This is a genomic window from Microbacterium sp. ZW CA_36 (assembly GCF_044987475.1).
Lineage (GTDB): Bacteria > Actinomycetota > Actinomycetes > Actinomycetales > Microbacteriaceae > Microbacterium.
In genome coordinates this window covers 1-54,324 of record NZ_JBJDRL010000031.1, presented here as the reverse complement: position 1 = coordinate 54,324, position 54,324 = coordinate 1, and the positions used below count along the sequence as shown (strand labels likewise).

Genomic DNA, 54,324 nt, shown 5'->3' with positions numbered 1-54,324 from the left:
CTGCTGGGCGAGGCGATCGGCCTCGGCCTTGGCCGCTGCCGCGGCCGCAGCCGCGGCGGCGGCTTCGGCCTCTTTGCGGATGCGCTCGCCCTCTTGATAGTCGGCGACCGTCTTGGCGACCGTGTCCTGAAGGGCGGCGAGCTGCGCCTCGAGCTCGCCGCGCTTGGCGTTCTGCGCGTCGAGAGCGGCCTGCGCCTCGTCGGCGGCCTTCTGCGCGGCCACCATCTTCTCTTCGGCGACCTTCTGCAGCCGGTCGCGCTCGGCACGCTGCACCGCGGCCTGATCGCTCAGGCTCTGTGCCGAGTCGCGGGCGGTCACCGCCTGCGCGTAGACGTCCTGGTTGCGCTGCACGAGCTTGTCCATCGTGCCCAGGCGAGCGAGCAGGTCGTCGGCCGACGAGGCCGAGCCCGCGAAGAAGAGCTCGAGCGATGTGTCGTCGCCACCGTTGCGATACAGCTGGGCGGCGACGCGGCCGGCCTTGTTCGCGGCATCCACCGCAGCCGCCCCCTGCGTGTCGGCCTGCTGCTGCAGCTGGTCGGCACGCAGCGCCGCGTCGAAGTACGCCTGCTGCGCGACGTAGAACTCGTCGGCCAGCTGCTGCGCGATCTGCTGCTTGGCCGCGACATCGGCCTCGAGTCCGGCGATCAGCTGCTGGATCTTGGTGACCTCGGCGGCCTTGGCCGCCTCGTTGTTCTTCGCGGCGACGACGTCGTCCCACGACGGGTAGTCCGCGGCGTACGCGGGGCTGACGAGCGGGCCGATCGTGCCGGCGGTCGCGCTCAGCGCGGCGACGCCCAGGATGCCCAGTCCCAGCGCTGTGCGCCGGTTCATCGCGGGCCAGAGCCGCCGCTGCTCACTCGCGGAAGGGGCGCACCCGCACTCCGCGGCGTCGTCGGCAAGGGTCTTCACGGTGACGTTTTCGGGCTGCACCGGGTCCTCCCCTCGCGGCGTCAACTCGTTTCACACTAGCAACATCAGTAACATGCGCAACCCCCAGTGGCGCATGTCGGCCGCCGCCTCGGGCAGCGGTCACCCGGTCAGTCTGCGCCCGGGCGACGGGATCCACAAGGGCGCCACGCCCTCGATTCGCGTTTTGCCCAGTGATTACGTATGCTTGGTCCTCGGCAGTGAGCCCCAGGGTTCACCCGGCCCCATCGTTTAGCGGCCTAGGACGCCGCCCTTTCACGGCGGTAGCACGGGTTCGAATCCCGTTGGGGTCACTCCCATAATTCAAAAGCATGGCCCTGTAGCGCAGTTGGTTAGCGTGCCGCCCTGTCACGGCGGAGGTCGCGGGTTCAAGTCCCGTCAGGGTCGCTCCGAGCGACGGGCCCTTTTTTCGAAGAGGGCCTTTCGTCTAGGACGCGGCAGGTCTTGTATAAGAGATGTCGCGCGGCTCTGTAGCTCAGTTGGTAGAGCGTTCGACTGAAAATCGAAAGGTCACCGGATCGATGCCGGTCGGAGCCACTGAAACCCTCTCCTAGCTTCTACATGGAGGGGGTTTCTTCATTTCCCCCACCGCACGCGGTAGCCGAGGTACACGAACCCGTTCGCGAAGCGGCGCTCGCCGATGAGCTCCAGATCGAGTCGCAGGCCGGCGTCGAGGAAGCGGACTCCGCCGCCGATGTGCGCGGGCGCGATCACCACGTGCACCTCGTCGAGGACGCCGGCGCGCGCCGCCACGGATGCCAGCTGCCCGCCGCCGATCGCGATCGGGCCGGCGGCGGCATCCGCTATCTCTCTCACCGCCACGGGATCGAAGTCGGCGCGCAGCTCGGTGCGACGCGTCGTCACTGCGTCGAGCGTCTTCGAGTAGACGATCTTGTCGGCGTCGCGCCACTGCAGCGCGAACTCGCGCTCGGCCGGCGACAGGTCCTCGAGCGGCAGGTCGTCCCACACCTTCATGACGTCGTAGACCTTGCGTCCGTAGAGGTGAGTTCGCGCGGGCGCAACGAGCTCGTTCACGAACGCGTGCACCTCGGCGTCGGGGGTCGCCCAGTCCCACCGCCCGTCGGGTCCGGCGATGTAGCCGTCGAGCGAGGCGGAGTTGAAGTACGTCACGGAGCCCACGCCCGCACGCTACTCGGCGCGCCTTCCGCGGGCCACCCCGCGCCCGTTGCCAGTCGATCCTCAGGAATCCCTCTTGCGTGGCACACGGATGCCGCAGCTATTGTTTTTCGATAGGTCCTTGCCGTTTATCGATAGGTTCGTGATGCGCCCCACAACGATCGTGGTCCTCAAAGCACTCATCGCGGTGCTGATCGCACTGCTGCTGCTGTGCCAGGTCGCAGTGCTGCCCGGCATGGCGCGATCGCTGGCCGGGATGTATCCGTACCTCGCGTATCTGGAGGTCCCGGGAATCGTCATCGGTGTGATCTTCACCCTCTGCGCCCAGGTGGTGCTCGTCTGCGTCTGGCAGCTGCTGACCCTCGTGCGCGCCGACAGCATCTTCACGCCGCGCGCGTTCGTGTGGGTGGACGTGAGCCTGGCCGCTGTCGTCTTCGCCACGGTGCTGGTCGTCACGACCCTCGCGTTCCTGATCACCGCGCCGGCCGGATCGCCGTCGATCGTGCTGCTGTGCCTGCTCGGCATCGTGGTCGGCGCCGGCCTGTCGCTGCTGCTGGTGGTGCTGCGCGGACTGCTGCGCAAGGCGTCGCAGCTCGAGCACGACCTCTCGGAGGTGGTCTGATGCCGATCATCATCAACCTCGACGTGCAGCTGGCGAAGAAGAAGATGTCGGTCACCGACTTCGCCGCCGCGATCGACATCACCCCCGCGAACGTCTCGGTGCTGAAGAACGGCCGCGCCAAGGCGGTGCGCTTCACGACGCTCGACGCCATCTGCCGGGTGCTCGACTGCCAGCCCGGCGACATCCTGGAGTGGGTGCCCGACGACCATCCGGCCGCCATCGCCGCACGGGAGGGCGACGCGTGAACGGCGCGAGCGTGAGCGGCGCGAGCGTCAGCGGCGCGAGCGTGAGCGAACGGCGCACGCACGCCTGGAGCGACACCGCGATCGCGGAGCTGCTCGACGTCGTCCGCTGCCCGGTGTGCGCCGGGGGGATCGTCGCCGAGCAGCGGTGCCCCGCGTGCGGTGCGGACTTCGCCGGTGCCGTCGGCCGTGACCTGGCTCAGCGGCACCTGCGCGAGCAGCGCCTGGCGGGCGCGCAGGTGCCGCTGAGCCAGGTCACGGCGGCGACGGGCAGCTCCGCCGCAGCGCGTGCGGAGACATCACCGGAGGCTGCCGCGCCGGGTGTGGCGCCCATTCCGGCCGTCGGCGTCGACGCGACCGCCGGCGTCGACGCGAGCGCCGGCGTCCCCCGGGCCTCCGCGACGGTGCAGTCCGTGCTCGCGGTCGCCGGTGCGGCGCTGGTCGCCGTCGCCGCCGTGGTGTTCACGTTCTTCAATCCCGATCTCACCGACCCGTGGCCGCGCGCAGCGATCGTCGGTGCCATCGCCGCCGCTTTCCTCGGCGGATCCGCCTTCCTCGCCCGCCGGCACCTGCGCTTCTCCGCCGAGGCGATCGGAGCCCTCGGGATCGTGTTCCTGGCGCTCACGATCACCGCGGCGCTGCCCCTGCTCCCCCGGGATGCGAACGGCTGGGTCTTCACCGCGCTCGCGACGCTGCTCGCGGGCGGCGCGCTGGCAGTGCTCGGCCCACGCGCCGGCATCCGTGCCTGGCTCTGGACCGGTCTGCTCGCTCTCGCATTCGTGCCGCTCTTCTTCGGCCTGGGTGCCGGCTCGGCGCTCGCGACGACGGCCGGATGCCCGCGCTCGGGATGGGCACCTGGTTCGCGGCGTTCCCGGTGGCCGCCGGCCTCGGGCTCGTTGCCGTCGGCGCCCTCACCCCGCTGCACCGCGTGGTCGCACGCGGCGCCCTCTTCACCGGCGCGGCCGGCGTGGTCGCCCTGATCGCCGTGATCCCGACGCTCACGGCGTTCCTGTCGATCGCCGGCGCTCTCGCCGGCCCGTCCGCCGACCGCTTGTTCCTGCTGCCCGGCAGCGCGACGGGGCTGACCGTCGGTATCGCCGCGATGGCGCTGTCACTCGGTTCGTTCGCCGCGATCACCGCGTCCCGCGGCGTCGAAGCCGGCGCGGCGACGGGCGCGGCATCCGTCGACCCCCACGGGTTCGGGGCGCACGACGCTCAGCCGGGGCGCGATGCGCACGCCCCGTACGCGCCGGGCACGCCCCGAACGCCCGGCGCGCCCCACGCGCCGGGTGCACCCCGAACAGAGGCCGGCACGACCCCGCCGCGCTCCGTCGCGCTGCCGACGGGCGCCGGTGATGAGGCGGTGCCGCAGCCGCTCGGCACGCGATGGCTCGGGTTCCTCGGCGCTTGGTACGCGGTGCTCGCGTTCCTCACGGTGCTGTCGCTGCCCGGCCTCGAGGTGTGGGCGCGGGTCGCGATCGCACTCGTCGCAGCCGTCGGCGCGGGTGCCGTCGTCACCACCGGGCTGCGCGACGCCTCGGCCAGCGCCCGCATGCCGCTTGTGGCCGGCGCGCACGCGGCCGTCCTGTTCGCCGCGATCCTGTCGTGGCGCGACGACGACCTCACGGTCTGGGCGGGGACCGCGGTCGTCGCATCGATCGGCGTGCTCGCGCTGACCGTGCCGCGCGCGGGCCGCTTCGTGCATGTCGGCGTCGCCTTCGGGTACGCGCTCGTCGTGCTCGCGACCGCGCTCGCCCGCGGGGGCGCCGATCCGCTCGTCGTGGTGTGCCTCACCACCTGCGCTGCCGGAGCGGTCGCCATCGCGACGACGTTCGCGCGCCGCATCCCGTCGCGGGAATGGCACGCGGTGCTCGTCGTGACAGCGGTGCCCTTCGCGATCGGCGTGCTGCAGGTGGTGTTCGAGCGCAGCGGCTGGACCGCCCTCTCGACCGCCGTCATCTTCGGCCTCGCGCTGACGCTGGTCACCACCGCACGCGCGGGTCTCGGCGTCGTGGTGCGCACGCTGGCGGCAGCGACGCTCGTTCCCGCGGTCGCCGTCGTGGCGGTGTGCCTCGGCGCGCAGCTGCTGCCCATGAGCGGGTCGCCAGTGGTGCTCCCGGTGATCGCGGCGATCGTCGCGGGCGTCCTGGCGTCGGCCGACCTGATCGGCGACGCGCTGGGCCGGCGACTGCCGCAGGCGCAGGCGCGCGCCGCCGGACTCGCGGTCGAGGCATCCGCTCTCCTGACGGCCGCGATCGCCGTCGCGCTCGCGCTGGTGCGCACGTCGGCGGGGCTGCCCACCACCCTGCTGGTGCTCGTGATCCTCGGCACCGGGTTCGCCGTGACCGCGCTCAGCGCGCCGCGCCGCTACGCGTGGCCGCTCGCCGGCGCGGCATTCACCGGCGCCCTCTGGAGTGCCTGGGGCATCGTCGGCGTCACCGGTCTCGAGCCCTACCTGCTGCCGCCCGCCCTCGGCGCCGCGGTCGTCGGCGCGCTGCTGACCGCGCGCGGTCGCCCTGCGGCCGGCCTGTACGCCGCCGGACTCGCGACAGCGGTCGTCCCCGTGGTCCTCGCACTCGCCCTCGATGGGACGGATGCCGCCCTGCCGGCGTTCGCTGCCGACGCCGTCGCTCCCGGCCGGGCCGTGGGACTCGTCAGCGCCGCGTGGGCGCTGGTGGCGGCATCCGTCATCGTCTCGCGAGCGTCCGCCCCGCGGATTCGGCGCCTGCGCGTTCTGCGCGTTCCGACGCTCGCCGTCGCGATCGTCGCCGCCGCAGCGGCCGCCGTCCAGGGGCTTCGCTGGGGCATCGGCCTCGATCCGGCCCCGACGGATCCGGCGATCCTCGCGGCCCTCGCGTTCGGGCTGCTCGGTGCCGGTGCTGCGGCGAGCGCCGCACGCGGTCTGCACCGGCACGCCGCTGAGGGGACGACTCTCGCCCGCACGCGGTGGCTCGGTGCGCCCGCGGTGCTGATCGTCGGCGTGGCGACCTGGCCGGCGATCGAGCGCGACTGGTTCGTCGTCTGGACGATGTGGGGGCTGCTGCTCGGCTTCCTCGCCCTCATGGTCGCCGTCGCCGCGCGCGGGCTGCGCGGGCCGACGGGGCTGCCACCGGTGCCGTTCCTGTTCGCCGTGTCGTTCGTGACGGCCGTGGTCGCGTGGAGCCCGCGCGACCTCCGGGTCGAGTGGTTCTCGCTGCCCCTCGGCCTCTTCCTCCTCGCGGCGGGTGCGCTGGCGCTCCGTCGGCCGGCCGTCGACGCGCCGGCGCGCAGGCTCGAGGCGTGGCCGGCGGGCTGGAGCGGGTCGTGGCCGCTGCTCGCGCCCGGGCTCGTCACGATGCTGAGCGCCTCGGTCGCCGCCACCTACACCGACCCGCGCACGTGGCGGGCGATCCTCGTCATGGCGATCGCCCTCGTCGCGATCCTCGTCGGCGCCACGCAGCGCCTCGCCGCGCCGTTCGTCATCGGGATCGTCGTGCTCCCGATCGAGAACGTGCTGGCGTTCATGGTGCAGATCGGGCGCGGCATCGACGCCATGCCCTGGTGGATCACGCTGTCGGTGGTCGGTGCGGTGCTGCTCATCATCGCCGTCGGCTACGAGCGGCGGGCGGGCGACGACACCGGGCTCGCGGCCCGGTTGCGCGATCTGGCATGACACATCGGAGCATTTGTCAGGACTATTGCACATAAGGACAAAGCACGGTTAGGTTGACGGGAGCAACCTGCCGAGGCAGGACGACGCGGTCGCATCTCCCTCCCCCGTGAAGACCGCGTCGGGCGTCGCTTCGGTGCGCCGTCGTGCGCCACGGGATCTGTCGAACAAAGGAGTTGACGTGGTGAACGCCACCCCCCGCAGACCTCGCCTCGATCGGAGAGCAGGCACGACCGCCGTCGCGTGCGCGATGGTGACCGCGCTCGTCCTGGCACCGGCGACGGCCCAGGCCGGCACGACGACCACCGCTGACCGGTCGGATTCCGCACGCCAGGCCGGTTCCGGCGACCCGCGGGCCTTCACTCCCGCGAGTGCGATCGAGCCGCAGCGAGGCGCGTACGGCACGTTCGCGGACACGTACCGGCAGAACACCAATGCCTACACGACGGCCGACACGAACCCGGCCATCGGCGTCCTCGCGCCCATGCTCGAGTACTTCACACCGGGCGCATCGTGGAACGACGGCACCGTGCTCGATGCGCAGCTGCACGCGGAGAACATCGGCGTCGTCGAGCGCCTCACCCAGAACCGCACGGACGCTGAGAGCGCAGAGGCGTGGATCGACGACCGCCGCCACCAGAGCTACTCCATGATCGCCGGGCTGGGAGAGGACGCCGCGGCTTTCACCTCCCTCACGGGAGCGGGCACGACGATCACCGAGGTCCCCGCCGACGCGCTCGAGGTGGCGTACAGCGATGCCGGCAACGCGAACGGCGTCTGGGCCGATGCCGACTCGGCCCTGGGCTCCGCCGTTCGGCTCGTCGACACACTGCGAGGACAGTACGCGTCCTCGAACAACGCCAAGATGTTCTACCAGTACATGCGTCCGTTCCGCTGGAGCGACGACGTCTCGGTGGTGCCGGAGCTCGTGGTGCGCCTCGTGCCGGAAGAGAATGCCATCACCGACGGCGGGTTCCCCAGCGGCCACACCAACGCCGCCTTCCTTGCAGGTCTGGGGCTCGCATCCTCGGCTCCGGAGCACTATGACGAGCTGCTCATGACCGCCGCCGAGCTGGGCCGCAGCCGCATGGTCGCGGGAATGCACTCGCCGCTCGATGTGATCGGAGGACGCATCCTCGCGACGGGCCTCGCGGGTGCGACCCTCGAAGATTCCGCGAATGCACCGTTGATCGCACAGGCGCGCACGGACGCGCAGTCGCTGCTCGCGCTCGACACCATGTCGGATGCCGATCGCGATGCGTACCAGGCCGATCTCGCGCGTTACCGTGAGCTCACGACCGCCGGCCTCACGCCGGTGGGAGCGACCGGAGAGCCGGCGCATGTGCCCGCGGGTGCGGAATCGCTGCTGCGTTCGCGATTCCCCTACCTCAGCGACGAGCAGCTGCGATGGGTGCTGTACTCGACCGCCCTCGACTCCGGTCTGCCCCTGACCGACGACGCCGAGGGCTGGGGGCGCATCGATCTGTACTCCGCCGTCCACGGCTACGGCACGCTGGACCGCGACGTGGATGTGACGATGGATGCCGCGGCCGGCGGATTCTCGGCAGGCGACGTGTGGCTCAACGACATCGACGGCGCCGGTGGGCTGACGAAGGGCGGTTCCGGTGCCCTCACGCTGGCCGGGGACAACTCCTTCGAGGGCGGAGTGCTTGTCGCGGGAGGCGACGTGGTCGCAGGCCACCCCGACTCACTGGGGACGGGCCCGGTGGAGGTGCGCTCCGGCGATCTCGTCGACGGCGCGGGAGAGACCGTCCACATCGGCGCGGCATACAGCCAGCGCCGCGACGGCACGCTGCGGCTCACGCAGGAGAGTGGGACGGCCCCGGCTCTCAGCGTGGGCGGCGCGGCGCACTACGCCGGCACGCTCGAGGTGGACCTGAGCAGTCTGGCCGCCTCCGCGGACGGCGTGCGCGTCATCGCGCACGATCGCTCGAGCGGACGGTTCTCGGCGCTCGTCGTCACCGGTGCTGCCGACAGCGCGGCCTACGAGCTCGACTACCGCAAGGACGGCGTCTACCTCGTGGCCGAGCAGTCCCACGGCTCCCGTCCGGATGCCGGGACGGCAAGCGGGCTCGACCTGCCGCTCAGCCTCGCGCCGGCACGTCCGGGTCGCGCGATCGTCTGATCGCGCGCCCGCCGGCAGCCGTTGCGAACCGGCCCTGCCCCTCGAGACCGAGGGGCAGGGCCGTGCACACGTTGCGATCGAGCCGCGGGCTCAAGCGCTGCTCGCCTGTCACGATTCGTGGCGCCGACCCACCGTTTGTGACAGCTGAGCGGCCCCAACGGCTCGGCCGCAGCGCGCCGCGCCGCTCAGGTGTCGAGGGTGACGTCGACCTGGATCTCGGTCGCCAGGCGCTCGAGCTCGCTCGTGAGGTCGTCGAGGTCGACGGATGCCGGAACCCGGGCGACGACCGTCGCCTCGAAGAGGCGCCCGCCGTACATCGCGGCATCCGCGGTGTGAGTGGTCAGCTTGTCGATGCTCACGCCGTGGGCGCCCAGCACCGACGAGATGTCGCGGACGATGCCCGGACGGTCGTTCCCGATCACCTGCATCGTGAGCGGCCGCGCCGTACCGAGCGGCGGCTCCACCGTTCCGGTGTGCACCGCGACCTTCAGCAGGCCGTCGAGCACGGTCAGCGCCGCGCGCAGCTCGTCGGCCCGCTCGGCCGGCACCGATACCTCGATGATGCCGGCGAAGGCGCCGGACAGCTCCGCCAGCTGGCTGTTCTCCCAGTTGCCGCCGTGGTTGCCGACGACGTCGGCGACCGCCGCGACCAGTCCGGACCGGTCGTCGCCGACCACGGTGAGCACGAGCGTCGTCATGCGGACACTGTACCCATGCGGCCCGGCTCGGCGGACCGGAATGTCTCAGCGCTGCCGGCGGCGGGCGGCTCCGGCCGGGATGGGATCAGCGGGGGGAGAGCTCGTCGATCACCGGGAAGGACAGGCGGAACCGTTCCGGGTCACCGCCGACGGCGGAGGCCGCGCCGAACTCGTCGGCGACGACGGTGACTCCCCGGGCGCTGGCCTCGGCGATCCGCACCGGGCGTTCGCTGCCGTCGGGGAAGTGCAGGGTCCACCGGTCGGCCAGGTAGCCGATGCCGAGCTCGTCGAGCAGCTCCTCGGCGGCGAGCCACTCGAGCGGGCCGGCGCCGTCGGGCGTCCGTTCGCGGCCCAGCAGGTCGAACACGCGGAAGCCGTCGCCCTCGGCGAGCATCCATCCCAGGATCTCGCTGTCGGAACGCCGGTACTCGATCCAGTCGGCAGGCAGCATGGGACCCGAGCGTAGCGAACGCGTCGCCGTCGTGGCACACGGTTCATCCACAACCCGCGCGCGGGTCGGGCGATCGGCGGCCGCATCCCGGTAGCATCCGAGCAGAGATCGCACGTGGGGATGCGCGGTCCGGACTCGGGGAGTCGCATGACCAGTTTCGGCACGGATCCCGCGCGGCCCTCCGCGCGGCGACGTCGGCGCCGCGTGTTCGCGGGCATCGCGGGCGCCGTCGTCGTGCTCGCCGTGATCGGCGGCACGGTGGCCGCGATCGGGTTCGCACGCGCGGCCGCCGGAGACCGGCAGGCGGATGCCGCGCCCAGCGCCACCGCGGCGGCGACACCCACCCCCGTCCCGACCCCGCTCACTCCGGAGGAGCAGCTGCTGGCGAGCGCGCCGGACCCCGCGGCCTGCGCCGTCAGCTTCGCAGGCGAGGGGGTGGCCGACGCACCGATGCTCCAGACGCAGGGCACGCTCTATGCCGCGCTGCCGATCCCCTCGCGGGAGGGACTCGTGTTCGCCGGCTGGTACGCGACGCCGGAGGATGCCGCGGCGCTCGCCATTCCCGGACGCGTCAACGGCTCCGAGCCCGTCGTCTGCACCGATCGGCGGGTGACGCTGCACGGCGCGTGGATGAGCCCCGAGCAGAACGCCGCCGAAGACGCACGCATCCCGATCCTCATGTACCACCAGTTCACCGCGAATCCCGAGGGCGAGAGCGGGTGGCTGCGGGGCAATTACGCGTACATCGGCGACTTCGATGCGCATATGAACCACATCGCGACCACGGGGTTCTACCTGCCGACCTGGGATGAGCTGTCGGCCTTCATCGACGGACGGCTGTTCCTGCCGAACCATTCGGTGATCGTCACCGACGACGACGCCGACCAGACGTGGTTCGACCTGGCGGTGCCCGTCATAGACACGTACAAGGTGCTCGCCACATCGTTCATGATCACGGCGTACCGCCAGGATCCCCCGCCGAACATGTACGTGCTGCGCCGGTCGCACACCCACGACATGCACCGCGCGGGCGCCAACGGCGATGGTCTCATCACCAACCTCGGGGTGCCCGAGATCGTCGCCGACATGGAGGCGTCCGCCGGCGTGCTCGGCGTGAAGGAGATCGTGGCGTATCCCTTCGGTCACTACAACGACACCGCAAAAGAGGGGCTCCGGCAGGCCGGCTGGGAGATGGCGCGCACCATCGAGCCCGGCTACGTCACGATCGGAACCGACAAGCTCGCGCTGCCGACGGTGCGCATCAACTACGGCATGGGGCTCGACGCGCTGGTGAACCTGATCGGCTGAAGCGAAGCTGCGGCACACGGCGCATTACAGGTTTCGATTTGGTCTTGTCAAGTTTTTCGGGGGCAAAGTCTTCCGATCGACGGGCTGCCGCAGTACATTTACAGGGCGCAGGGGGAGTTCGAACCCGAATCGAACGACCCCACGACCCGACAACCCGGCCGGGTCTGCGCATTGGGGTTGTATGGCCTGTTCGGCGTGCCGTCGTGCGGGCTTCTGGGGAAGTACATGTCTGCTAGGGACGCGTCATCGTGCGCGCGGTGGACCGCGGTCTGAAGCCGACCGCGATCGAAGCGGCGCCGACGGGCGCCGGAGGAGTGACCCGAACGCTCCTCCGACGCCCAACTCCGACGCGCCCACTTCTGGATGTCCTCCCCGACGCGATCGCCCCTCGCGCGCAGCCGTCGCTGGAGCGCCGCCACCTCTGGGAGAGGCGCTACCGGCGACGGCTGATCGCGACCGATGCGGTCTGCATCACCGCGGCCGCCGCCGCGGCCATCGTCTTCGAGGCCGCAGCCGGCGTGCCCATCGCACAGCTCGCCGGACCCGCCCGCATCGGACTCTTCGTCATCTGCGCGTGGATGACGCTCCTGGCGCTCGCCCGTACGCGGGAACCCTCCGTGCTCGGCGCGGGAGCCGCCGAGTACATGCGCCTCGGGCATGCGACAGGCTTCGCGTTCGGCATCCTGTCGGTTGTCTTCATCCTGGCGCAGCTGCCCGGACTGCGCGCGCAGCTCATCATCGCGCTGCCCGTCGGGCTCGTCGCCCTGGTGCTGAGCCGCTGGCTCTGGCGCAGGTGGCTCATCCACGAGCGCGAGCGTGGCGAATGCGTATCACGGGTCCTCGTCGCGGGCACGCGCGACGACGTCGAGTACGTCATCGAGAAGCTCGTGCACGACCCTCATCACGCCTTCCTCGTGATCGGAGCGACGACGACGGACGGCGTGTTCGAGCCGATCGACATCGAGGATCATCTCTACCCGGTGATCGGGTCGATCCGCTTCACGGCGGCCTACGGTCGCGAGGCCGGCGCCGACACCATCGTCGTCGCGAGCACGCCGGACGACGACCGCGACTTCGTGCGGCGGCTGGGCTGGGAGCTGGAGGGCAGCGCGGCCGAGCTCGTGCTGTGCAACCGGCTCACCGACGTGGCAGGACCCCGATTGTCGCTGCGGCCCCTCGACGGGCTGCCGCTCGTGCAGGTGAAGATCCCCGAGTTCGAGGGCGGCATCCACGCCATCAAGCGGGGGATGGATGTGGTGCTCTCACTCCTCGCCCTCCTGCCGATCGCGCTCATCGCGCCGTTCGTGGCCGTCGCCATCAAACTCGACTCGCGCGGCCCTGTGCTGTTCCACCAGCTGCGGGTGGGTCGCGACGGCCGTCAGTTCTCGATGCTCAAATTCCGCACCATGGTGGTCGACGCCGAGGAGCGGCGCGCTGAGCTGCTCGCCCAGAACGACGGCGCGGGGCCGCTGTTCAAGGTGAAGCGCGACCCGCGGGTGACGCGAGTGGGCGCGATCCTGCGCAGGTTCTCGATCGATGAGCTGCCGCAGTTCGTCAACGTGCTGCGCGGTGACATGAGCATCGTGGGCCCGCGCCCGCCGCTTCCGAACGAGGTGACGTCGTACGACGGCAGCGTGTACCGCCGGCTCTACATCAAGCCCGGCATCACGGGGCTCTGGCAGATCAGCGGTCGCAGCGACCTCACATGGGCCGACAGCGTTCGACTGGACCTGCGCTACGTCGAGAACTGGTCGATCGCCACGGACGTCATGATCATGTGGCGCACGGCGAAGGTCATGATGGCACCGAAGGGGGCCTACTGATGCTCCCCCAGAAGACTTGGCCGGCGACAATGGCGTCGCCGGCCGCCAACAGCTGGACCCGCGGTCGTCACCCGCCGCTGCCCGTCAGGTGCACACTGGCGCTGGCGTCACCGGTGGACGCCCGTTCCCCAAGCGGGCGTGACCGCGGGTCCTTGGGACCGACGCCCGGGCGGACGGAGACGGTGCGAGCCGTACATTCCGATAATGGAATACGTGGGGCGGTCAGCTAGCTCGACACCACTCGCACCTGGGAGAACTCGACCGCCTCGTTCGACGCGTAATCCTTGAACAGGCGGATCCAGGGCCCCCTGCCGTCGGGCTCAGCGAGCTCGGCCTCTATCGGCTCACCACCGTCGGCGGTGGCGCGCACCCGGTCGTCGGACACGTCGATCCGAATCCGCACCGGGTCGCCTGCGGTCGGCGCGTCGACCGTGCCCGTCGCCAGGTCGGATCCGGTGACACCGCGCTCGCAGCGAGCGAGTGCGATCGTCCCGTCGGCGTGAAGCGAGAACTGATAGCCGTCGGCGTCGCCCCGCCCGCCCTGCCCTCCCGGCGCGTCGCCGGTCAAGGCGAACACCGCGCCGACAGCGCCGCGCGGAGGGACGGCATCCGGCCAGACGATCGTCATGTCCAGACGGCTCAGCTGCGCTCCCGGAACGGCCAGTGAACCCATCAGATAGCTGGTCGGGTCCATCCGCTGGATGCGCAGGGCTGCCCGGTCCGGGACGAACGAGGGCTGAGAAGACCAGCCGAGGGTGGCGATCGCCGTAGGAAGGTCGCCGGGTGCTCGTCGGCCGGTCGCGAAAGCGTCCCGGTCGGCAGGCCTGCCGTCGACGAGGTAGCCCACGTTGGAGCACATCAGCCCGGCGACCCCGAGGCCCGCGAGCCGTTCCACGTCGTCGTGGAACCGCACCTCCCAGCACATCACCGGGACCCCCGTGGCCACGACGCGCCTGATCACGTCGTCCGGCATCGTCACCGGCACGCCCAGGATGTCGAAAGTCGTCGCGAACTCGTCCAGGCGGTCGATCTGCTCCACGTCGAAGTATCCCCACGCGCAGTAGCCTCGCTCTTTCGCAGCGCGCACCTGTGAGGCCGGCGCCCACTGCTTCCAGACGAAGCGCTCCCTCGCCCGGGGTTGAGCATCGAGGAGGTCCAGGAGCGGACGTGTGTTCGTGCCCTGCTTGTCCTCGATGAACACCAGCGTGTCCGGGCCGATCTCACGCAGGACGTCCTCGAGCCTCGAGACAGGCTCGAGCGGGGTGTCGACGCCCAGCCAGCTCCGGGCGTCCACAGACAGGGCGCTCACCTCGCTCCACGTCATGTCGGCGATCTTTCTGTCGACGCCCAGTACCCGTTCGCCTGACAGATCGTGGTGACAGATCAGCACGCCGTCCGACGTCGCGCACACCGAGATCTCGATCGCCTCGGCGCCCGCCTGCAGCGAGTTCCGATAGGCGGCGAGAGTGTGCTCCGGCCAGTTGTCGCCGCTGCCGCGATGACCGACGTAGAACCTCGGCCGGCCGATGAGCTCGCGGACGTCGAACGGGATGGGTGCGCGCGAGGGCGACGGAACGCCCGAAGGAGAGGGAGCGGCGGGGATCGTCTCGGACGGGTTCCTGTTCGCCGGGGGCGGCGCCGAGCAGCCGGCCAGGACCACGGTCGACAGCCCGCCGATGAGGAAGACACGACGCGATATCGGAGACGTGGCCATCGCATCACCTCCCGTTGTTCGCGGGCGCCTCGGCCGCCGAGGCGCTCCTCTCGGCGATCTGGGTGCTCTACGGCACCGCTGTGTAGGTGAGCGTCAGCGTGGGGCGATACGACGCGTTGGTGGCCTCTCGCGACCAGATACGCACGTTGTCCGTCCCGGCCGTGCTCGACATCCGCATCGTGATCGTCTGACCCGACAGCCCCGCGAGGTCGGCTGCCTGGATGCTCACCGTGTAGGCGGTGTTGGTGGCGCCGGCCCCCGTCAGCTCCCCGATCACTCCGGACGAGGTCTGAGTGAGACGCGTGTTCCACGTCAGGGTCGCCTCGTCCCATGGCCCGGTCATCAGGTGGAAGACATGTGCGTTCGCGGAGGCCGCTGTGGAGTCCGTGGACGTTCGCACCGACAGCGAGGCGGACGTCAGCTGCATCCCTGCCGGTGCGGCAGGGAGGGCGAACGACAGGAACGACTCGATCCCCGTGCTGAAGCGGGACGACAGCTGGTTGGTCGTGCCGTACGTCGCCGCAGCGTTGCTCGCCGCGGCCATCGTGTCGGCGCTGGTCACGATCGCCTGCACGACGGGCGGCACGACCGGCGGAGCGATGGTCGCCGAGACGGCGGACGAAGCCGCGCTCACGTTGCCGGCGGCATCGCGCGCGGTCACCCGGTAATACCAAGTGCCCGTCGGGCGCCCGTTGTCGGTATAGGAGGAAGCGGTGACGTCGGACAGCCGCGACGACGGGTCGGCGGCGAAGTCCGCAGCGGTCCCGCGGTAGACCGTGTAGCCGGTCACACCGCTGTTGTCGGTGGATGCGTTCCATGCGAGCCCGACGTCGGCGTTGCCGGCGACGGACGCGACCAGACCCGTGGGCACCGAAGGCGCCTCCGTATCGGGGCCGGCGACGGGTGTGAAGGTGAGTCTCACAGACGGCCGATACGTCGCCGATGTCGCCTCCGCCGACCAGAGCCGGACGTTGTCGGCGCCCGCGCTCGACATCCGGAGCGTCACGGTCTGGCCGAGGGCCGATGCGAGCGGGCCCGTGGTCAGCGCGACCGTGTAGGGGGTGTTCGTGGCCGTCGCGCCGGTGAGGCTGCCCAGTGCCCCCGACGTCGCCGTCAGCGGCCTGTTGTTCCAGTTCACGGTGGCTTCGGTCCACGCTCCGGACATGAGACGGAACTCGTGCGCGTCCACGGAGGCCGCCGTGCCGTCGGTCGACGTCCGCACCGAGAGGACGGCGCCCGTGAGCGCCGTGCCCGCGGGAGCGGCCGGAAGCGGGACGGCGAGGAACGACTCGATCGCACCCCCGGTCCCGCGCGACGACAGTTGATTCGACGTGCCGTAGAGCGTCGTCGGAGCCGACTGCGCCACCATGGCGTCGTCGGTGATCGGCACCGTGATCTCGACCGGTGTGCCGCCGTTGGCGAGGATGGTCGCGTATACGCTTGCCGACGCACCGCTTACGTTGTTCTCCGCGTCCCGCGCCGTCACCTTGTAGTACCAGACGCCCGGCGTCCGGCCGTTGTCCGTGTACGACGGCGCGGTCACGTCGGCGATCTTCGAGGAGGCGTCCGGCGCGAAGCCCGCACTCGTCCCTCGATACACGGCGTACCCGGTGACCCCGACGTTGTCCGCCGCGGGCGACCAGGTGACGGTCACATCCGCGTTGCCGGCGACGGAGGTCGCCAGCCCCGTCGGCACCGTCGGTGCCTGCGTGTCAGGACCGGAGGCGGGCGTGAACGTCAGCCGCAGCGAGGGCCGGTAGGCCGCCACCGCCTCGGCGGACCACAGGCGTACGTTGTCGCTGTTGGCGCCCGACATCCGGAGGGTCACCGTCTGCCCGAGGAACGAGGACAGTCCGTCGGCGCCGAGGCTGACGGTGTAGGCGGCGTTGAGCGCTGTCGCGCCCGTGAGAGTGCCGAGCACGCCGGTCGCCGTCGTGGTCGGGCGGTTGTTCCACGTGACGGCGTCCTCGGTCCAGGCGCCTGTCACCAGCCGGAACTGAGGAGAGTCCGTCGTCGCGGCGGTGCTGTCGTTCGATGTGCGGACCGACAGCACGGCGCTCGTCAGCACTGTCCCGGCCGGTGCGGCCGGCAGCGGCAGTCGGATGAACGACTCGATCGTTCCGCTGGTTCCCCGCGCCGACAGCTGGTTCGACGAGCCGTACAGGGTCGTCGGAGCCGACTGCGCCACCATCGCGTCCTCGGTGGGCGAGAGGGTCACCTCGACCGCCTGCGACGGCGGCTGGATGGTCACCGAGGCGGACGCTGGGGCGCTGACGTTGCCCGCGGCATCCTGTGCGGTCACTCGGTAGTACCACGTGCCGGCGGCACGCCCCGTGTCCACGTGCCCCGGCGTCGTGACCTCCGCGATGCGGTTGCCCGCGCTCGGCGTGAAGTCCGCCACGAGGCTGCGGTACAGCACGTAGGAGCTGACGCCGCGGTCATCGGTCGAGGGGTTCCACGAGAGCGTCACGGTGGTTCCGCTGGACAGCGTCGCCGTGAAGCCGCCCGGTGAACTCGGGGCGGTCACATCCGGCGGGACGATCGTCAGCATCGCGGTGTCCGAGGGCTGACTGACGTTGCCCGCCGCATCTCGCGCGACGACGCGATAGTAGTGCGAGCCCGCGGAGAGCCCGCTCTCGCTGAACGACGTGCCGCTGACGGTGCCGACCAGCGTCCCGTCGGCGATCGAGAAGCCCGGGGCATCCCCCCGGTAGACCATGTAGTCGATCACATCGACGTTGTCCGCGGACGGCGCCCATGTGACGGTCGCGCCATTCGCCCCCGCCTGCGTCGCGGCCGGGCTGGCGGGTGCCGTGGGGGCGTCGATGTCGGTGACGAGGAGCTGCCTGGGCGCCGACGGCAGGCTCTCGTTCTCGGCGCCGTCGACCGCGGTCACCCGGTAGTAGTACGTGCCCAGCGCGGGGGCGTCCTCGTGGTACGAGGTCGTCGCCGTTGTCGCGAGGAACGAATCGGCGTCGGGCGTGAAGTCGGCCGACGTGCTCCGGTAGACGCGGTATTCCAGCACGCCGGTGCTGTCGGTGGATGCCGCCCACGACACGTCCACCCCGCCGGAGCCGTGGGTGGCGGTGAGGCCGGAGGGCGTGCTCGGGGATGCGGCGTCCTGCACCCCGAGCGCGTAGTGGCGGGCGATCTCGTTGGCACTCAGGCCGCCGTTGTACACGGCGAACTCGTCCAGCGCCCCGCGGAAGTACGAGTTCGAAGTCGCGCCGGGCCAGCTGCCGAGGTTGCCGCCGCCGATGCGCCAGTACCCGCTCGTCGTATCCGCGCCGGTGATGCTGCTCTGGGCGACGAGCACGCCGTCGACGTAGAGCTTCCGGCCGGAGGAGTCCAAGACTCCCACCGCGCTGTGCCAGTTGCCGTCGGCGTAGCCGAGCGGGCTGGTCACGACCGCCGCCGAGCCGACCCACGAGCCGAAGACGAGATTGCCGCCCGCGGTCATGTACAGATGCTTGTCGTAGTTCGTGCCGTTGCCGGTCTGTGCGTTCTCGAATCCGAACAGCTTGCCGCCGGCGGTCGTGGTGTTGAACCAGATCTCGCCGGTGAAGGCCGCCGAGGGCGTGAGCGTGGCCTGCGTGGCGACCGTGCCCTGCTGTGTGCCGGGGGTCGTCACCGCCGGGTCGCCGGGGATGATGCCCGGCTGACCCTTGGTGACGCCGTTCCGGTACACCCCCGGATAGGTGCCGAAGCGGGCGGCGTCGGCGGCAGTGGTGCCGGATGCGTCACCGAGGCGCCAGTAGAGCGTCGGGTCTGCGGCGAAGACGCGAGTGCCGTAGGCGTCGGCGGGAGCGTGGTTGAGATCGAGTTCTCGGCCCGCCGCCTCATAGTGGTCGGCCACGTCGCCGGCGCCGAGTGCCGACGAGTAGACGGCGGTCTCGTCGATCGTGCCCGCGAAGAAGTTGCTCGTCGGGCGGTTCGGCCAGCTCGAGAGGTTGTCTCCGCCGACGTGCCACACCCCGTGGTAGGACTGGGCGACCGCGTTCGAATTCTGCGCCACGCGGACGCCGTCGACGTACAGCGCCATCCCGCTCGCGCCCTGCGTGCCCACGACGTGGTGCCACGACCCGTCGTTCAGCGCACTGAGCGAGGTCAGGGTCACCGTCGAGCCGGTGTATGCGCCGAACACGACGCGGCCCGTGTTGGTCATGTAGAGGTGCCGGTCGTAGCTGCCGCTGAGCACGGTCGCCCCTGTGTCGGTGCGGGGGCGCCCGCTTCCGAATCCGACGATCTTGCCGCCTCGAGTGGTCGTCGTCCTGATCCACGTCTCGACGCTGTAGGTCGTCGGCGCGGGGGCCAGTCCCTGGTGCCAGACGTAGTCGTTGGCCCCGTCGAAGACGAGTGATCCGCTGGGGTCGCCGGCGACGGGGGTATCGGCCGAGACCGCCGCGCCGTTCTCGAGCACGCCCGGCTGGCGGCTGGTGTTCGTCGTCGCGGCGGAGCCGTCCTGTACCCACGAACCCGTCGTGTTCCCCTGCCAGTAGATCGCGGGCGCGTCGGAACGGACGGATGCCGCGTAATCGGCCGCGGGTGCGACCGCGGTGGCGGTCGCCACCTGCGAGAGCACCGAGCTGTTCGTGCCGTCGGTCGCTCGCACCCGGTAGGTGTAGGTCTGTCCCGCGACCACATCCGTGTCGACGAACGTCACCTGCGGGCGGTTCCACCACACCGATGATGAGGCGCCGCTCCAGATCGGGCTCGAGGAGTTGTTGCGGAAGACCTGATACGTGAGGTTCGAGTCGTCGTCGTCGATCGAGGTGCGGATCCGGACGTCGATCGACCCGCTGCTCTGAGCGACCGCCGATACCGTCGGCGCCGGCGGATTGCCGGTGTCGGTGGTCCCGAAGCGCGTCAGGTGGTCCTGCGGCGCACCGTTGATCGTGGTGAAGTCGCCGCCGCTCCACATGAACTGCTGCCCGGTCGACCTGCCGGTCGCGATGACGAGCGCGCGCGGGCCGATGTTCTCGCCGATGCCGTCGTTGGACTTGGGATCCCACGCGAAGTGCGACCCGTCGACCGCGCTCTGCGCGAGGAAGTAGTGACGCGTGCCGTCCTGCTGCGCATTCACCGAAGCGCAGTCATGACCGTGGCTCACGGAGTAGAGGGTCGTCTGGTGCTGCACGGTCATCTGGGTGGCGCCGAGGCACGTGTCGCGCCAGAGCTGGTCGCCCGTCGCCCACGAGAACGCCGCGCGCCCGTCGAAGACACCGCCGCCGCTGCCCTCGTTCGAGATGTAGAACCTGCCGTCGTCTGCGCTGAAGATGTGCTTGGTCACCGAGGTGTTCGCAATGAACCCGGCCGGATAGGTGCGGATGTTCGCACCCGTGACCGCGTCGACGATGGCGATCGAGTGCGAGTACGCGCCGTTGACCGAGAAGAAGTCTCCGCCGATCGCGACCTTGGAGCCGTCAGGCGAGACGCCGATCCCTCGGCCGATGTCGTCGACGTTTGCCGTCCACGGAAGCAGAGCCCCGGTCGTGACATCGACGGCGGCGAACCGCTGGCGTGCCTCGCCGCCCACCGTGAGGAACATGCCGCCGAAGTACATCGTCGTGCCCTTCACGGCGATGGTGTGCACGATCGAGGAGATGCTGGGGGGCCGGAAGCCCGTGACGGTGCATGTGCGGACGTCGATCTGGGCGATACGCCCCGTGGACACACCACCGACGTTCGAGAAGTTCCCGCCGATGTAGACGGTGTTGCCGTCGGGCGCCGCGATGGCCGCATAGACCGCCGGTGTTCCCCCGGCCAGCGAGAGACTCAGCTGGCACGCGTCGGCGCTGCCTGTCTCGGCGTCGAGGATCGCGAGGGCGTTCACGGCGACCGGCGAACCCGAACCTCCTTCGGGCGGACGCAGCTCGCTGAACGTGCCCCCCGCCACGACCTTGCCGGCCGATTGCGCGAGCGCGTACACCGTTCCGTTCGTCTGCCATGTCGGCAGCTCGTCGGCGCTGAACTGAACGCCGGGCGAGAGGGCTGCAGCCGGTTCGGGCGGTGTGACCGCGACAAGGCCGACCACGAGCGCCGAGGCTACGACGACACCTGCCCAGACACGTGAGACCATCGGTCACACCCCCAACGCCCACAGACGTATCCGTGGGCCATCCCAGAAGCACCGCCGGGTTCCCAGTCGTCGAGCTCGGACGCTTCCCAGTGCGTCTCTCGGCATTCGGGACGATGCAAGGCACACTGTACGCCTCCGTTCCGGCTTTGTCTCCAGGGATCTGCTGCGCGGGGGCTCCGGCGCGTGACGGGGCCCGCGCCTCCGACGGAACGCCGAGTGGATGCGTCGCGTTCGGACCGGCTATTCCGCGCGACGCGGTTGCGTTGTATGGTGTGCCCGAGATCGTCCCTCACCGGCAGGCGAGGGACGCTGACGGCCGTTGAACCCGAAACCGACGGCCGAAGAGACCGCGTTCCGCGCCGGCAGGCGAGGGACGCTGACGGCCGTTGAACCCGAAACCGACGGCCGATGGAGCGCGCTGGGGAGCGCTCTCCGAGATGCGTCGTGACGATGTCGTCGCGCGCCCGCTGGGGGGAAGTATGGCTGGGGAATGGCGCCTCGGCGCCCGATCGTCACGCGTATCGGCGTCGCCGGAGACGGCGAAGATGCCGCGACCGTTGACGACGGCTGCGAGCGCCGCCGCGTCGGGGGGTGCGACGAGACGTCGAACAGCGCCCGGAGTGCTCTTCGTCGGCATCAACTACGCACCCGAACCGACGGGCATCGCGCCCTACACGGAGGGCATGGCGTGCGCCCTCGCGGCGCGAGGATGGCGCGTGCGGGTCATCACCACGCATCCGCACTATCCGTGGTGGAAGGTTCAGGACGGCTACGGTGGCTGGACCCGCACCGAGACGCGGGATCTGGTCGACGTCACGCGACTGCGCCACTACGTGCCTCGACGTCACACCATGCTCCATCGGGCGCTCTCGGAGCTGACCTTCGGGCTCAGGGCGACCTTCGCCGGTTGGCACCGCCCCGATGCCGTCGTCCTGGTCAGCCCCGCGATGATCTCCTCCCGGCTGGCCGCCGTCCGTGCTGCATTGACGGGCGTACCGACGATCGTGTGGGTGCAGGACATCTACACGCTCGGCGCGCGGGAGACAGGTGCCGTGTCGCATGGCGCGGCGGGGATCGCCGCGCTCGAGCGCGGGCTGGTGAACTCCGCCGACCGGGTCGTGGCGATCCATGACCGATTCCGCCGGGTGCTCCAGGAGGACCTGTCGGTCGCCACGCCCGTCGACGTCGTGCGGAACTGGTCGCACGTGAGAACGGACGGCGCCGGACGGGACAGCGTGCTCCGCCGGCAGCTCGGCTGGGCGGACGATGACGTCGTCGTGCTGCATGCCGGCAACATCGGGGCGAAGCAGGGACTCGACAACGTCGTCCATGCCTCCCTCGAGGCGGCTCGCCGCGGATCCCACGTGAAGTTCGTCCTGCTGGGCGACGGGAACCAGCGCCACGCGCTCGAGGCGATGGCGTCATGCTCACGACTGCAGTTCCTCGATCCGCTGCCGGACGGCGCCTTCGAGCGTGCGCTGGCCTCAGCCGACATCCTCCTGGTCAACGAGCGCCCGGGTGTCACCGAGATGGCCGTCCCCAGCAAGCTGACGACGTACTTCGCCACAGGGCTTCCGGTGATCGCCGCGGTCGACCCGTCGAGCATCACTCACGACGAGGTCTGCGCCGCCGGAGCCGGCCCGTGCGTCCCTGCGGGCGACCCGGACGCACTGGTCGACGCCGCCGAGCGGCTCGCGGCTGACCCCGTCGCCGCACGGGCGTTCGGCCGCGCCGCGCAGAGCTATCGGGATGCGCATCTCGGCGTCGACGCCGCGGTCGCCTCCTTCGAGGCGACGATCCAGGCGGCGATGGTGTCGGGTCGGCGCGCGTCGGCCGGCGCACTCGCCGGTTCGCGGAGCCGCGGGCACCGCCCGGTCCTCCACCACTGACGGACGACGGACCCGGACGCGGCGTCCTTTCACCGGCCGGCGACCCGCGGGTCGCCCACGGCCGAGCCGGCGGCGGAGCGCTCGCTCCGCCGCCGCCTCTCCCCCGCTCAGGGTGTCGTGTACGTCAGCGTCAACGTCGGTCGATAGTCCACTGGCGTCGCCTCACGAGACCACAGCCGCACGTTGTCGCTGCCCGCCGGACTGGACAGTCGCAGCGTGACCGATGTGCCGGCCAACGGTCCGAGGTCGGCGGCGGACAGGTTGGCGATGTAGGGACTGTTCACCGCCGTCGCTCCCGTGAGCTGCCCGAGGACAGCAGCGCCCACGCTGGTAGGACGGTTGTTCCAGGTGATCGTGCCCTCCTGCCACGTGCCGCTGACGAGCCGGAACTCGTGGATGTCGGTCGATCCGGCCGTCGAATCGTTGGACGTCCGCAGCGAGATCGTCGCCGAAGTGAGCACCTGCCCGGCCGGCGCTGCCGGCAGGTCGAACCTCAGGAAGGACTCGATCGTGGTGTTGAAGCGCGACGATATCTGGTTGGTGGCTCCATAGGCGAAGGCCGGGTTGATGGCCGCGGCCATCGAGTCGGCGGTCGTCACGATCGTCTGCGTCGTGGGTGGAGCCGGTGGATTGGTCACCGTGGCGCTCGCGGCGGCCGAGGCCGCACTCACGTTCGACGATCCATCCCTCGCGGCCACCTTGTAGAACCACGTGCCCTGCGGCCGAGCGCTGTCGGTGAAGGTCGTCTCCATCACGTCGCCGATCCGAGAAGCGTCGTTCGCGGTGAAGCCGGCCGTCGTGCCTCGATAGACGAGGTATCCGGTGACCCCGACGTTGTCCGTCGAGGCACTCCAGTTCAGGGTGACGTTGTTGGCGCCCTCGACGGTGGCCGTCAGTCCCCCGGGCACGCTCGGCGGCGTGTTGTCGGGAGCCACGATGACGACGGATGCCGCGTTCGACGCACCGGAGACGTTCCCGGCGGCGTCGCGAGCGGTCACCTTGTAGTACCACGTGCCCTCCGAGAGCGGCGTGTCGTGATACGAGGTGCCGGCGATGTTCGGCTGGATGAGGGTCTCCATGCTCGGCACGAAGCCCGCATCCGAGCCCCGGTACAGCGCATAGCCCGTCACCCCGGCGTTGTCTGTCGAGGCCGTCCAGGAGACGTCGGCCGCCTGGCCCGCCGCGACGGCGTTCACTCCCGTCGGGACGCTCGGCGCCACACCGTCGACGACAGTGACGGGAGCGGAGGCCGCGGAGGCCGCGCTCACGTTGCCGGCGCCGTCGAAGGCGACGACCTTGTAGTAGAAGGTGCCAGGAGGCGGTGCGACGTCTTCGAACGTCGTGCCCGCGACCGTCCCACGGAGCGTGTCGGCCGCGGGGGTGAACCCGGCGGTCGTCCCGCGATAGACCCGGTACCCCGCGACGCCGACGTTGTCGGTCGAGGCGGTCCAGGTCACGTCGACGTTCGCTCCGTCGAACGAGGCACCCACCCCTTGGGGCGTGCTCGGAATCACCGCGTCGACGAAGCCCGTCCCGACGCTGAAGTGGTTCTGCACCTGCTGTGGCGACAGCGCCTGGTAGTACACCGCCGTCTCGTCCAGCTGGCCGTCGAAGTAGCGGTTCACCAGGGCGTTGCCGGCGCTCGGGTAGCCGTTGAGGGTGTCACCGCCGACGTGCCACGTGCCGTTGTAGGTGCCGCTGCCCGTCGTGGCGTTCTGCGCCTGAAGGACTCCGTCGACATACAGCCGCATGCCGCCCGGCCCCTGGGTGCCGACCACGTGGTGCCACTGCCCGTCGTTGACCGCCGCGAGGCTCCGGAGCGTCGTCGTTCCGAACCCGGCGCGCACGCCGAACCGCAGGAACCCGGTCCCGTTCTCCATGTACACCACGCGGTCGACCGTCCCGCTGACGCGATCGGTCCCGTTGTCCGAACGAGGGCGCCCCGTCGACGATCCGTAGTTGGCGAGCGCCCCACCCGTGGTCGACGTCGTACGGAGCCACGTCTCCACCGAGTACACGGTGGGTCCGGGCGCGATGACGTCGTTCCAGATGTACTGCGGCAACCCGTTCGGCTGCGTGTCGGTGAACGTCGCACTGCGGCTCGCGTCGTTGGGGATCGCCCCCGCGGCGGTGCGGTTCACGCCGTTCTGCGCGAGGCCGTTGAGCCCGACGACCGTCGGGCCGGCGCTGTCCACGACCCACTGCGCGTTCGCCGTGTCGTCGTAGCGATAGAAGAGCCGTGGCTGATCGGCGATGACCGTGGATGCGTAGACGGACCCTGTCGCCGATGCCGTGACCGTCGCCGTCCCCGACAGGGCGCTCTGATTGTTCGCCCGGTCGATCGCGCGCACGCGATACGTGTAGCTCGTTCCGGGTGTGACATCCGTATCCACGAAGGTGGCCTGGAAGCGATACCAGTGCTTCGACTGGGCCACGCCGGTCCAGACGGGAGTCGTCGTGTTGTTCCCGCGATAGACGGCGTACGTGATGTCGGAATCGTCCGGATCGTAGATACCTCGGATGTTGACCTGGACCGCGTTCGGAGTGATGGCGCGTGCCGCGAGAGCCGGGACCGCCGGGGCGCCCGTATCCGTCGGGCTGAATCGCGTCACGCCCTGCTGGTTGGCGCCGTTGACGCGGGTGAACTCCCCGCCGACCCACAGGTACGGCGTGCCGTTCGTGCCCGGTCCGATCGCGATCGAGCGCGGGCCGATGCCTTCGCCGGTGCCGTCGTTCAGTTCCGGAAGCCAGCCGATCTGCAGCTGCGTCGGGTCAGTGGCGTGACTCACCGAGAGGAAGGTGCGCCGCCCGTCCGGGAACATCCCCATCGCCGAGCAGTCATGGCGATGGTGCGCCTCGAACAGCAGTCCCTGATACGGGACGATCGCCTGTGTGGCGCCGGCGCAGTTGTCGCGCCACGCCTGGCTGTAATCGGACCAGTTGTAGGCGAGGGCGCCGTCGAACCCGGCGAATCCCTCCTGCGCCACGAAGAAGCGCGTCCCGTCGGAGCTGATCATCTTCGTCCGCGAAGTGTTGCCGACCGTGTTGGCCGGCCACGTGCGCAACACCGCTCCCGTCGTCGAATCGACGACGGCGAAGCTGTGGGATGCCGATCCGTTGATGTCGAACCAGTCGCCCCCGATCGCAAGCCTGGTGCCGTCCGGTGAGAGCTGGAGCGCATCCCCGCGGGCATTCTTGTTGGGCACGACCGTGGTGCTGTAGAGCTCCTCCGTCACGCCGGAGGCGTTGGCGACGAAAGCCGTCTGCAGGGCTCCTGCGCGGTTGACCTTCGCGAAGCTGCGCCTGCTCTGCCCGCCGACCGTCTGGAAGACGCCACCGAAGTAGACCGCGTCGGCGGCCGGCTCGATCTCGAGCACATAGCTGGAGATGCCGCTCACCCGGAACGGCGTGACCGTGCAGGTGGCGACGTTGATCTCCGCGAGCCGGCTCACCGCGACGCCGCCCACGCTCGTGAACTGGCCGCCGATGAAGACCGTGTTGCCGTCAGGCGCCGCCTTCACCGCGTAGACCGCTGCCGTACCGCCGCTGAAGGCGACCGGCAGCTGACACGCGTCCGGCTCCCCTGTCGCGGCGTTCAGGATGGCCAGGCTCTGCAGACTTCTCGCAGCGCCTGACTGTCCTGCGCCCGGGCGGATCTGGCTGAAGGTCCCCCCGACGACTGCCCTGCCGCGGGATATACCGACCTGCCAGACCACGCCGTTGGTCTGCCAGGTCGGCAGCGCATCGGCGCTGAACGGCAGATCAGGCGAGAGGGCTTTCGCCTCTTCGGCAGGTGGTAGAGCGATCAATCCGATCGCGAGCGCCGCAACAGCGGCGAGGCTCGCGAAGATGCGAGTACGCACGTCAACCCCGATTCCCAGAATTCGAGACCGGTGTCGCACATCCCCAGTGGATCACCGGTCGCCCACAGGCTCCCGTCCGCGGGCACACGTGCTGTCGCTGCGATTTCGGCATCATCGTCGGGTGCAACTTGCCAGTACGCTTGACCGAGGAGTTTACACGACCATGCGTCAGACGTCAGGGTAGAGTCCGATACTCGTACCGGAGAGTGCGGGGACAGTGGGGGACATGTCCGGCCTGACCTTTCGCGAAGCCATGGATTCCTTGTCGAGCTCGCAGAAGAGCCGCGTGGGCGTCTCGCTGTATTCGCGCTACATCAACCGTCCCGTAGGGCGGGTTCTTGCGGCGGCTGCCGCCTCCACCGGGGTCTCCCCCAACGGCGTGACCGCCGTCTCGGCGTTCTGCACCGCCGCGGGCCTGATCGTGCTGGTGCTCAGCCCCGCCGGCTGGGTCACGGGTCTGGCTGTCGCGATCCTCCTGGTGCTCGGCTTCGCCCTGGACTCCGCGGACGGCCAGGTCGCCCGACTGACCGGGCGCGGCAGCCTCGCGGGCGAATGGCTCGACCACGTCGTCGATTCGGGCAAGATGGTCGCCGTCCATGCCGCGGTGCTCGTCGCGGCGGCGACGCAGGGGCTCCTGACGGGGGCGTGGCTCTTGATCCCGCTGGCCTACATGCTCGTCGCGGTCGTGCTCTTCTCGGGAATGACGATCTTCGAGCTGCTCCGCCGGACGCGGCCGCACCCCGCCGATCCGCCGAGATCCCCTTCGGCGATCCGCGCGTTCGGCCTGCTCCCGGCCGACTACGGGGTCCTCGCCCTCGCCTTCCTCCTGTGGGGGGCATCGCAGATCTTCTTCGTCGTCTATGCCGCCCTCGGAGGCCTGACCGCTCTCATCACGGCCGCTCTGCTGCTCAAGTGGTTCAGGGTTCTCAAGCGCACCAGCTGACCGACGAGACTACGGCGCCTCGCGTGTGTCCCGTCGGTAGTAGAACAGCGCCACGGGGACGAACAGGAGCGGAGCCGAGACCGCGTTCGCACCGAATCCGAGCACGAGGCTCCACTCGTCGCCTCCCAGCACGTAGCCGATGAGGAACCCGGCCGTGGTGGCCACGGCGATGCCGATGCGCACCAGCGTCACCGCCGATTGGTGATCGAGCACCCGCAGCACGATGCCGTGGATGCCCGCCCACCCCGTCAGGATCGTCGACGCGCCGACCAGAACGAGGCCGAGCAGGAGGTCCGCGCGTTCCACACCCGCAGGGGCCCAGCCGCTGAACCAGACGACGCCGACGAGGAACGCGACGCCGGCGGTGGCGAGGAGCCCGAGCCGGATGCTGGCGCGCCAGCCGCGTGCGATGATCGCCGACGCCCGCCGGTAGTCGACATGCGTGGCGCCGTCGGCGACGATGTTCGTCGTCGTCGCCGCGAAGGCCAGATTCAGCGGTCCGAGCAGGGTCTGCGCGAGCCGGACTCCGCCGATGAGGTCGTTCGCGCCGGAGCCGGCGAGCACGAACAGGGGCACCGAGACGATGAACTGCCCGACGGCGAAGTCGAGCGTCTGCCAGGCAGCGGACGACCGGTAGCTGCGGTAGGGGTAGACCCCCACGCGCAACGGGACCTGAGGGAGCACCACGGCAGCCGCGATCGCGCACGATACGCCGATCGCGAGCATGAACGACAGCGGCGTGGCGGCGAGAACAGGCAGCGCCGTCGCCGAGACGAGCGTCACGCGCACGGCGTCGCCTGCTGCGACGGCCCAGCGCCGGCTCGAGCCGATGGCGCGATATCGGACCCAGTCGTAGAACACCGGGACGGCGCCGGCGACACCGATGATGGCCGCCTCGCCGGCAGCGACCCCGCCCGAGCTGATCGCGATCGCGCCCACCGCGAGAGCCGACAGCGACGAGACGACGAGCATGTACCGCGCGGGCACGAGCGCATGCGGGTCGGTTCGCTGGAAGATCAGTGCGGGTTGGAAGAGGGCGGCTCGGGATCCTCCGACCGCGAGCGCGCTGGCCAGCGTGATGATCGAGAACGAGGTGAACGCCGCGGGATCCATGCGGACCGCGGCGATCAGGATGGGGAGTGCTCCCGCGGCGCTCGAGAGGATCTGCGCGACCGTCAGCGGACGGGGGAGCCGAGAGCGGCGGCTCATCTCGCCGCCGCTCGAACCGCGGCTTCGAGGTTGGCGCCGACGGCCTCGACGCTGAATCGATCCGGGGGTGCGGCGGCGATCGCCAGCTGCTCCGCCAGGTGCGCGTCGTCCCGCAGGAAGGTCGCGAGGGCGTCGGCCAGCGCTCGCGGCTCGACGGGATCGACGGCGACAGCGGCAGCCCCCGACGCGATGATCTCCTCGGCCGCCCCGTCCCGCGTCGACAGCACGACGGGACGCCGCGCGTTGACGGCCTCGAAGCCCGCGAGCGAGCGGTAGTCGCCCTGCGTCGGACAGATGACGACGTGCGCGCGAGCGTAGTCCGCAGTCACCTCGTCGTGCGGTCTTCGTCCGAGGAAGCGGACCCTCTCGACCAGCCCCAGGTCGCCGACCTGCCGTTCCAGCGCCGCGCGCTCCGGTCCGTCCCCGACGACATCCAGCGTCCAGTCGCGTACGTGCTCGGGGAGGGCGGCGAGCGCGGCGAGGAGGAGGTGAAGCCCCTTCCTGCGCTGAAGGCTGTTCAGGAACAGGAAGCGCACGGGACCGCCGTCGTCGAAGGCCGGCGGCGGATCCCCCGGCTGCGACGTGAGGTACGGCCCGACGCGCAGCCGCCCGGCTCGGATTCCGAGGCGCTCCCGCGCGTAGCGCGCGGTCCGCTCGTTGCTCACGAGCACGATGTGCGACCGACGGGCGAAGATCCGCTTCACCGTCGTCGCGAGCCGGCCCTCCGCCCCGCCGCGGAACGACGGCTCCGACTCGATCAGCTGCACCACGCGACGTCGCCGGAGGTGTGCCGTGGCGGCCGAGACGAGTGCCGTGGGAGTGAACTCGACGACGATGACGACATCGGTCGGACGCCGCAGCATCCGCCAGATCGCTCGGGGCGTCGGCACGCGGAGGTTGCCCGTGTACGTGTACTCCCCCACCCGGCGGTCGCGTCGACGCACCCAGAAGCGCAGGTCCGCAGCGAGCGGAAGCTCCGGGTATCGCTCGAGCGGATAGCCCTCTCGAACGAGGACGGTGGCGTCGGGGAACCTGCTGGCGAACTGCCCGAGCACGTCACGGAAGTAGGCCAGATCGTCGCCGAACCCGAAGGCGCCGCTCACCCACACCGCTCGCAGTCGATCGGACCCTGTCACCCCGGCCCTCCCTCGACGGTGTGATGACCGCGACAGCAGTGAGCGGTCCGCGAGGTGCGTGCGTGTGATCATATCCGCTGACCCACGGAAATCACGCGTGGCTAGGATGTCGCCCATGGGGGGACGACGCAGTCTTGCCGGTTTCACGGGCGCCGGCTACGACAAAGGGCGCGGCATCGCCTGGCAGGCGGCCTGGCAGCTCGCCTCCAGCCTTCTCGTCATGCCCTGGTTCGTGCCGGCCAAGGTTCGCGTCAGGGTGCTGAGAGCATTCGGCGCCAGGATCGGCGAGGGCGTGAACCTCCGTTCCGGCGTTCGCGTCCACTGGCCGTGGAAGCTCGTGATCGGCGACGACTCATGGATCGGCGAGCGCGTGTGGATCCTCAATCTCGAGCCGGTGACGATCGGCAGCGACGTCTGCCTCTCGCAGGGCGTCTTCCTCTGCACCGGGAGCCACGACCGACGCTCCCCGACGTTCGAGTTCGACAACGCGCCGATCACGGTCGAGGACGGGGCGTGGATCGCGGCGCGGGCGACGGTCCTGCGCGGCGTGAGGGTGGGCCGGGATGCGGTCGTCGGCGCCACGGCGCTGGTCACATCGGACGTGCAGCCGGAATCCATCGTCCTCGCGCCCCGCGCATCCGTCCGCGACCCGGTGGAGCCGACCACGTGAAGATCCTCGGAGTGGTCACGCTGCTCAGCCCGTCGGGCGAGTACGGCGGACCGACTCGGGTTGCGGTCAATCAGCTCCGCGCACTCCAGGACCGTGGGCATCAGGTCGTGCTCACCGGGACGCACCGTGGGTTCGACGGGGAGGTCCCGACCGAGATCGACGGCGTGCCGGCCAAGCTCTTCCCGGCCCGGACCCTCCTGCCGCGGACCGGGTTCGCCGGACTCGGCTCCCCCGAGCTGTGGCGGGCCGTCCACCGCCACGCCCGGGAGTTCGACGTCGTCCACGTGCACGCGGCGCGCGACCTCGTGACGCTTCCTGCGGCGCTCATCGCGCTCCGACGCGCGGTGCCGATCGTCGTGCAGACGCACGGCATGATCGACGAGACGAGCAATCCGCTCGCCGTTCCCCTCGATCTGGCGTTGACCCGGCCCGTGCTGCGACGAGCGCGGATCGTCGCCTACCTGACCTCGCGCGAGCGCGCGTCGCTGGAGGTCGTCTCCCGCGGCGAGGCTCGACTGGAAGAGCTGCCCAACGGGGTTCCGCGGGAAGCGGCGGCGGCGGCAGCAGCGTCAGTCGGTCCGGCCAGGGTGCTCTATCTTGCTCGTCTCGCGCCCCGCAAGCACCCGGTCGCGTTCGTCGAGGCCGCGGCGCGCGTCGCAGCCGAGTTCCCCGACGCCGCCTTCGCGCTCGTCGGACCGGATGAGGGCGAGCGTGCATCGGTGCTGAAGGCGATCGCCTCGTCGGGAGCGCCCGATCGCATCGCGTGGGAGGGTCCCGTCGGCATGAGCGGGGCGGCAGCGCGGATGCGGCAGGCCACGCTGTATGTCCTGCCGAGTGTCGACGAGCCCTACCCGATGTCGGTGCTGGAGGCGATGTCGGTCGGGCTGCCCGTCATCGTCACCGACACCTGCGGACTGGCTCCGTTCATCGGTGCGCACGATGCGGGCCTCGTCACTGACGACACGGTCGAGAGCCTCGCCGACGCGCTGCGCATCCTGGTCGCGGATCCGGAGCGCGCCGCGGCCATGGGCGCGCGCGGTCGGGGTGCGGTGCGCTCGGAGCGCAGCATGGATGTGATCGCCGAACGTCTCGAGCGTTTCTACGGGTAGGAGCGCCTGCCCCTCACTCAGCGCCTGGCGCACGCTGATTCGGTGCGTGGGCCGATCCCGTGGCGGCGCCGTCGGGCGTGAGCTGCGGCGGCGGACCCGGGTCGGGGCCTGCCTCCGCCGGTTGCCGGCCGCCGATGACGAAGACGATGCACAGGACGGTGAGGAACAGCGCCCCGGTCGCCTGCAGCAGCGATCCGCGCAGGAGGATCGTCATGAACACGGGCAGGATGCCGCCGACGATCGCCCAGACGCCGCCGACTCGCAGGGCAGGCACGATCCGGCTGTCCATCGCACGAAGCACCAGTCCGAGGAGCAGGAAGCCGACCACGACGGCGATGATGCCGCCGTTCACCAGCGCCTCGGCCCAGGTCGGCGCCGACAGGTTGTCGAAGGTGTACCCCCGGTACTCGGCCAGGAGGATGCCCGTGTCGGTGGGCTTGTTCGGCCAGAGGGCTCGAGGGACCCAGAAGAGGACGCTGCCGGCGAACTGGCTCATCGGTGCGACGAGACCGTCCACCCAGTAGGACAGCGCATTGGCGACCTGCCAGAACGCGTCGTAATCCGGATTGGACAGGTACTCGTCGAAGAAGCCCGACCGGGTGCCCGTCGCCGCACCCGCGCGGCGGAATGCGTCCGCGATCGGGAAGACGAACAGGAATCCGGCGATCGCTGCGAGCATCGTGATCCGTGCCCGCCTGCGCGTCCGCACGGCGCCGGCGTAGACGGCCAGAGCGAACACGACGGTCCCGAAGGAGTACCTCGCGCTCGTGATCGGATTGACGATGAGGAGGAGGATCACCGCTCCTGCGATGGCTCCGGTGAGCGCCAGCCGACGGCTCTGGGCGCTGCTCGCGGTGCGACGCAGCTGGGCCAGGGCGCCGACCGCGACCAGCAGCGGATAGATCCCGCTGGCGAAGACGATGCTTCGGACCGCGGGGTCCGGCCACGCGGCGGCACGCGCCGCGGCCGCCGCATCCCGGCTTCCGAGCAGGGCGATCGCGCCGAGCCGCCACAGGACGTAGCCGCTCAGTGCGACGGAGATGACGAACAGCGCGACGGTGCGCCAGCTGCTGACCGGACGCACGACCAGTGGCCTTCCCGCCGTCCGCCGGCGCCCCTCGCGCAGCATGAGCAGCAGGCGTCCCACCTCGTAGCAGAACACGCCGAGCAGGACCACCCCCGCCGTCGGCATGTCGAGCCCGGTGTCGACCCCGGGCGTCGTCGTCGATGTGAGCCCGGACAGGATCTGGGCGGTCGGAGCGATGCCCATGAAGATGTAGACGAACAGCCAGAAGAAGAAGTCGAACAGCCTCGGCGTTCCGCGCACCCAGAGCAGCGAGAGACGGATGCCGGCCCAGACGAGGAGTACGAGTGTGACGATCCAGGCGTCACTGCGTGGCAGATCCGCGACATCGGCGATCAGGAACGCCGGGACTCCGACCGACAGGACCGCCAGGGATGCGACGAGGAGAAGCATGCGCAAGCCTCGTCGCAGCTCGTCGTCCCCCGCTGCATCGGGTGCGCGGTAGGCGACTCGCCTGCCGTCGGATCCCTCGCGGCGCGGCCCGGAATGCGACAGCTGATCGGTTCGCGTCATCGGCGCCGTCCACGAGGATTTCGGAAGGAGCTGAGCGCCCAACCGAGAGATATAGCATTATAAGGGGATTGGGGAGAATTTCGGTTCGTTCTACCCCTCGGCGTGATCGGACGAGGGTATGGAAACCAGGAGTCTGCTGCGACTCATCCGCCACCACTGGGCGGTTGTCGTGTCGTGCATCCTGCTCGGCGTGCTCGCAGGCTGGACGCTGGTCGTCTCCACCCCCCGCGAGTACACCGCGAGCGCCGACGTCTTCGTCACCGTGACCGGCGGAGCGAGCACCGGCGAGCTCGCGCAGTCGTCGAACTTCTCGCAGCTGCAGGCGCGGAATTTCAGCGCGATCGCCACCCGCGAGGTGGTGCTCGCCCCCGTCATCGAGTCCCTCGACCTCGATGTCACGATCTCGCAGCTGCGCCGGCAGGTGTCGACGTCGGTGCCCCTCAATACGAGCGTCATCACCATCTCGGCGACGGACGAATCGCCGGCTCGAGCCGCCGCCATCGCCAACTCGGTGTCGAAGTTCCTCGCAGAGGTCGTCCCGTCGCTCACGCCGCGTGTAGACGGCCAGTCGCCCGTCCGGCTGCAGGTGATCGAGTCGGCGAAACCTCCGACAGCGCCGTCGTCGCCGAATGTCCCCCTCCTGCTGCTCACGGGCCTCCTCGCCGGACTCGTCGCCGCGACGGTCTTCGTCGTGCTCCGGGGCGTCGTCGATGCCCGCGTCCGCGACAAGGAGCAGGTCACCGAGATCACCGGGCTGCCGGTGCTCGGGGTCATCTCCTTCGACCGCCGCGCACAGCGGGATCCCATCGCCGTGATCAAGGCCGGCTCCCGGCGCGGCGAGGAGTATCGACAGCTGCGCGCCAACCTTCGCTTCCTGCAGCCCGGGGAAGTCCACAAGGTCTTCTCGGTCACGTCTTCCCGCCCCGGCGAGGGCAAGAGCGCGACAGCGGCCAACATCGCCGCCGCGCTGGCCGCATCTGGTCTCGCGGTCTGCCTCGTGGAGGCCGACCTGCGCCGACCGACTCTGGGCGACCTGCTCGATCTTCCGGAGTACTCCGGGTTCACCGACGTGCTCACCGGAGACATCGCGTTGGAGGACGCCATCGTGAGCTGGGGCCCCGACGACCTCAAGGTCCTCCTCGCCGGTTCTCGGCCGCCCAACCCGAGCGAACTGCTCGAGTCGACTGCGGCGAGCGCGGCACTGCAGCGGCTGCGCGAACGCTTCGACGTGACCATCATCGACTGCCCGCCCATCAATCCTGTGCCGGACGGTGCAGTGGTGGCGCGCCTGCTCGGTGGCGTCATCCTGGTCATCGGGGCACGGGTGCTCCGCGTGCGGGAGCTGCGTCGGGCGCTGGACCGCTTGACCTCCCTGGGGACGTCGGTCGAGGGGGCTGTGTTCAACATGTCCCGATCGCGAGAAGACCACCGCTACGAGTACGCGCCGGCCAAGGCGCCGGTGCGCCCGACCGAGGACGCCGTCGCGAACGCTCCGTCGAAGGCGGCGCAGGATGCCGGGGCCGCGGACGACCGTTTCATCAGCACGACAACGGCCCCACCGCGGAAGTCGGAGGATCTGGACGCCGGCGACCACGAGCCGGCCGTCGAGGGCGACTGGCCCCCGGACGAAGGGTCCGCCCAGCGAGCGGGAAGGCGCCGCTCGGCGTCGCCTGCCCACTTCCCCCCGCTCAGCGCGGTCGAGTCGCAGCGCGAGACCTGACGCCATGAGCGACGGACGGGGGTCGATCCTCTTCGTCTGCACGGGGAACGTGTGCCGGTCGCCGTACCTCGAGTGGGGACTGCGGGCAGCGCTCGCGTCCGCTCGTGGTCCCGTCATCCGGCTGACGTCGGCGGGTGTCGCACCGCTCCTCGGCCACCCGATGAGCAGCTACCTGCTCGAGCGCCTCCAGACCAGGGGAATCGACGCGTCGGAATTCAGGGCGCGAGCGCTGACGGAGGGGATGGTGGCACGGGCAGACGTCGTGCTCACCGCTTCACGGGAGCATCGGGGACTCATCGTCCGGCAGATGCCGGCGGCGGCGACGCGGACGTTCACCGTCCTGCAGTTCGCACGCCTCCTGCGCGCCGGTCGCGCATCGCGGAGCGCGGGTGCCGACCTGCCCGCGCTGGTGACCCTCGCCCAGCAGGCGCGTGGCCCGGCGGGCGCCTCGACGGAGCATGACGACATCGAGGACCCGTGGCAGCATTCCCGCCGGGTCTATGCGCGGAGCGCCGCGAAGATGGACGAGGTGCTCGAGGAGATCCTCGAGCACCTCGTCTCGCGATGAGCCGCCGGTGTTACCAGCTGCTGGCCGCGTAGTACTGCAGGTCCTGCACGTACGGCGTCGACACGACCTGGTGCGGGGAGGTGAGGGACTCCGCCGTGGCACCCGACCGGACGATCTTCGCCGACACGGTCCCCAGTTTCAGCGGCACCGTGTAGGCGGAGACTCCCGCCGGCGCCGAGAAGCTCGTGGTCGTGCCGCCGACGGTGATCTGCACCGTCGCTGCGGAGGGCAGCCACACGAGGGCCTCGACCGAGTCGCGAGCCGCAGTCGAGGTGCCGTCGAGCGCAGGGGCGCCCATCAGCGACTGCGAGTACGACGGCTTCGCGTCCACGAACTGCGTGCGGTGGGTGAGCACGATGGCATCCGACGTGATCGCCGGCTGCGAGCCCGTGTGGAACCACGAGGTGTAGTACCGCGTCAGATCCAGGAAGGCCGAGCCGTGGTCCTGGGACGGTGCGACCTGAGTCGACTCGCTGTAGTCGTTCCAGGTCACGAGCTGGACGTAGTCCGCCTTCTGGGAGATCGCCTTGCTCCACTGCGCGCGCACGGAGGCGGTGTTGTTCGCCTCAGCCCACGACAGCGACCGGTAGCGGACGTCCTGGACCGCGACCGGCGCCATCCACGTCTTGCCGAGGGCGTGGGCACGTGCCACGTTGTCCGCGCTGTTCAGCGTCGTGCGCTCCGTACGCGTGCCCCAGTTGCCGAAGCCGTCGGCGATGGGCGCGTAGGCCTTGAGGTTGGCGTCGCTCGCGTTGTTGAACACGGCCTGGAACGAGATGGGGAGCCCGTACTTGGTCTCCAGCAGGTTGATGACCTGCGTCCACCACGAGACCGATGCGCCTTCCGCCTTGAAGCTGGACAGCACGTACTCGCCATCCTCCTTGTAGGCGGAGCCGACCTGGTAGAGCTGGCTGAGCAGTGAGGCTGCCGTCTCGGGAGTGTTCGAGGAGAAGCTCGAGGAGCCGTCGACCATGGGCACGACGGCGAACCCGCCGACCTGCGCGGCTGCCTTCATGACGTTGACGGAGGCATCCCAGTTCTGGCCGCTCGAGCTCATGAGGTTGAGCGTGAAGCCGTCGATGCCTGCGGACTTGGCCTGCCGGACCTCCGTGGCGAAGTTGTCCACTCGCCAGGTCGTCGAGGTCGACACTCCGGGCGAGATCGGCCGGTCGCGCAGGAGGCCGCCGACGGAGGCGAACTTGCCGCTCTCACCATCCGGGCTGAGGTAGTTGCGGGTGTAGTAGTCGCTCGACTCCGTCTTGTTGTCGATCGACAGCGGGTACGGCACGAAGTAGTGCGCGAACACGAGCGGGCCGTCGGCGGGGGTCTCGGCCGGAGTCGTCGGGGACGGCGCGGGCGTGGGTGTGGTGGACACCGGCGCCGTGCTCACCTCGATGCGGGGTGCGTCGCTGTTGAAGCGCTCCATACGAAGCTGAATGTAGCGCTGGCTGTAGTTCAGTGCCAGGGCGAAGTCACCGGTGGTGGCGACGGAGCGGACGTCGAGCGGGATGCGGAGCGTCTGACCCTTCACCGCGGTCGCGCTGGGCTGCGACGCCGCTGATCCGGTCGGTCCCGGCTGGTTGTCGTGCGTCAGCGAGGTGGACTTCCACGAGGCGGAGGTCGGGTACGCGACGACTCCGGGAGCGGTGGCCGTGGTGCTGTTCACCTTCACCACGAGCGTCGCCGCGGTGACCTGGCGTCCCGCGAGCGCGTCGCCGTCGAACTTGAGGTAGGTGCGGTCGGAGGTCGCGGTCGCGCTCAGCAGACCGGACTGCGGCACGGTCGGCTGGCGAGTCGTCGTCCAGGCCGAGTCCGAGGCGGTGAGGACGACCTCATCGGCAGCGGTGGCGCTGTCCGCGCCCGTGGTGAGCGGGATGATGGCGCCCGCCACCATCGCGGCGATGACGAAGCCCCCCAGTGCCTTCGCGCGGCGCGCGAGGCCGCGAGGCTGGCCTGTCGAAGGCTGGTTTCTGAGGCGGTGGCGTGGGGATGTTCGGAGGTTGTGAGTGTGGGGAGATGTCACGGGTGGCTCTTGTCCTTCGTGGTTGATCGGGGCGGGCTGCGCTGCGACCCCCATCGCGGCGCGATCCCCCAGACGAATACGTCACGTTAGCCGCGGAGCGCGTGCCACTCCTAATCGAGAGCGCGTATATTAGGCGATTCTCAGAAACGGCCGCACCCGCGACACGGCAGATGCCGCGAGATCGTTACCGATTTTCGGTAGGATCTCCTCGTCGGCCGGTGCCCGAACCAGGCCGGGTCTGTCTGCGGGGACGGCCATGCGAAAGCTCGGTAGAGATGTCGGCGGCATGCCGCTGTGGGCGCTCACGCTCGTGGTCGTCGCGGGCATCGTCATAGCCGCGTTCCTGAGCAGTGGAGTCATCGTGCGCGGTGAGACCCCTCGGTACACGCCCCCCAGTGACGCCGCGTCGCCGACGATCCCCGCGCCCATGCCGCTGGCCGTCTTCATCGGAGACTCCTACACGCAAGGAGCGGGAGGCGGTGGCGTTCGCTGGCCGACCCTGGTCGGGGACGCGCATGGCTGGGACGTCGACAACCTGGGCCTCGGGGGAACGGGCTACATCAAGACCTCCGACGAGAACGGCTGCGGCCGCCCGTACTGCGGGACTTACGGCCAGACGATCGACGAGATCGTCGGCTCGCCGAAGTACATCGTCGTGGCCGGAGGGCGCAACGACATCGGGCTCCCGACGGCCGACGTCGCCGCTGCCGCCGATGGGCTCTTCGGTGAGCTCCGCGAGCGTTACCCGGACGCCATGATCTTCGTGATGGCTCCCTGGTTCGACGACGATGCGCCGCCACCCTCCGCGGGGGAGTTCGCGCAGGCGATCCAAGCGGCGGCGCTCGAGAACGAGGTCGTCTATCTCGACTCCGGCCAGCCCTTGTTCGGCAGGACCGACCTCATCTCGGCGGACGGGGTGCACCCCAACGCGGCGGGCTATCAGGCTCTCGCGGCGGCGGTCACGGCGGTCCTCGATCCTCAGCTGGCGCCCTAGGCATCGATACCTGGGCCGCGATCGCCCCCATCCACACGGCGCGCACGACGGAGGCTCGGCCCTGTCGGTGCGGCCAGGTCTGCTGTAGGGTTCGGCGTACAGACCCGGCGTGTGGGACGCCGCGGGATTCACATGGGGGAATCATGGCTGTACGCATCGGCTATGCCGCCGGGGCATTCGACCTCTTTCACGTCGGACACCTCAACATCCTTCGGCACGCCAAAGAGAACTGCGACTTCCTCATCGCGGGCGTCGTCAGCGACGAGATGCTCCGGCTCGTGAAGAAGGTCGATCCGATCATCCCCACCGCCGAGCGCGTCGAGATCGTCCGGAGCATCACCTACGTCGACAGCGTCCACATCGAGGACGTGCCCGACAAGCTCGAGACGTGGCGACAGCTGCACTTCACTCACTTCTTCAAGGGCGACGACTGGCGCGGCACCGAGAAGGGGGCCCAGTTGGAACGGGAGTTCGCCGAAGTGGGCGTCGAGGTCGTCTACTTCCCCTACACGGTGCACACATCGAGCACCGCGCTGCGCCACGCCCTCGAGATCATGGCCGCATCGCTCGCCCATGACGAGGTGCTGCCCGGTGGGCTCGCCGTCTCGCATGGCTGAGCAACGGGCACGGCCGGCGGACGCGTGCCGCGGCATCCGCTCTCCTACAGCTCGCCGGGCTGCATGACCTCCTGGTCGATCTCCTCGACGAGACGGCGTGCACGCGAGGGCGCGACACCGGGCTTGCGGGGTGCGTAGACCACGAGCGAGTGGAACAGGAAGCGTACGAAGAACGCCAGCACGAGGGTGATCGCCGTCGCCACGACGGCGGAGATGTGGCCGGTCGACACCATCACCGCCACGATCGGGATGCGCACCAGCGCCTCGGCGTTGTTGAACGTGAAGGACTTCGCGAACCGCAGCCACACGCCTGACGCGTTGTCGCGCATGTCGTCGAACACGAAGCGCTCCTGCAGCAGGAAGTTGCCGACGATCGTCACCTCGGCGGCGACGATGGCGGCGAGGATGTAGTCGACGCCCAGCTGGGTGAGCGCCCACACGATCGCGACGTTCGCGATCGCACCCAGGCCGCCGATCACCGCGAACAGCGACATCTTGCCGAAGCGCAGGGCGGTCAGCTGGGTGAGGAAGTGCAGCCCCTGCCGCACCGACGCCTTCGACTCGCCGGCGTGACGGTCGGCGAAGTCGAACGGCACCTCGGCGATGCGCATCGGCCGGCGCGCGAGGATCTCGAGCAGGATCTTGAAGCCGCGCGGCCGCAGGAGAGCCTGATCGACGCTGCGCCGGTCGATGAGGAAGAAGCCGGTCATGGGGTCGGTGACATCGCGCAGCCGGATCGGGAACATCGCGCGGGTCACCGCCGTCGACGACTTCGACACCATCACGCGCGTGCGATCGGCGAGGCCGTGCGCAGTGCCGCCGCCGGCGTAGCGCGAGGCGATCACCACGTCCACGTCGCCGTGCGAGAACCGTCGCCACAGCTCGGGGATCTTCTCCGGCGGATGCTGCAGATCGCCGTCGATGACCAGGCAGGCGTCGGACGCCGCCGCCGCGAACCCCTCGAGCACCGCGCCGCCGAGTCCGCCGACCGCCTTGTCGCGATGGATCACGCGCACCGGCAGCGGGGCGTCGGCGGCCACATCGCGGATCACGTCGGGGGTGGCGTCCGTGCTGTCGTCCACGAAGACGATCTCGGCGTCGATGCCGCCCGGGACCGTGTCGAGCGCGGCGGCGACACGGCGAACGAGCTCCGCCACGTTGGGAGCCTCGTTGTACGTCGGGACGATGATCGACAGCTGCATTGCCGCATATCCTCCCATGCAGCGCTGAACGGGGAGCAAACGGGTGCGGAGAGGATGCCGCCGACCGGCGCGGAAGAACCGCAGTCGAGCGGTCGTGGGCGCCGCCCGGCGTCCGGCGCCTGCCCAGGATCGCCGGGTGAGAATGGAAGGATGACCTCCCCCTCGACCATCACCATGTTCGGCGCGGACTGGTGCCGCGACTGCGTCCGCACCAAGAAGCAGCTCGACGAGCTCGGCATCTCGTACACCTACGTGGACCTCGTCGCCGATCCCTCCGCGGCGGACGTCGCCCGCGACATCTCGGGCCGCACCAACATCCCCGTCGTCGTGTACCCCGACGCCTCGCACCACGTCGAGCCGTCGAACGCCGACGTCGAGACGAAGCTGCGCGAGCTCTCCCTCATCTGACGCCGTCGCGGCGCGTTTCGTCTCGCACGTTCGTCGCTCGCTCAACGACCGGGGCAGGGGCCGCACGCACACACCCGGTCGCTGCGCGTTTCGTCTCGCTCGTTCCTCGCTCGCACAACGACCGGGCCAGCGGTCGCACGCACACACCCGTTCGCGGCGCGTTTCGTCTCGCACGTTCCTCGCTCGCTCAACGACCGAGTTAGCGGCCGCACGCACACACCCGGTCGCTGAGCGAGCGCCAGCGAGACGAAGCGCGGCGCGCACACTCTGACGCGGCGGCATCCGTCCTCATTAGGCTGAGGCCGTGAGCGTCGAACGCAATACCCGAGCGATCGAGGGAACGGTCGTCACCGATTTCCAGGACCGCATGAGCTACGGCGGCTACCTCGATCTGCCCACCCTGCTGTCTGCCCAGCGACCGCTCAGTGACCCTGAGCATCACGACGAGCTGCTGTTCATCGTTCAGCACCAGACCACCGAGCTGTGGCTGAAGCTCGTGCTGCACGAGCTCGGCGCCGCCTGCCGGCTGCTGCGCGAGGACCAGCTCGCTCCCGCGCTGAAGTGCATCGCCCGCGTGAAGCACATCCAGAAGACGCTGACCGAGCAGTGGTCGGTGCTCGCGACGCTGACGCCCGCCGAGTACGGGCAGTTCCGCGGCGTGCTGGGCAACGCCAGCGGCTTCCAGTCCGCGCAGTACCGTGCGGTCGAGTTCACGCTCGGGAACAAGAACGCCGCGATGCTGCGGGTGTTCGAGTCGGATCCCGCCGCGCATGCGCTCATCCAGGCGGCGCTCGAGGCGCCGAGCCTCTACGACGAGTTCCTCGGACTGCTCGCACGGTCGGGCTATCCGATCCCCGCGGCCGTGCTCGAGCGCGACGTGACGACGGCGTGGACCTACGCCCCCGAGCTCGTCCCCGTGTTCACCGAGATCTACCGCGACCCGCAGACGCACTGGGCCGCATACGAGACCTGCGAGGAGCTCGTCGACCTGGAGGACAACTTCCAGCTCTGGCGCTTCCGTCACCTCAAGACCGTCGAGCGCATCATCGGGTTCAAGACCGGAACCGGGGGCTCCAGCGGTGTGCCGTTCCTGCAGCGCGCGCTCGATCTGACGTTCTTCCCCGAGCTGTACGCGGTGCGGACGGAGCTGTGATGGCCCACGACCCGGAGGCGCTGCGGGACCTGCTCGGCCCCGAGGCGGCGCTCTGCCGCCGTGCGATCACCGGTGAGCAGGGCGTGTCGCTGCCGCCCTTCACCGACCACCACGTGCACCTGCATCTCATCGACGAACGGGCCCTCGCCGCCGGTGGCATCGCGGGGGTCGTCGACCTGGGCGGCGACCCCGTCGCGCTCGCCCGCCGCGGCGACCACGGCATCCCGCGCGTGGCGTACGCCGGAGCCTTCCTCACCGCTGTCGGCGGCTATCCGGTCGGCCGCGGGTGGGCGCCGCCCGAGATCGCCCGAGAGATCGCGGATGCGTCGACCCACCCGGGGGTGCCCGGCGGCGCGGCAACGGCGGTCGACGAGCAGGCGTCGTTCGGGGCATCCGTCATCAAGGCCGCCCTCAACAGCGCGGCAGGGCCCGTGCTCGACCCCGGCACGCTGGCGGCGATCGTCGAGGTCGCCCGCGAGCGCGGTCTGCCGGTCGTCGCGCACTCGGAGGGCGACGGGATGCCGCAGCTCGCGCTCGACGCGGGCGTCGACGTCCTCGCCCACACCCCGTTCACCGAGTTCGTCGGGCGTGCCTTCACGGCCCACGCCGTGAAGGCGGGGCAGGTGTGGATCTCGACGCTCGCGATCCACGGCGCGGATCCGCACGCGGCCGAGTTCGCACGCGTGAACCTCGCCGGCTTCGCCGCCGCGGGCGGCCGCGTGCTGTACGGCACCGACCTCGGAAACGGCGACCAGCGGGTCGGGGTGAACCCCGACGAGGTGGCGGCGCTCGACCGGGCGGGCATCCGTGGCGCGGCGCTCATCGCGGCGATGGCCGACCCATGGCCGTTCACCGATCCGCCGCCGGGTGTGTGCACGTTCGTGCCCGGCACCCCGCCGACGGAGCTCGACGACATCGCCGAGTGGCTGCGCGGCGCGACCGTCGTCCCCACCGAGGAGCTCATCCATGACGACCACTGACCCCGCCGCGTCTTCCGGCCCGGCCACTTCCGGGTTTGGGGCGCACGACGTACGTTCGGGGCGCGTGCCGCACGCCCCGAACGTACGGGACGCGCCCCAAACCCGCGGTCAGGCCAGGACCGGCGCGGTGGCCCTCGACGCTGAGGCCGCGTCCCTCGACGCGGCCGACCCCCTGCGCACGCACCGCGACGCCTTCGTCGGAGCCGAGACGTCACTGGTCTACTTCGACGGCAACTCCCTCGGCCGGCCGCTGCGGGCGAGCATGGACCGACTGACGGCGTTCGCGCGCGACGAATGGGGCGGGCGCCTCATCCGCGGCTGGGACGAGTCCTGGATGCCGCTGCCCTTCGACATCGGCGACGCCGTCGGCCGCGCCGCGATCGGCGCGGCCCCGGGCCAGACCGTGATCGGCGACTCGACGACGGTGCTGCTGTACAAGCTCGTGCGAGCGGCGTTCGACGCCGCGGTCGCGGCGGACCCTGCCCGCGTCGAGATCGTCGTGGACCGCGACAACTTCCCCACCGACCGCTACCTCGTCGACGGCATCGCGGCCGAGCGCGGCGGCCGCGTCCGCTGGATCGACGTCGACCTGACGAGCGGCGTGTCCGAGGAGGCGCTTCGTGCGGCCGCCGGCCCCGAGACGGCGGTCGTGCTGCTCTCGCACGTGGCCTACCGATCGGGCTATCTCGCGGATGCCGCAGCCCTCACCCGCATCGCGCACGACGCCGGCGCGCTCGTCGTGTGGGACCTCTGCCATTCGGCCGGCTCGGTGCCCGTCGAGGCCGATGCCTGGGACTTCGACCTCGCGGTCGGCTGCACCTACAAGTACCTGAACGGCGGGCCCGGCTCGCCCGCGTTCGCCTACGTCGCGACACGTCTGCAGGACCTGCTCGCCCAGCCCATCCAGGGCTGGATGGGCACCGCCGACGTGTTCGCGATGGGGCCGGAGTACCGGCCGGCGGAGGGGATGCGGCGCTTCCTGTCGGGCACGCCGCCGATCGTCGGCATGCTCGCCATGCAGGACACGCTCGCCCTCATCGACGACGTCGGCATCGCCCAGATCCGTGCCAAGTCGATCGCCCTGACGGAGTTCGCGGTGCGCGTGGCCGACGAACTGCTGGCACCGCTCGGGGTCGTGATCGCCTCGCCCCGCGACCCCGACGCGCGCGGCGGCCACGTGACGCTGTCGCACCCCGCGATGCGTGAGGTCACCGCGCGGCTGTGGGCGCAGGACGTGATCCCCGACTACCGAGACCCCGGCGGCCTGCGCATCGGCCTGTCCCCGCTGTCGACGTCGTTCGCCGAGACACTCGCCGGTCTCCGAGCGGTCGAGGCCGCCGTCCGCGCCGAGTCCTGAGCCGGCGCCCGAGGCGCCGGGCCCGGGATCCACAGGGTGGGCTTCGAGTCCCAGCCCCTGACCTACACTGGCGCGATGAGCAGTGACGCTCCACGGGCACCCGAAGCCGTGGCATCCGTCTCCCCTGTGCGCCTGACGCGCGGCACCATCGCGCGCTACGCGACCGGATCGCTCGGCACCGGCGGCTTCTCGACCCTGCCCGGCCTGGTGCTGACGTACTACCTGACCGACTCCCTCGGGGTCGCCGCACTCGCCGCCGGCGCGGTCATCACTGTCGCGAAGGTCTGGGACGTGATCATCGACCCCGTCATCGGCGCCCTCACCGACCGCGATCTCGCGCGTCACGGCAGCCGGCGACGGCTGATGCTGATCGGTGCCATCGCGCTGCCGCTGCTGTTCGCGCTGACCTTCGCGGTGCCGCCGTCGCTCGGACCCGTGGTCGCGGGCATCTGGGTGCTGCTCGCCTTCACCTTCACGGCGACGGCGTTCAGCCTGTTCCAGGTGCCGTACATCGCGCTCCCCGCCGAGCTGACGCCGAGCTACGACGAGCGCACGCGCCTGCTCACCTGGCGCGTCGTGGTGCTGACGTTCGCGATCCTGCTGTTCGGCGCGGGCGGCCCGGCGCTGCGTCGCGTCTCGGACGACCCGTTCATCCAGTACCTCGTGATGGGGGTCGTCTGCGGTCTCGTGATCGGGATCGGGATGCTGGTGGCCACCGGCGTCGCGCGACGCACCGCCGTCACCGCCGTCACCGCCGTCACCGCCGTCACCGCGGTCACCGCCGGCACATCCGGTGAGACGTCATCTGCCGGCCGAGACGGCGGTGTTCACCCGAGGTCTCGGCGGTCGGATGACGTCTCACGGGTAGAGGGACGCGGGAGCGCTGCGACCACGGGGATCCGCGAGCACTACGCGTCCGGCATCCGTGCTCTCCGACGCAGCCGGCCGTTCCGCATGCTGCTGTCGACATTCGTGCTGCAGGCCCTCGCGACCGGGCTCATGCTGGCCGGCGCCCAGTACGTCGCGACGTGGGTGCTGCACTCGCAGGCGGCCGTCGAGCTGCTGTTCGTCGCGCTCATCGCCCCGGCACTGCTGGCAGCGCCGGCCTGGGGAGTCGTCGCGCGGCGCCTCGGCAAGGAGCGCACCTTCACGATCGCGAGCATCGTCTTCGCGGTCGCCGCACTGTCGATCCTCGGCATGCTGTGGGCTCCCGGCGACTGGATCTACGTGCCGGTCGGCATCGCGGGCGTCGCGTACGCGGGCATGCAGTCGCTGCCCATGGCGATGCTGCCCGACGTGATCTCGCACGACGAGCGCACCGTTCCCGACGCCGTGGCGGGGGGCGCCGGGCGAGCCGGGTCGTTCAGCGGCGTCTGGACGGCCGGCGAGACCGTCGGCTTCGCGCTCGGCGCAACGACCCTGGCGCTCATCCTCGCCATGACCGGCTACGTCTCGTCGACCGGCGGTCAGGTCGTGGAGCAGCCGGATGCCGCCATCACCGGCATCGTCGTCAGCTTCAGCCTCGCCCCCGCCGTGCTCATCGGGCTGAGCCTTCTCACGCTCGCGCGGTACCCGCTCCGCCGCGCCGACATCGAAGACCGCGAGACCGGGTCGCAGTCGTCGTGACACTGCGTGCCTCGGTGCTCACGCCGTGACGTAGGATCCCCCTGACGGACTCACCGCGCGCGAGTTCCGCGGCGCGAGTTCGAAGGAGAACCCATGTCCCCCACGTCCTCGACCACTCCCGCGAAGCCTCGGAAGACCACGGCTACGCGTCCCTCGTCTCGCGCCGGAGCGTCCGATCCCGGGCTTCCCGACGACGAGCGGGCGGCGCTCGACGAGGCGATCACCCGGCTCGACGAGGGAGCGCGGGTGTGGGTCGCGCTGACGCTCGACCAGCGGGCGCGGCTGCTCGGCCGGGTGCGCGATGCCGTGGGCGTGGCCGCCCAGGAGTGGGCCGACGCGGCGACGATGTCGAAGAGCCTCGAGCCCGGGCATCCGCTCTCCGGCGAGGAATGGCTCGGCGGACCCTATGCCGTCATCGGACTGCTCGATGCGCTCCGTGAGACCCTCGAGGCTCTCGCGAACGGCCGCAGCCCGCTCGACGGTGTGACGATCGACGAGGCACCGGGCGGTCGCCTGCGCGCGCACACGTTCCCGCTGAACGGCACCGAGAAGCTTCTGCTCTCGGGCTTCACGGGCGAGGTCTGGTTCGAGCCCGGCGTCACCGCCGACCAGGCCCGTCGCGAGGCCGGGCTCGCCCAGCTGACGCCCACCGAGTCGGGCGGCGTCGGGCTGGTGCTCGGCGCCGGCAACGTCACCTCGATCCCTGTCGCCGACGTGCTGTACGAGCTCTTCGCGCACAACCGCGTCGCGCTCCTCAAGGTCAATCCGACGCAGGACGCGATGGTGCCGGTGTTCGAGCGCGCACTGGCGCCGCTCATCGAGCCCGGCTTCGTGCGCATCGTGCGCGGCGGCGCCGCGACCGGCGCGTACCTCACCTCGCACCCGCGCATCGCCCACGTGCACATCACCGGCTCGGCCGTCACGTTCGACGCCATCGTGTGGGGTGCTTCGACGGGCTCGGCGACCGGGGGCGAGGACGCAGCGACCGAGCGGGAGCCGAAGCTCACGGTGCCGATCACGGCCGAGCTGGGCGGCGTCTCGCCGATCATCGTGGTGCCGGGGCGCTGGTCGGCCGCAGACCTGAAGTACCAGGCCCAGCATGTTGCGACGATGCGGCTCGTGAACTCCGGGCACAACTGCATCGCGGGGCAGGTCGTCATCGTGAGCTCCGACTGGCCGCAGCGCGCCGAGTTCCTGCGCGAACTGCACACGGCGTACGCGGCCGCCCCCGAACGGCCGGTCTGGTACCCCCGCAGCGACGAGCGGCTCGAGGCCGCGGCATCCGCCTATCCGAATGCCGTCTGGGCCGCCGATCGCACGCGCGCGATCGTGGAGGTGCGCGGCGACGAAGACGGCGACCCGGTCGAGACCGTCGAGTACTTCGCTCCCATCCTCGGTGTAGTCGAGATCGGCGGCACCGGCCAGGAGTTCCTGGACGCGGCGGTGGCGCACGCGAACGACAAGCTGACCGGCACGCTCGGCGCGAACGTGCTCATCGACCCCGCCACCGAAGAGGCGCTGGGCGCGGGGTTCGAGCGCGCGATCGCCGACCTCCGCTACGGCGACATCGCGATCAACACTTGGACCGCGTTCAACTTCCTCATCGCCCGCCTGACCTGGGGCGGCTTTCCCGGCGCGACGCTCGCCGACGTGTCGAGCGGCATCGGCGTCGTGCACAACGCGCTGCTGCTCGACCGCGTCGAGCGGTCGGTGGCGCGCGGGCCGTTCCGCCCGTTCCCGCGGTCGGTGGGCGACACGCTCCGGCGCCGCGGACGGGCGAAGGCCACCATCCTGCCGACGCCGCCCTGGTTCCTCAGCTCGCGCACCGGCGCCGAGGTGAGCGCGGGGCTCACGCGCTACCTCGTCGACGGCAAAGTGCCCGGGCTGGTCAAGACGCTGACCAGGGCGATGCAGGCGTGAGGCGGAGGCGACCGGCCGACCGCAGCGCCGGCTTCGGCACCGACGGGCTGGAGGCCGACTACGTCGTCGTCGGCGCGGGGTCGTCGGGTGCCGCGGTGGCAGCGCGGCTCAGCGAGGATCCGGCCGTCTCGGTGCTGCTCCTCGAGGCCGGCGGACCCGACCGGGCGATCGAGCTGCACGTGCCGGCCGCGTTCTCGAAGCTCTTCCGCGGACCGTACGACTGGAACTACGACACCGTTCCCCAGCCCCAGCTCGAGGGTCGCACGGTGTACTGGCCGCGCGGCAAGACACTGGGCGGTTCGTCCTCGCTCAACGCGATGATGTGGGTGCGGGGCTTCGCCGCCGATTACGACGAGTGGGCGGATGCCGCCGGGCCGACGTGGTCGTGGGACGCCCTCGTCCCCTACTTCCAGCGCGTGGAGCGCACCGCGGACCCCGCCGACGGCTCCCAGGGCACCCACGGAGTCCAGCCCGTCGAGCACCAGCGGGATCCGCGGGCCCACACGGCGGCGTTCCTGGCGGCGGCGCAGGAGGCGGGGCATCCCGTCACCGCGCCCAACCTGCCGGCGGGCCAGGGCTTCTCGCAGACGATGGTGAGCGAGAGCCGCGGCGCGCGTGCCTCGACCGCCGACGTGTACCTGCGCCCCGCGAAGCGGCGCTCGAACCTCCGGGTCGTCACCGGCGCGCACGTCCGGCGCGTGACCTTCGAGGCCCCCGCCGGCGACGAGTCCGGCGCGCGCCGGCCGCGTGCGACCGGCGTGTACGTCGACATCGACGGGATCACCCGCCACGTGCGCGCGCGGCGCGAGGTCATCCTCTCGGGGGGAGCCGTCAACACGCCGCAGCTGCTCATGCTCAGCGGCGTCGGCCCGGCCGGGCACCTCGCCGAGCACGGCATCGACGTCCTCGTCGACGCCCCCGGCGTGGGCGGCAATCTGCAGGACCATCTCGTCGCCGGGCTCGCGCCCGCCGCGCCGAGCGGCGGCACCCTGTACAACGCCGACAAGCCGGCCGAGCTCGTCAGGTACCTGGCCACGCGGAAGGGGATGCTGACCTCCAACGTCGCCGAGGCCTACGGGTTCGTGCGCACCGAGGTCGCCGACCGCGCAGGAGCACCCGAGGGGCTCCCCGACATCGAGATCATCTTCGCCCCGGTGCCCTACGTCGGCGAGGGGCTGATCCCGACTCCCGCGCACGGGCTCACCGTCGGTGCGATCCTGCTGCGCCCGCGCAGCCGCGGGACCATCCGGCTCGCGTCGGCGGATCCCACGGCGCCGCCGCTCATCGACCCCGCGTATCTGTCCGACCCCGAGGGCGTCGACGCGGCGACCATGCTCGCCGGGCTCGCCGCGTGCGAGCGTCTCATCGACACCGAGGCGCTGCGCGCGATCACGACGGGTGACGGCGCAGAGCCGCTGAGGTGGGTGCAGCCCGAGGGCGGCGACCGCATGACGCCCGTGGAGCGGGCTGAGGTGTCGCTGCGCCGGTACTCGCACACGCTCTACCACCCCGTCGGCACGGCCCGGATGGGAACGGATGCCGCCTCCGTCGTCGACCCCGAGCTCCGCGTCCGCGGGGTCACGGGCCTCCGGGTGGCCGACGCCTCGGTGATGCCCACCGTGATCCGCGGCCACACGAATGCGCCCGCGATAGTGATCGGCGAGGTCGCCGCCGACCTCATCCTCGGCCGCCGGGTCTGAACCGGGCGCCCCGGGCCCCGACATCCACCCCTCACTGCTCCGCTGTCGCACGCGGTGCCCGCAGCACACCGATCGTGACAGCGGAGCAGAAGGTGCGGAGGGTCACCGCACCGGCACCGCGATCTCGGGCAGCGGCAGGGAGGTGCCGCCTGCGAACATCCGCCGCACGAGGGGCCGCATCGCCCGCGAGAACATCAGGCCGGTGAGCGCGCGAGACATCGCCGCCTCGAACCGCGTCGCCGGCACCATGCGCCTGATGCCGCCTCCGGGGATCTCCTTGCCCTCCTCGGCGAACGGCGCGATGTCGGCGGAGTAGCGACGGAGCGCCGTCGCCGGGTCTGCGGGGGACTCCGCCAGGCGCGCGGCGAGCAGGTAGGCGCCGATGAGGGCGGTGGCCGTGCCCTGTCCGGTCATCGGTGAACCGCACGACGCGGCGTCGCCGAGCAGCACCACCCGACCGTTCGCGACATCCGGCACATCGATCCGCACGAGCTCGTCGAAGTACAGATCGGATGCCTCGCCCAGCGCCGCCAGCACGGTCGGGGCGTGCCATCCGGCCTCGGCGAGGCGATCCCGGATCAGCGCCTCCTGAGCCACCCGGTCGCCGCGCAGCGTCGTATCGCGGTCCATGCGCAACGTGAGGATGGCCTTGGAGGTCGACGGGTCGCGATCGGGACGGATGCCGAACGTCGCCCCGGGTACGAACCGCAGCGCGAACCAGCCTTCTTCGAGATCGGCCGGTGTCGGCATCGTGAAGAACGCCGCGTAGCCGCCGAGGTAGGTCGCGAACCGCTCCTCGGGCCCGAACGCGAGACGCCGGGTCGCGGAGTGCACGCCGTCCGCGCCGACCACGACGTCGAAGCGGGCGGCCGCGGCATACTCGAATTCGACGTCCACCCCGGTCGCGTCCTGCGTGAGGGCGGTCAGACGGTCGCCGTACCGCAGCTCCAGCATTCCGGGCTTCGCCTCGCTCACTTCATCCAGCGCATCGAGAAGCACCTGGGCGAGGTCGCCGCGGGCGATCTCGATCTCGGCCACCGCTCCCTCGCCGTCGAAGTCGGCCATCGACATGCGGCCGAAGACGTTGCCCTCGCCGTCGACGTAGGCCATGCCCTCCTCGTGCACGCGCAGCCCGTCGATGCCGGGCATGATCCCCATGCGCTCAGCCACCTCGCGGCTCGCGCCGCGCAGGTCGACGGCCTGACCGCCCGGGCGTGGTGCGTCGGCGCGCTCGAGCACCGTCGTGTGGATGCCCGAGCGCACGAGCTGCAGGGCCAGAGCGAGGCCGGCGATGCCTCCGCCCGAGACGAGGACGTGCGGCGTGCGGTCGAAGTCGTTCATGAGGACATCCCATTCGTTAGACGCTTGTGTGAGACATATGTCTAACACGCGAATTGCACGTTTGTCTAGCACGTTTGTCTTAGACACTGGACTACGATGGGCGCATGGGCAATCGCGAAGACCTCCTCGCCGGCGCGCGACAGGTGATCCTCGAGCGCGGGGTCGCCAAGGCGACCGCCCGCGACATCGCCGCGGCCGCAGGCGTCAGCCTGGCCGCCATCGGGTACCACTTCGGCTCGAAGGACGAGCTCGTCAGCGCCGCGCTCACCGAATCCCTCGGCAGCGGCATCGGCGATGCGATGGAGGCCGTCGTCGACGAGACGGCGTCACTCCCCCTCATCGACGGGTTCGCCACCCTGTTCGACCGTATGCCCGAGATCTTCGCGGCCAACCGCGAGGCCCTGTTCGCGAGTCTGGAGAACTCGGTGCGGGTCTCGCGGGATCGCGGGGCGAGTCAGGCACTGGCGGATGCCACGGAGCAGGCGCACCTCGGCATCGTCGAGGTGCTGCGCACCGCGCGACCCGACCTCGACGCGGGCGACCTCGATGCGATCGCCAAGCTCGAGTTCGTGCTCGTGCAGAGCCTCGGCCTGCTGTGGATCATCAGCCCCGACTCCCTGCCGACCGGTGACGAGCTCGCCCGCGCCGTGGCCGCGATCGCAGCCGACCGGTCCGCGGCGACCGGCTGACGGGGCATACATCCCCCGCTTGTCCCCGTGCGAAGAGTCGGGTCGGTTCCTCCGACATGCCGGGCGAAACCGCACGCACCTGCGCGCGTGTCGCCGTCACCGGCCCTTGTTTTCGCACCCGGACCGGGGCGGGAACACCCGACTGCAGGGGAAACGACGAACCCCCTCCTGCTCGACGGGCGAGCGGGAAGGGGTTCGAGGGAGTGTCTCAGCGACCGCCGCGGCGGTTCGTTCCGTTCGGGCGGACGACGGAGCCGACCATCAGCTTGCCGGTGCCGGTCGACGACGCGCGACGACCCTGCGTGCGGGGGTTCCCTGCCGGCTGGGCCGACCGGGTGTGGCCGGCGCTCTGGTCGCTGCGCTGGTGAGCGCCGCGGTCCTGCGCCGCAGCGGCATCGCGTCCCCGACCCGCGCCCTGGCCACGGCCTGCGCCCTGGGCGCCCTGACCGGAGCCACGGCGGCCTCCTCCAGCACCGGAGCCGGACCGGCCAGAGGAGCCCTCGGCGCCCTGGCGACCGTCGCGCGCGGCGCGCTTGCGCTGCGCGTTCGCACCCTGGCTGGTGCCGCGCGGCGTCTCGGCCACCGGAACCGGCTTGACGTACGCGGCGACCTGGCCGACGAGCGCGGTGACCGCGGGCGAGGCATCCGTCACGGCGACCGGCTCGACCGAGATCGCGGCCTTGCGCAGCAGCTGCGAGACGTCGCGCTTCTGCTCGGGCAGCACCAGCGTGACGACGGCGCCTTCCGCACCCGCGCGGGCCGTGCGACCCGAACGGTGCAGGTACGCCTTGTGCTCGGTCGGCGGGTCGACGTGGATGACGAGCTCGACATCGTCGACGTGCACACCGCGGGCCGCGACATCCGTCGCCACCAGCACCCGGACGGAGCCCGACGAGAACGCCGCGAGGTTGCGGTCGCGCGCTGCCTGCGACAGGTTGCCGTGCAGGTCGACGGCCGGGATGCCCTGGCCGGTGAGCTGCTTGGCGAGCTTCTTGGCCTGGTGCTTCGTGCGCATGAACAGGATGCGTCGGCCGGTGCCCGATGCGAGCGCCTTGACGACGTCCTTCTTGGCGTCGGCGTCGGCGAGCGTGAAGACGTGGTGCGTCATCGCGGCGACCGGCGAGTGCGCCTCGTCGACGGAGTGCAGCACCTCGTTCTGCAGGAAGCGGTTCACGAGCTTGTCGACCCCGTTGTCGAGGGTCGCGCTGAACAGCAGGCGCTGGCCGCCGGCCGGCGTCGCGTTCAGGATGCGCGTGACGCCCGGCAGGAAGCCGAGGTCGGCCATGTGGTCGGCCTCGTCGATGACGGTGATCTCGACGGCGTCGAGGTGCACGTAGCCCTGCTTCATGAGGTCTTCGAGACGGCCGGGGCACGCCACGACGATGTCGACGCCGGCGTTCAGCGCCTGCACCTGACGGTTCTGGTTCACGCCGCCGAAGATGGTGGTGGTGGTGAGGCCGTAGGCCTTGGCGAGCGGCGCGAGCACCGCATCGATCTGCGTGGCGAGCTCGCGGGTAGGGGCGAGCACGAGGCCGAGCGGACGGCCCTTACGGCGGTTGCCGCCGGCGAGCTTGCCGCCGAGGCGGGCGGCCATCGGGATCGAGAAGGCGAGGGTCTTGCCCGAGCCGGTCTTGCCGCGGCCGAGCACGTCGCGGCCCGCGAGCGTGTCGGGGAGCGTGTCGACCTGGATCGGGAACGCGGTGGTCTTGCCGTCCGCGGCGAGCGCGTCGACGAGGGGCTGCGGCACGCCGAGCGCGCCGAAAGTGGTTTCAGTCATGAAGGGGATTTCTCCGGGCACACAGATGCCCTGTCGGTGGCCGGGGCGGATTTCGCCCACGGGTCGCCGTACGAAAGTCATCACCGGCATCGCGCGGCTGAGCCGGGCGGCGGCGGGAGGGGAAGCGTTCTACGACGCAAGAAGCGCAGGGAAGCGCTGCAAGATGATCCACCTTAGCAGGCCACGCCTGAGCGTTCTCCGCAGCCTCCCCCGTGTCTGTGAGCGAGCGAGGGACGAGCGAGACGAAACGCCGCCCCCTCTCCCGGTCGTTGAGCGAGCGAGGAACGAGCGAGACGAAACGCCCCGCACCCGGCGCAGACGAGCAGCTCAACGCGTTTCGTCTCGGTCGCTGGCGTTCCCTCGCTCAACGACCGGGACTTGGCGCGTTCACCGAACCCGGTCGTTGAGCGAGCGAGGGACCAGCGAGACGAAACGCCGCCCGCTCCCCCGGTCGTTTAGCGAGTGAGGAACGAGCGAGACGAAACGCCCCGCACCCGGCGCAGACGAGCAGCTCAACGCGTTTCGTCTCGGTCGCTGGCGCTCCCTCGCTCAACGACCGGGACTTGGCGCGTTCACCGAACCCGGTCGTTGAGCGAGCGAGGGACGAGCGAGACGAAACGCCGCCCGCTCCCCCGGTCGTTTAGCGAGCGAGGGACCAGCGAGACGAAACGCCGCCCGCTCCCCCGGTCGTCGAGCGAGTGAGGGACGAGCGAGACGAAACGCCGCCCGCTCCCCGGTCGTTGAGCGAGCGAGGGACGAGCGAGACGAAACGCCCCGCACCCGGCGCAGACGAGCAGCTCAACGCGTTTCGTCTCGGTCGCTGGCGCTCCCTCGCTCAACGACCGGAATCTGAGGACAGCGGCCCCCGCGCTCAGGGATGACGGGCGCGGCGCGGCGAGCCGTACGCCCTGCGCGGACCGCTGACGTCGGCTCCGGGCCCGTCGGCCGGGGGCACCGCCCCGTCCGCCTGGGACTCCTCCGCGCCGTCCGCCTCGGGCGCGGAGGAGTCCCAGGCGGACGGGGCGGTGCCCCCGGCC

General features: G+C 70.6%; 37 protein-coding genes and 3 tRNA genes. 26 read left to right on the top strand and 14 right to left on the bottom strand.

Going from position 1 to position 54,324, the window contains the following annotated elements:
- On the bottom strand, positions 1–930 hold a 930-nt coding region (locus ACI3KX_RS13880), incomplete at its 3' end, for a coiled-coil domain-containing protein (RefSeq protein ID WP_404910102.1).
- 217 nt (positions 931–1,147) lie between these two features.
- Between ACI3KX_RS13880 and ACI3KX_RS13875 the strand changes: the two genes are divergently transcribed.
- The 3 genes from ACI3KX_RS13875 (at position 1,148) to ACI3KX_RS13865 (ending at position 1,464) form a co-directional block, all read left to right on the top strand.
- Positions 1,148–1,220: transfer RNA gene (locus ACI3KX_RS13875), tRNA-Glu, on the top strand.
- A 20-nt stretch (positions 1,221–1,240) separates the two neighbouring features.
- Positions 1,241–1,314: transfer RNA gene (locus ACI3KX_RS13870), tRNA-Asp, on the top strand.
- Positions 1,315–1,391: 77 nt separating this feature from the next.
- Positions 1,392–1,464: transfer RNA gene (locus tag ACI3KX_RS13865), tRNA-Phe, on the top strand.
- 39 nt (positions 1,465–1,503) lie between these two features.
- Here ACI3KX_RS13865 and ACI3KX_RS13860 read toward each other — a convergent pair.
- The gene (locus ACI3KX_RS13860) at positions 1,504–2,067 is read right to left on the bottom strand and encodes a dihydrofolate reductase family protein (protein ID WP_404910101.1); all 564 of its coding nucleotides are present in this window, start codon (positions 2,065–2,067) and stop codon (positions 1,504–1,506) included.
- Between the two features lie 142 nt (positions 2,068–2,209).
- On the opposite strand from ACI3KX_RS13860, the gene ACI3KX_RS13855 reads away from it, so the two are divergent.
- The 5 genes from ACI3KX_RS13855 (at position 2,210) to ACI3KX_RS13835 (ending at position 8,723) form a co-directional block, all read left to right on the top strand.
- Positions 2,210–2,686, top strand: coding sequence for a DUF2975 domain-containing protein (locus ACI3KX_RS13855; RefSeq protein ID WP_363357046.1), 477 nt, complete (start codon positions 2,210–2,212; stop codon positions 2,684–2,686).
- Positions 2,686–2,931, top strand: coding sequence for a helix-turn-helix transcriptional regulator (locus ACI3KX_RS13850; protein ID WP_349425929.1), 246 nt, complete (start codon positions 2,686–2,688; stop codon positions 2,929–2,931). The genes ACI3KX_RS13855 and ACI3KX_RS13850 overlap by 1 nt, the downstream gene beginning before the upstream one ends.
- Entirely contained in the window at positions 2,928–3,908 is a 981-nt protein-coding gene (locus ACI3KX_RS13845; protein ID WP_404910100.1) for a hypothetical protein, read from the top strand. Before ACI3KX_RS13850 ends, ACI3KX_RS13845 begins: the two co-directional genes overlap by 4 nt.
- Positions 3,909–4,030: 122 nt before the next feature.
- A complete protein-coding gene (locus ACI3KX_RS13840; RefSeq protein ID WP_404910103.1) occupies positions 4,031–6,580 on the top strand; it encodes an SCO7613 C-terminal domain-containing membrane protein in 2,550 nt (849 codons plus the stop codon).
- Between the two features lie 178 nt (positions 6,581–6,758).
- Positions 6,759–8,723, top strand: coding sequence for a phosphatase PAP2 family protein (locus ACI3KX_RS13835; RefSeq protein WP_404910099.1), 1,965 nt, complete (start codon positions 6,759–6,761; stop codon positions 8,721–8,723).
- Between the two features lie 185 nt (positions 8,724–8,908).
- On the opposite strand, the gene ACI3KX_RS13830 is transcribed toward ACI3KX_RS13835, so the two are convergent.
- Positions 8,909–9,421: an ACT domain-containing protein gene (locus ACI3KX_RS13830; protein WP_349425927.1), complete on the bottom strand. Its 513-nt coding sequence runs from the start codon at positions 9,419–9,421 to the stop codon at positions 8,909–8,911.
- A gap of 85 nt (positions 9,422–9,506) precedes the next feature.
- A complete protein-coding gene (locus ACI3KX_RS13825) occupies positions 9,507–9,872 on the bottom strand; it encodes a hypothetical protein (RefSeq protein WP_363356511.1) in 366 nt (121 codons plus the stop codon).
- A gap of 147 nt (positions 9,873–10,019) precedes the next feature.
- Here ACI3KX_RS13825 and ACI3KX_RS13820 point away from each other — a divergent pair, with 147 nt between their 5' ends.
- Together ACI3KX_RS13820 and ACI3KX_RS13815 are read left to right on the top strand one after the other, a co-directional pair.
- Complete coding sequence (locus ACI3KX_RS13820; protein WP_363356510.1) at positions 10,020–11,180, top strand: polysaccharide deacetylase family protein; 1,161 nt, start codon at positions 10,020–10,022, stop codon at positions 11,178–11,180.
- 257 nt (positions 11,181–11,437) lie between these two features.
- Positions 11,438–13,003 carry a sugar transferase gene (locus ACI3KX_RS13815; RefSeq protein ID WP_349425923.1) on the top strand — a complete coding sequence of 522 codons (1,566 nt, stop codon included), beginning with the start codon at positions 11,438–11,440 and terminating at the stop codon, positions 13,001–13,003.
- A 226-nt stretch (positions 13,004–13,229) separates the two neighbouring features.
- Here the strand turns inward: ACI3KX_RS13815 and ACI3KX_RS13810 are convergent, their stop codons facing one another.
- Positions 13,230–14,717, bottom strand: a complete 1,488-nt coding sequence (locus tag ACI3KX_RS13810; protein ID WP_404910098.1) for a glycerophosphodiester phosphodiesterase — start codon at positions 14,715–14,717, stop codon at positions 13,230–13,232.
- A gap of 67 nt (positions 14,718–14,784) precedes the next feature.
- The gene (locus tag ACI3KX_RS13805; RefSeq protein ID WP_404910097.1) at positions 14,785–20,796 is read right to left on the bottom strand and encodes a DNRLRE domain-containing protein; all 6,012 of its coding nucleotides are present in this window, start codon (positions 20,794–20,796) and stop codon (positions 14,785–14,787) included.
- Between the two features lie 545 nt (positions 20,797–21,341).
- Between ACI3KX_RS13805 and ACI3KX_RS13800 the strand changes: the two genes are divergently transcribed.
- Entirely contained in the window at positions 21,342–22,685 is a 1,344-nt protein-coding gene (locus tag ACI3KX_RS13800) for a glycosyltransferase (RefSeq protein ID WP_404910096.1), read from the top strand.
- A 107-nt stretch (positions 22,686–22,792) separates the two neighbouring features.
- On the opposite strand, the gene ACI3KX_RS13795 is transcribed toward ACI3KX_RS13800, so the two are convergent.
- Complete coding sequence (locus ACI3KX_RS13795) at positions 22,793–26,548, bottom strand: LamG-like jellyroll fold domain-containing protein (RefSeq protein ID WP_404910095.1); 3,756 nt, start codon at positions 26,546–26,548, stop codon at positions 22,793–22,795.
- A 226-nt stretch (positions 26,549–26,774) separates the two neighbouring features.
- On the opposite strand from ACI3KX_RS13795, the gene ACI3KX_RS13790 reads away from it, so the two are divergent.
- On the top strand, positions 26,775–27,491 hold the full coding sequence (locus tag ACI3KX_RS13790; protein WP_404910094.1) for a CDP-alcohol phosphatidyltransferase family protein: 717 nt from the start codon (positions 26,775–26,777) through the stop codon (positions 27,489–27,491).
- A gap of 9 nt (positions 27,492–27,500) precedes the next feature.
- Here the strand turns inward: ACI3KX_RS13790 and ACI3KX_RS13785 are convergent, their stop codons facing one another.
- Together ACI3KX_RS13785 and ACI3KX_RS13780 are read right to left on the bottom strand one after the other, a co-directional pair.
- A complete protein-coding gene (locus ACI3KX_RS13785) occupies positions 27,501–28,700 on the bottom strand; it encodes a hypothetical protein (protein WP_404910093.1) in 1,200 nt (399 codons plus the stop codon).
- Entirely contained in the window at positions 28,697–29,836 is a 1,140-nt protein-coding gene (locus ACI3KX_RS13780; RefSeq protein ID WP_404910092.1) for a glycosyltransferase family 4 protein, read from the bottom strand. The genes ACI3KX_RS13785 and ACI3KX_RS13780 overlap by 4 nt, the downstream gene beginning before the upstream one ends.
- Before the next feature lie 115 nt (positions 29,837–29,951).
- Here ACI3KX_RS13780 and ACI3KX_RS13775 point away from each other — a divergent pair, with 115 nt between their 5' ends.
- Positions 29,952–30,506, top strand: a complete 555-nt coding sequence (locus tag ACI3KX_RS13775; RefSeq protein WP_363356502.1) for a DapH/DapD/GlmU-related protein — start codon at positions 29,952–29,954, stop codon at positions 30,504–30,506.
- A complete protein-coding gene (locus tag ACI3KX_RS13770; protein WP_404910091.1) occupies positions 30,503–31,615 on the top strand; it encodes a glycosyltransferase in 1,113 nt (370 codons plus the stop codon). The genes ACI3KX_RS13775 and ACI3KX_RS13770 overlap by 4 nt, the downstream gene beginning before the upstream one ends.
- 13 nt (positions 31,616–31,628) lie before the next feature.
- Here the strand turns inward: ACI3KX_RS13770 and ACI3KX_RS13765 are convergent, their stop codons facing one another.
- Positions 31,629–33,092 carry a hypothetical protein gene (locus ACI3KX_RS13765; RefSeq protein ID WP_404910090.1) on the bottom strand — a complete coding sequence of 488 codons (1,464 nt, stop codon included), beginning with the start codon at positions 33,090–33,092 and terminating at the stop codon, positions 31,629–31,631.
- Positions 33,093–33,330: 238 nt separating this feature from the next.
- Here ACI3KX_RS13765 and ACI3KX_RS13760 point away from each other — a divergent pair, with 238 nt between their 5' ends.
- Together ACI3KX_RS13760 and ACI3KX_RS13755 are read left to right on the top strand one after the other, a co-directional pair.
- Complete coding sequence (locus ACI3KX_RS13760; RefSeq protein ID WP_404910089.1) at positions 33,331–34,932, top strand: polysaccharide biosynthesis tyrosine autokinase; 1,602 nt, start codon at positions 33,331–33,333, stop codon at positions 34,930–34,932.
- 4 nt (positions 34,933–34,936) lie between these two features.
- Complete coding sequence (locus ACI3KX_RS13755) at positions 34,937–35,500, top strand: low molecular weight phosphatase family protein (protein WP_349425911.1); 564 nt, start codon at positions 34,937–34,939, stop codon at positions 35,498–35,500.
- Positions 35,501–35,510: 10 nt separating this feature from the next.
- On the opposite strand, the gene ACI3KX_RS13750 is transcribed toward ACI3KX_RS13755, so the two are convergent.
- The gene (locus ACI3KX_RS13750; protein ID WP_363356497.1) at positions 35,511–37,394 is read right to left on the bottom strand and encodes an endo-1,3-alpha-glucanase family glycosylhydrolase; all 1,884 of its coding nucleotides are present in this window, start codon (positions 37,392–37,394) and stop codon (positions 35,511–35,513) included.
- A gap of 385 nt (positions 37,395–37,779) precedes the next feature.
- Between ACI3KX_RS13750 and ACI3KX_RS13745 the strand changes: the two genes are divergently transcribed.
- Together ACI3KX_RS13745 and ACI3KX_RS13740 are read left to right on the top strand one after the other, a co-directional pair.
- Positions 37,780–38,517: an SGNH/GDSL hydrolase family protein gene (locus tag ACI3KX_RS13745; protein ID WP_363356495.1), complete on the top strand. Its 738-nt coding sequence runs from the start codon at positions 37,780–37,782 to the stop codon at positions 38,515–38,517.
- 143 nt (positions 38,518–38,660) lie between these two features.
- Positions 38,661–39,134 carry an adenylyltransferase/cytidyltransferase family protein gene (locus ACI3KX_RS13740; protein ID WP_349425908.1) on the top strand — a complete coding sequence of 158 codons (474 nt, stop codon included), beginning with the start codon at positions 38,661–38,663 and terminating at the stop codon, positions 39,132–39,134.
- 44 nt (positions 39,135–39,178) lie between these two features.
- Here the strand turns inward: ACI3KX_RS13740 and ACI3KX_RS13735 are convergent, their stop codons facing one another.
- Positions 39,179–40,336: a glycosyltransferase family 2 protein gene (locus ACI3KX_RS13735; RefSeq protein WP_363356493.1), complete on the bottom strand. Its 1,158-nt coding sequence runs from the start codon at positions 40,334–40,336 to the stop codon at positions 39,179–39,181.
- A gap of 150 nt (positions 40,337–40,486) precedes the next feature.
- Here ACI3KX_RS13735 and ACI3KX_RS13730 point away from each other — a divergent pair, with 150 nt between their 5' ends.
- The 7 genes from ACI3KX_RS13730 to ACI3KX_RS13700 all read left to right on the top strand — a co-directional run bounded on the left by ACI3KX_RS13730 (position 40,487) and on the right by ACI3KX_RS13700 (position 49,480).
- Entirely contained in the window at positions 40,487–40,744 is a 258-nt protein-coding gene (locus tag ACI3KX_RS13730; RefSeq protein WP_349425906.1) for a glutaredoxin domain-containing protein, read from the top strand.
- A gap of 304 nt (positions 40,745–41,048) precedes the next feature.
- Positions 41,049–41,897 (top strand): tryptophan 2,3-dioxygenase, encoded by an 849-nt coding sequence (gene kynA, locus ACI3KX_RS13725; RefSeq protein WP_349425905.1) that lies wholly within the window; start codon positions 41,049–41,051, stop codon positions 41,895–41,897.
- Positions 41,897–42,877, top strand: a complete 981-nt coding sequence (locus tag ACI3KX_RS13720; RefSeq protein WP_404910088.1) for a hypothetical protein — start codon at positions 41,897–41,899, stop codon at positions 42,875–42,877. The genes kynA and ACI3KX_RS13720 overlap by 1 nt, the downstream gene beginning before the upstream one ends.
- Before the next feature lie 127 nt (positions 42,878–43,004).
- Complete coding sequence (locus ACI3KX_RS13715; protein ID WP_404910087.1) at positions 43,005–44,234, top strand: kynureninase; 1,230 nt, start codon at positions 43,005–43,007, stop codon at positions 44,232–44,234.
- A gap of 75 nt (positions 44,235–44,309) precedes the next feature.
- On the top strand, positions 44,310–45,860 hold the full coding sequence (locus tag ACI3KX_RS13710; RefSeq protein ID WP_404910086.1) for an MFS transporter: 1,551 nt from the start codon (positions 44,310–44,312) through the stop codon (positions 45,858–45,860).
- A gap of 93 nt (positions 45,861–45,953) precedes the next feature.
- On the top strand, positions 45,954–47,780 hold the full coding sequence (locus tag ACI3KX_RS13705) for an aldehyde dehydrogenase family protein (protein WP_404910085.1): 1,827 nt from the start codon (positions 45,954–45,956) through the stop codon (positions 47,778–47,780).
- The gene (locus ACI3KX_RS13700; RefSeq protein WP_404910084.1) at positions 47,777–49,480 is read left to right on the top strand and encodes a GMC family oxidoreductase; all 1,704 of its coding nucleotides are present in this window, start codon (positions 47,777–47,779) and stop codon (positions 49,478–49,480) included. Before ACI3KX_RS13705 ends, ACI3KX_RS13700 begins: the two co-directional genes overlap by 4 nt.
- 102 nt (positions 49,481–49,582) lie before the next feature.
- Here ACI3KX_RS13700 and ACI3KX_RS13695 read toward each other — a convergent pair whose 3' ends face one another.
- A complete protein-coding gene (locus ACI3KX_RS13695) occupies positions 49,583–50,821 on the bottom strand; it encodes an FAD-dependent monooxygenase (protein WP_404910083.1) in 1,239 nt (412 codons plus the stop codon).
- Between the two features lie 104 nt (positions 50,822–50,925).
- Between ACI3KX_RS13695 and ACI3KX_RS13690 the strand changes: the two genes are divergently transcribed.
- Positions 50,926–51,510 carry a TetR family transcriptional regulator gene (locus ACI3KX_RS13690; RefSeq protein ID WP_404910082.1) on the top strand — a complete coding sequence of 195 codons (585 nt, stop codon included), beginning with the start codon at positions 50,926–50,928 and terminating at the stop codon, positions 51,508–51,510.
- Between the two features lie 208 nt (positions 51,511–51,718).
- Here the strand turns inward: ACI3KX_RS13690 and ACI3KX_RS13685 are convergent, their stop codons facing one another.
- The gene (locus ACI3KX_RS13685; protein WP_404910081.1) at positions 51,719–53,287 is read right to left on the bottom strand and encodes a DEAD/DEAH box helicase; all 1,569 of its coding nucleotides are present in this window, start codon (positions 53,285–53,287) and stop codon (positions 51,719–51,721) included.
- Between the last annotated feature and the right edge of the window lie 1,037 nt (positions 53,288–54,324).

What these genes read in the sequence shown, in the direction of transcription:
- ACI3KX_RS13690 (WP_404910082.1), top strand. Translation starts at nt 50,926, where the DNA reads ATGGGCAATCGCGAAGACCTCCTCGCCGGCGCGCGACAGGTGATCCTC.
- ACI3KX_RS13790 (WP_404910094.1), top strand. Translation starts at nt 26,775, where the DNA reads ATGTCCGGCCTGACCTTTCGCGAAGCCATGGATTCCTTGTCGAGCTCG.
- ACI3KX_RS13820 (WP_363356510.1), top strand. Translation starts at nt 10,020, where the DNA reads ATGACCAGTTTCGGCACGGATCCCGCGCGGCCCTCCGCGCGGCGACGT.
- ACI3KX_RS13695 (WP_404910083.1), bottom strand. Translation starts at nt 50,821, where the DNA reads ATGAACGACTTCGACCGCACGCCGCACGTCCTCGTCTCGGGCGGAGGC.
- ACI3KX_RS13850 (WP_349425929.1), top strand. Translation starts at nt 2,686, where the DNA reads ATGCCGATCATCATCAACCTCGACGTGCAGCTGGCGAAGAAGAAGATG.
- ACI3KX_RS13765 (WP_404910090.1), bottom strand. Translation starts at nt 33,092, where the DNA reads ATGCTTCTCCTCGTCGCATCCCTGGCGGTCCTGTCGGTCGGAGTCCCG.
- ACI3KX_RS13800 (WP_404910096.1), top strand. Translation starts at nt 21,342, where the DNA reads ATGCCGCGACCGTTGACGACGGCTGCGAGCGCCGCCGCGTCGGGGGGT.
- ACI3KX_RS13775 (WP_363356502.1), top strand. Translation starts at nt 29,952, where the DNA reads ATGGGGGGACGACGCAGTCTTGCCGGTTTCACGGGCGCCGGCTACGAC.
- ACI3KX_RS13840 (WP_404910103.1), top strand. Translation starts at nt 4,031, where the DNA reads ATGGCGCTGTCACTCGGTTCGTTCGCCGCGATCACCGCGTCCCGCGGC.
- ACI3KX_RS13740 (WP_349425908.1), top strand. Translation starts at nt 38,661, where the DNA reads ATGGCTGTACGCATCGGCTATGCCGCCGGGGCATTCGACCTCTTTCAC.
- ACI3KX_RS13805 (WP_404910097.1), bottom strand. Translation starts at nt 20,796, where the DNA reads ATGGTCTCACGTGTCTGGGCAGGTGTCGTCGTAGCCTCGGCGCTCGTG.
- ACI3KX_RS13735 (WP_363356493.1), bottom strand. Translation starts at nt 40,336, where the DNA reads ATGCAGCTGTCGATCATCGTCCCGACGTACAACGAGGCTCCCAACGTG.
- ACI3KX_RS13705 (WP_404910085.1), top strand. Translation starts at nt 45,954, where the DNA reads ATGTCCCCCACGTCCTCGACCACTCCCGCGAAGCCTCGGAAGACCACG.
- ACI3KX_RS13720 (WP_404910088.1), top strand. Translation starts at nt 41,897, where the DNA reads ATGGCCCACGACCCGGAGGCGCTGCGGGACCTGCTCGGCCCCGAGGCG.
- ACI3KX_RS13730 (WP_349425906.1), top strand. Translation starts at nt 40,487, where the DNA reads ATGACCTCCCCCTCGACCATCACCATGTTCGGCGCGGACTGGTGCCGC.
- ACI3KX_RS13785 (WP_404910093.1), bottom strand. Translation starts at nt 28,700, where the DNA reads ATGAGCCGCCGCTCTCGGCTCCCCCGTCCGCTGACGGTCGCGCAGATC.
- ACI3KX_RS13710 (WP_404910086.1), top strand. Translation starts at nt 44,310, where the DNA reads ATGAGCAGTGACGCTCCACGGGCACCCGAAGCCGTGGCATCCGTCTCC.
- ACI3KX_RS13830 (WP_349425927.1), bottom strand. Translation starts at nt 9,421, where the DNA reads ATGACGACGCTCGTGCTCACCGTGGTCGGCGACGACCGGTCCGGACTG.
- ACI3KX_RS13755 (WP_349425911.1), top strand. Translation starts at nt 34,937, where the DNA reads ATGAGCGACGGACGGGGGTCGATCCTCTTCGTCTGCACGGGGAACGTG.
- ACI3KX_RS13685 (WP_404910081.1), bottom strand. Translation starts at nt 53,287, where the DNA reads ATGACTGAAACCACTTTCGGCGCGCTCGGCGTGCCGCAGCCCCTCGTC.
- ACI3KX_RS13750 (WP_363356497.1), bottom strand. Translation starts at nt 37,394, where the DNA reads ATGGTGGCGGGCGCCATCATCCCGCTCACCACGGGCGCGGACAGCGCC.
- ACI3KX_RS13745 (WP_363356495.1), top strand. Translation starts at nt 37,780, where the DNA reads ATGCGAAAGCTCGGTAGAGATGTCGGCGGCATGCCGCTGTGGGCGCTC.
- ACI3KX_RS13760 (WP_404910089.1), top strand. Translation starts at nt 33,331, where the DNA reads ATGGAAACCAGGAGTCTGCTGCGACTCATCCGCCACCACTGGGCGGTT.
- ACI3KX_RS13825 (WP_363356511.1), bottom strand. Translation starts at nt 9,872, where the DNA reads ATGCTGCCTGCCGACTGGATCGAGTACCGGCGTTCCGACAGCGAGATC.
- ACI3KX_RS13810 (WP_404910098.1), bottom strand. Translation starts at nt 14,717, where the DNA reads ATGGCCACGTCTCCGATATCGCGTCGTGTCTTCCTCATCGGCGGGCTG.
- ACI3KX_RS13855 (WP_363357046.1), top strand. Translation starts at nt 2,210, where the DNA reads ATGCGCCCCACAACGATCGTGGTCCTCAAAGCACTCATCGCGGTGCTG.